Below are 56,131 nucleotides of genomic sequence, written 5' to 3' on the forward strand. Positions count from 1 at the left end.
CTTCGAGGCCGCCAGCGGTGGCCAGGCGCAGGTCGCCGGTGGTGCGCGCGTCGCGGTGCTCAACGCCCTGGGTGGTCGGCCCAAGGTCAAGTTCATCGCCCTGCTGGTGCAGGGGATTCCGCGCTCGCTCAAGGTCGGCAGCGACCTGCCGGCGGCGGATGTCGAACTGGCGCCGCTGGAGCTGGGCGCCGCACGTGTCGGCGACGAGGTGGTGCGTATCCCGGATCTGGCGGCGCTGGAGCAACAGCTCGCCGATGCCGGCCTGATCTGAAGTGACCAGACGCTCAGGCGAGCGCCCATGAAAAAGCCCCGGCACTGGCCGGGGCTTTTTCGTTACTACCGTGGAGCTGTCAGCGCTGCGGTTGTTGCTGCGCTTCGGCCTTCTCTGCAGTCAGATTGTCTTCCGAGGTGCTGCCGCCCCAGTAGTCGGCATTGGTGATGCCGAGCTTCTCCGGGTGGAATACCGGGTCCTTGCCCTCGTCCAGCTGCTGCTCGTAGTCCTTCAGGCACTTGTAGGCGACCTTGTGCATGAGCAGGATGGCGATGATGTTCAGCCAGGCCATTAGGCCCACGCCGAGGTCACCCAGATCCCAGGCGAAGGTGGCGGTGTGCACGGTGCCGTAGACGGTAGCCGCGATGATGCCGAACTTCAGCAGCAGGGTGAGAATGGGGCGCTTCACCTTGCGGTTGATGTAGGCGATGTTGGTTTCGGCGATGTAGTAGTACGCCAGGATGGTGGTGAAGGCGAAGAAGAACAGGGCGATGGCGACGAAGGCGTTGCCGAAGCCGGGCATCATGTTTTCCATCGCGGTCTGCACGTAACCCGGGCCTGCAGCGACGCCGGCGATACCGGTGAACATCGCGCTGCCATCAGGCGCCTGGACGTTGTACTGACCGGTGATCAGCAGCATGAAGGCGGTGGCGGAGCAGACGAACAGGGTATCGACGTACACCGAGAAGCCCTGCACCAGACCCTGCTTGGCCGGGTGGCTGACGGCGGCGGCGGACGACGCGTGCGGACCAGTGCCCTGGCCGGCTTCGTTGGAGTACACGCCACGCTTGACGCCCCACTGGATGGCCATGCCGACGATGGCGCCGAAGCCGGCCTCGAGGCCGAAGGCGCTCTTGACGATCAGCATCACCACTTCCGGCAGCTTCTCGATGTTCAGCAGGATGATCACCAGCGCCACCAGGATGTAGCCCAGTGCCATGAACGGCACGACCACCTGGGTGAAGTGGGCGATGCGCTTGACGCCACCGAAGATGATCAGACCGATCAGCACGGCCAGCACGGCGGCGGTGACGTTCGGGTCGATACCAAAGGCGGTGTTGACGCTGGAGGCGATGGAGTTGGCCTGTACGCCCGGCAGCAGCAGGCCGCAGGCGAACACGGTGACAATGGCGAACAGCCAGGCGTACCACTTCAGACCCAGGCCGCGCTCGATGTAGAAGGCCGGGCCGCCGCGGTATTCACCGTTGAGCTTTTCCTTGTACACCTGACCGAGGGTGGACTCGACGAACGCCGAGCTGGCGCCGAGGAAGGCCACCATCCACATCCAGAACACGGCACCCGGACCACCGAAGGTGATCGCGGTGGCCACACCGGCGATGTTGCCGGTACCGACGCGACCGGCGAGGGTCATGGTCAGAGCCTGGAAGGAGGTGATGCCATGTTCATCGGTCTTGCCGGTGAACATCAGGCGAATCATTTCTTTGAAGTGGCGAACCTGGAGGAAGCGGCCGCGCAGGGAGAAGTAGAGACCAACGCCGAGACAGAGGTAGATCAGCGCCGGGCTCCAGACCAGACCGTTTAGGGTCGAGACCAGTTCGTTCATGCAATGCTCCTGGGCATGCGGCCGCCTTTTGGGCGGTGCCGAGGCCCGTTGTTTGTTATTGGAAGAGAAACGACGCTGCGGGGCGCCGGCCTCGGCCGAGCGCGGGTTGCTGGTGAGCGGGTCGCGCGTGCGGCGCGCAGAGCATGACAAAGACTGCGGGTCTTGCAATCTCTTGAGGTCACAATTTGTTACGTCAAGGCGACATTTTACCCCTGAAGGTCGCCCCACAGCTGCTGAGCCACGCTCAGGGCCACCACGGGAGCCGTTTCCGTGCGTAAAACGCGCGGCCCCAGGCGGGCGGCGTGGAAGCCGGCGCCCTTGGCCTGGTCGACTTCGGCGTCGCTCAAACCACCTTCCGGGCCGATCAGAAAGGCCAGGCTATCCGGTTTGGCGTGGCTCTGCAGGGCAGCAGCGATCGGGTGCAGCACCAGCTTCAGGTCGGCTTCGGTCTGCTGCAGCCAGGCGGACAGTTCCAGCGGCGGATGAATGACAGGCAGCACCGAGCGACCGCATTGCTCGCAGGCGCTGATCGCCACCTGGCGCCAGTGGGCCAGGCGCTTGTCGGCGCGCTCGTCCTTCAGGCGCACCTCGCAGCGCTCGCTGACGATCGGGGTGATCTCGCTGGCGCCCAGCTCGGTGGCCTTCTGGATCGCCCAGTCCATGCGCTCGCCGCGTGACAGGCCCTGGCCCAGGTGAATGCGTAGCGGCGATTCGGCCAGGCCGTCGAGCGCTTCACGCAGCTCCACGCGCACCGTCTTCTTGCCCACTTCGATCAGCTCGCCGAGGTATTCCCGGCCGCTGCCGTCGAACAGCTGCACCGCGTCGCCCGCGGCGTGTCGCAGCACGCGGCCGATGTAGTGGGCCTGGGCTTCGGGCAGCTCATGCTGGCCGAGAGAGAGCGGGGCGTCGATGAAGAAACGGGAAAGGCGCATAGGGAGGGCTGCACGCGGCAAGTTCGAAGCGGCAAGTGTAAAGGGGTGGTGCGCGCGGCGCACCCTACTGCGATGGCGCCGCTTCTTCGTAGGGTGCGCCGTGCGCACCGGGCTTCGCTTATGGCTCGCTCAACCCGGATCGCGATGATCGGGATAGCGATTGTCCACGGCCACGCTGACGGTTTCGCGGGTGGCGATATCGATGCCTTCGCTGGCCACCTCGGCGAGAAAATCGATCTCCTCGGGGGTGATCACGTAGGGCGGCAGGAAGTACACCACGCTGCCCAGCGGGCGCAGCAGCGCACCGCGCTTCAGTGCGTGCTGATACACCGCCAGGCCGCGCCGCTCCTGCCAGGGGTAGGCGGCTTTGCTGGCCTTGTCCTGCACCATCTCGACCGCCAGGGCCATGCCGGTCTGGCGCACTTCGGCGACGTGCGGATGATCCTTGAGATGCTCGGTGGCGCTGGCCATGCGTGCCGCCAGGGCCTTGTTGCGTTCGATCACGTCGTCATCGCGGAAGATATCCAGGGTCGCCAGGGCGGCGGCGCAGGCCAGCGGGTTGCCGGTATAGGTGTGCGAGTGGAGGAAGGCGCGCAGGGTGGCGTAGTCGTCGTAGAAGGCGCCGTATACCTCGTCGGTGGTCAGCACTGCGGCCATCGGCAGGTAGCCGCCGGTCAGTGCCTTGGACAGCACCAGGAAATCGGGAGTGATGCCGGCCTGCTCGCAGGCGAACAGGGTGCCGGTTCGGCCGAAGCCCACGGCGATCTCGTCATGGATCAGGTGCACGCCATAACGGTCGCAGGCTTCGCGCAGCAGCTTGAGGTAGATCGGGTGGTACATGCGCATGCCGCCCGCGCCCTGGATCAGCGGCTCGACGATCACCGCGGCGACCTCGTGGTGATGCTCGGCCAGGGTGCGCTCCATATGAGCGAACATGACGCGCGAGTGTTCCTCCCAGCTCACGCCCTCGGGACGCAGGTAGCAGTCCGGGCTGGGTACCTTGAGGGTGTCGAGTAGCAGCGCCTTGTAGGTATCGGTGAACAGCGACACATCGCCCACCGACATCGCCGCCACGGTTTCGCCGTGATAACTGTTGGTGAGAGTGACGAAGCGCTTCTTGCCGGTCTGGCCGTTGTTGAGCCAGTAGTGGAAGCTCATCTTCAGCGCCACCTCGATGCCCGAGGAGCCGTTGTCGGCGTAGAACACCTTGGCAAGGCCGGGCGGAGTGATCTGCACCAGGCGCTCGGACAGTTCGATGACCGGCTGATGGGTGAAGCCGGCGAGCATGACGTGCTCGAGGCTCTCCAGCTGTTCGCGGATGCGCGCGTTGATGCGGGGGTTGGCGTGGCCGAAGACATTCACCCACCAGGAGCTGACCGCATCCAGATAGCGCTTGCCGTCGAAGTCCTCCAGCCATACGCCGGAGGCCTTGCGAATCGCCACCAGGGGCAGGCGCTCGTGATCCTTCATCTGGGTGCAGGGGTGCCACAACACGTCGAGATCGCGTTGCATCCAGTGGTCGTTCAAGCTCATGGTGCGTCTCCCAATCATCAGCGCAACAGCCTACCAGAAGGCGCGCCCGCCGATCCGCCGGATACGGCCGCCCGGCCCCGTATGACGAACTTCCCCGGCGCTGCGCTGGACTAAGCTGGCGGGTTGGAATCACGCCTTTTTAATATCGTATTTCTCGATATTTCATAGCGAAATTTTCCGCTTTAAATCGATAGATTTGCCGTTAGTCTTGCTCGGAAACTGGATTGGGGAAGCCTCCCATGCAATGGCGTAACACCTCTGCTCGTTATGGTCTGGTCAGCGTGCTGTTGCACTGGCTGGTGGCGCTGGTCGTGTTCGGCCTGTTCGCCCTGGGGTATTGGATGGTGGGCCTGAGTTATTACGACCCCTGGCGGCAGAGCGCGCCCGATCTGCACAAGAGCATCGGCATCCTGCTGTTCGCCGTCATGCTGCTGCGCGTGCTGTGGCGCTTGCTCAATCCGGCGCCTGCTGCGTTGGCCAGCCACGGCCAGCTCACTCGCCTGGCCTCGAAGCTGGGGCATGGCGTGCTCTATCTCGGCCTGTTCGGCGTGATGATCTCCGGCTATCTGATCTCCACCGCCGATGGCCGTGGCATCGAGGTGTTCGGCCTGTTCAGCGTGCCGGCGACCCTGACCGGCATCCCGCAGCAGGAGGACATCGCCGGCGCCATTCACGAATACCTGGCCTGGGGCCTGGTGATCTTCGCCGGCCTGCATGGCCTGGCGGCACTCAAGCACCATTTCATCGACCGCGATAGCACCCTGCTGCGGATGTTCGGGCGCTGACGCATTCATAACCGGGCCAAGGCCCACCTAGATCGACAACCTCGCAAGGAGAACACCCATGTTGAAGAACGCCCTCGCTGCACTGGTTCTGGGTTCCGCGCTGATCGGCGGCCAGGCCATGGCGGCCGACTACGCCATCGACAAGCAAGGCCAGCACGCCTTCGTCAACTTCAAGATCAGCCACCTGGGTTACAGCTGGCTGTACGGCACCTTCAAGGACTTCGACGGTACGTTCAGCTTCGATGCCGCCAACCCGGAAGCCAGCAAGGTCAACGTGACCCTCAACACTGCCAGCGTCGACACCAACCACGCCGAGCGTGACAAACACATCCGCAGTGCCGACTTCCTCAACGTGTCCAAGCACGGCACCGCTACCTTCGAGTCGACTTCGGTCAAGTCCACCGGCGAAGGCACCGCTGACGTCACCGGCAACCTGACTCTCAATGGCGTGACCAAACCGGTGGTGATCGCCGCCAAGTTCATCGGCGAAGGCAAGGACCCGTGGGGCGGCTACCGTGCCGGCTTCGAGGGCACCACCACCTTGAAGCTGAAGGACTTCGACATCACCAAGGACCTCGGCCCGGCTTCGGAAACCGTCGAGCTGATCATCTCGGTAGAAGGTATTCGTCAGTAAGGTCCGGAGAGCTTTAGCGCTATCGGTGCGCACGGCGCACCCTACGCTCAACGCCCTCGCACCAACGAAAACGCCGCCCATCGGGCGGCGTTTTCGTTTGCACGTCAGCTTACTCGTCGCGGTTGCGCGTCAGCAGCGCCGGCTTCTCGCCGCGCGGCCGCGAGCTGTTGCTCAGCTCGTCGAGTTGCTCTGCGGTGGGGAAGCGATCCAGGCGCGAGCCCTTGTGCATGATGATCGGCTGCTTCTCGCGCGGGTTGCGCACGGCCGCCTCGGCGCGCGGCAGTTCGTCACGGTCAAGCGAGGTGATGCGACCATCATGGGCAGGACGGCCGCGGCCACGGTTGCCACCGTTGCGGCCCTGGCCACCTTGACCGCCCTGACCACCGCCCTGGCGGCGCTTCTTGCCCGCGCCATTGCCCGCGCCGTTGCTGCCGCCGTTGTTGCTGCGCGGTCCCTTGCCGTTCTGCCGCGGCTGGCCCTGCGCCGCGCCATTGGCGGGTGCGGCGCCGGAGCGACGGCCACGGCCCTGCTGCTTGTTCTGGTTGGGGCTGACGTAGTCGACACGGTTGCCGAAGTTGTCGATCTCGTCGTCGAGGAATTCCTCCGGATCACGATCCGGCGGCAGCGCGGGGATCGCCGCGGCGGCCTGGCCCTGGCCATCGTTGCGCGGTCCCTGGCCGCGGCGTTTCTGGCCCTGCGGCTTGGCCTTCTGTTCCTTGCCGCTGTCCTTGCCCTTGTCCTTGCGACCGCTGCCGTGGCGCTCGCCCTTGGGCTTGTCGCCGCCTTCGGCCTTCTGTTTCTTCTGCCCGGCATTGCGCGGTTGGCGCGGTTCGCGCACTTCCGGGCGCTCCGCTTCCACGGCGCTGGCATCGAAGCCCATCAGGTCACCGTCGGGGATCTTCTGCTTGGTCATGCGTTCGATGCTTTTCAGCAGTTTCTCTTCGTCCGGGGCGACCAGCGAGATGGCCTCGCCGCTACGGCCGGCGCGGCCGGTACGGCCGATACGATGCACGTAGTCTTCCTCGACGTTGGGCAGCTCGAAGTTGACCACGTGCGGCAACTGGTCGATGTCCAGGCCGCGAGCGGCGATATCGGTGGCGACCAGGATGCGCACCTGGTTCGCCTTGAAGTCGGCCAGGGCCTTGGTGCGCGCGTTCTGGCTCTTGTTGCCGTGGATCGCAGCCGCCGGCAGGCCGTGCTTGTCGAGGTACTCGGCCAGACGGTTGGCGCCGTGCTTGGTGCGGGTGAACACCAGCACCTGTTCCCAGGCGCCCTGGGTGATCAGGTGGGCCAGCAGGGCGCGCTTGTGGCTGGCAGCCAGGCGGAACACGCGCTGCTCGATACGCTCGACCGTGGTGTTCGGCGGGGTGACCTCGATGCGCTCCGGGTTGTGCAGCAGCTTGCCGGCCAGGTCAGTGATGTCCTTGGAGAAGGTCGCCGAGAACAGCAGGTTCTGGCGCTGCGCCGGCAGGCGGGCGAGGACCTTCTTCACGTCATGGATGAATCCCATGTCGAGCATGCGGTCGGCTTCGTCCAGCACCAGGATTTCCACGTGGGACAGATCTACGCTGCCCTGGCCGGCCAGGTCGAGCAGACGGCCCGGGCAGGCGACGAGCACGTCGACGCCCTTGGCCAGTGCCTGGACCTGCGGATTCATGCCGACACCGCCGAAGATGCAGGCGCTGACGAATTTCAGGTCACGCGCATAGATCTTGAAGCTGTCGTGCACCTGGGCGGCCAGTTCGCGGGTGGGGGTCAGTACCAGCACGCGCGGTTGTTTCGGGCCATGGCGCTGTTCGCGGTCCGGGTGGCCGGCGGGGAACAGACGCTCGAGAATCGGCAGGGCGAAGCCTGCGGTCTTACCCGTGCCCGTCTGGGCCGCCACCATGAGATCGCGACCTTGCAACACGGCGGGAATGGCCCGCTGTTGCACCGGAGTGGGCTGGGTGTAGCCGGCGGATTCGATCGCACGGACTAGAGCCTCGGAGAGACCGAGGGAAGCAAAGGACATGGGCAATCCTGTACGTAGTGAGGGCGTGGCCCTATGGGGTGATATTGCCTGGCTTGAATCATGCGTGGGGCGCGTGATCCCGTCCGGTACTGCTGGCTTCTGGGAGCTAGCATCCGGGCGCAAGCCTGGCGGGAAGGCCCGAGTATAACAGAGCCGAGAGGTTGCGCAGCTATCAGCCTGTCGGCTGGTTCACGGCCCGGGCTGCTCGGGGTTGGCATAGCGTTGCTGCAGGCGCGCATAGGCGGGCTCGCGCTTGAAGCGGCGCAGCTCGCCAGCGAAGTCGGCCGCCAGTCGCTGCAGCGCCGGGTCGCGACGCAACGCCAGGTACAGGCGGTCATGGCCGACGGCCTTGCGGTTGTAGTCGACCTGATCGAGCAGGCCCAGCTGCGCGCTCAGGTAGAGGCCCGCGCGGCGATCGTTGACCACCAGATCGACACGGTGGCGCACCAGCTTGCCCAGGTTGGCTTCGTGAGTCGGCGCCTCCTCGCGACTGAATAGCGTCGAGGTGCGCAAGGCTTCGTCGTTGTACCAGTAGCCGGGCGAGATGCCGATCACCAGATCGCGCAGGTCTTCCAGGCGCTCATAAGGGTAGGGACGGTTGCGCGCGTGGAACAGCACGAGCTCGACTTCGCTCAGCGGCTCATCGACGAAGAGCATGCTCGCCTCGCGCTCGGGCAGATGGAAGATATCCAGAATGCCGTCGGCATGGCCGTGTTCCAGCGCCAGCAGGCAGCGTTTCCAGGGCAGGAACTGCAGCTCCAGCTGCATGCCCAGGCGGCTCAGCACCTCGCGGGTTATCTCGTAATCGAGGCCGGCCGCCTGGCCGTTTTCCTCATGCACATAAGGCGGCCAGGCCTCCGTGACCAGGCGCAGCGTTTCGCCGCGAGCGGCGAACGCGATGCAACCTAGCAGCAGGATGGCGATAATCTGGCGCTGGATTAATGGCATTGCGCCAGGTTAGCCATTTTGCTCGTGCCCCGAAAGCCCGGCATCGCTCAGCCCACCACCCGATAGCAGGGCTCGTAGGCGCTGCCGCCGGGCAGCTTCATGCGGTGCTGCTCGACGAAGGCCTGCAACAGGCGATCCAGCGGACGCATGATGCTGGCCTCGCCACGGATTTCGTACGGGCCGTGTTCCTCGATCAGGCGGATGCCGTTCTCCTTGACGTTGCCGGCGACGATGCCGGAGAAGGCGCGGCGCAGGTTGGCGGCCAGGTGGTGCAGCGGCTGCTCGCGGGTCAGGTTGAGGCTGGCCATGGCTTCATGGGTCGGCTCGAACGGGTGCTGGAAGCTCTCGTCGATCTTCAGCAGCCAGTTGAAGTGGAAGGCGTCGTTGCGCTCGCGGCGGAACTGACGCACGGCCTTGATGCCGGCGGCCATTTCGCGGGCTACTTCGGCCGGGTCGTTGAGGATCATGCGGTAGCGCTGCTGCGCCGCCTCGCCCAGGGTGGCGCCGATGAAATCGTGCACCTGTTGCAGGTAAGGGCCGGCGCTCTTTGGCCCGGTGAGAATGACCGGGAAGGGCAGATCGCGGTTGTCCGGGTGGGTGAGGATGCCCAGCAGGTAGAGGAACTCCTCGGCCGTGCCGGCACCGCCCGGGAAGATGATGATGCCGTGGCCGACGCGAACGAAAGCCTCAAGGCGCTTCTCGATGTCCGGCAGGATCACCAGTTCGTTGACGATCGGGTTGGGCGCCTCGGCGGCGATGATGCCCGGCTCGGTCAGGCCCAGGTAGCGGCCGGTGAGGTTGCGCTGCTTGGCATGGCTGATGGTGGCGCCCTTCATCGGGCCTTTCATCACGCCCGGGCCGCAGCCGGTGCAGATGTCCAGGCCGCGCAGGCCCAGCTCATGGCCGACCTTCTTGGTGTACTTGTACTCCTCGGTGCTGATCGAGTGGCCGCCCCAGCACACCACCATCTTTGGTTCGACGCCGCTGCGCAGGGTCTTGGCATTGCGCAGCAGGTGAAAGACGTAATCGGTGATGCCTTCGGAGCTGTCCAGGTCGATGCGCTTGTGCTCCAGTTCGCTCTGGGTGAAGACGATGTCGCGCAGGGCGCTGAACAGCATCTCGCGGGTGCTGGCGATCATCTCGCCGTCGACGAAGGCATCGGCTGGTGCGTTCAGCAGCTCCAGGCGGATGCCGCGATCCTGCTGGTGGATCTTCACTTCGAAGTCCGGGTAGGCCTCGAGGATGGTCTTGGCGTTGTCGCTGTGCGAGCCGGTGTTGAGGATCGCCAGGGCGCACTGGCGGAACAGGCGGTAGACGCTGCCCGAGCCGGTTTCGCGCAGTTGCTGCACTTCGCGCTGGGAGAGGGTTTCCAGGCTGCCCTTGGGGCTGACGGAGGCGTTGATCGTGGAGCGTTTGAGCATGAAAAGTGGTCCTGGTGGCAAGCTCGCGCCAAAGAACGGCGCTGAGGAAGTTCGAATTCGTTGTCGCAGCGGATGTTGCGGTGTTCGGTTGATGAGGGTCAGCGTCTGGCCGCTGGTGTGTCGGTTGCGGGTTCGCTCGGGTTCAGCAGAAATACCACATAGCCGCGGAACCAGGGACTGCTTTGCAGGTAATCCGGCGCCTGCCATTCGCCGTTTTGTATCAGGCCGATGCGAAACGGCAACTGCAGTCGCGCAATGCTCGGCAGGTAGCGCTGGTAGCCGGCGATGCTGTGGCGGCCCTGGTAGGTCTGCATCACCACCTCATCGACCACCCCGGCCAGGCGGTTCAGCGCCGCCGGGTCGGCATTGCCGGCCCAGTCCAGCAGGCCGGTGATGCTCAGGCGGTATTGCCGCGGCAGGCGCTGGCGCAGGTCTTCGAGGAAGGCCGCGTAACGATCCAGGCGCAGCGTTTGCGCATCGAAATCGATCTGCACCCCGCTGACCCGGTTGCCGGAACGCTGCCAGCGCTGCAATTGGCTCAGCAGCAGGGCGAATACCTCGTCGTTCCAGTCCAGGGTATGCGCGCGATACACCACCCAGAGCTCGACCTCCTTCGACAGCCTGGGCGTGGCCGGGTTCTGTGCCTGCATGCGTGCCGATGGATTGCCGGCGCGGCGCGGACCATCGATCTGCCCCTGCAGCACGTACAGCGTACGGGCCTGGGCCAGCACCGGCTGTGGCGTCACGCCGGCCCACAGCCAGAATGCCTGATGCTCGCTGGCATCGACGCGCGCTGCCTGCGCCGGCAGGCCGGCTGCCAGCAGGAGCAGGCCTACCAGTAATACTTGAGTCGCTGCGCCCACTGGGTGTCCGCGTAGCTGCGCTTGAGGGTCTGGAACCACTGCTTGCGTTGGTCCTTGCTGATGTCCTGGCCATCGCAGCTGTTGTAGCCGCTGGGCGCATAGCAGTTGATCGCGCGGAACAGGGCGTAGGCCTTGTCCTCACGGCTGACCTGCGGCGCAGTCAGCAGCAGCTGGTAGGCGGCCAGGCGGGAAAAGGACGCGCCCTGGAACTGGCTCGGCGCGCTGCCCAGTTCGCCAGTCGCCGGCGGACGGTTCAGCCAGTGATCGTCGAGGCCGTGGATGCGGATGAAGTCGCCCAGGCACAGCATGCCCTGGGCGTCCTCGGCATTGGCCGCGAGGCGCTCGGCGATCCTGACCAGGCTCGGGCAGACATAGCCGGCATCGCTGCCGCCGCTCCAGGCGAACAGGCCAGGATCGAGGTGCTGCGCTGGCTGTGTCGCCTTGTACGGGAACTGCGCGAAATCGCGGAGAAAATCGGCGTAGCGACCGTAATCCAGATCGCGATAGAGCAGGGTGTACAGCGCGGTTGCACGCTCATCTGCCGGTGCCTGCTCGTTGCCGGCCTGCTGGCGCAGCAGCTCGGGGCCGGCGCCATAGGTCAGCAGGCGCTCACGGATCGGCGCGGTGGTGATAGGCGAATCGGCGGCGAACACCTTGCCCAGTTCGCCACTGCGCTCATGGTTCAAGGCCAGGGCCAGTTGCAGCTGGGCGCGTTGCAGCGGGTCTTGGCTGCTTGCCAATAGCGTCTGCCAGTGCTGCAAGGCTGCGGCCTGCTCACCCTTGGCTTCCAGCGCCAGGCCGCGCAGGGTTTCCTGGCTGAAGGCGAGGGCACTCATAGGCCCGGAACCGGTATCCGGCAGGGCGGCGAGAGCCTTCTGGGCATCGCCGCCGCGGTAGAAATGCCAGGCAGCGACCAGGTAGGCATGCAGGCCGGGCTGGCTGGCGAAGCGCGGTTGCTGCGCCTGCAACTGCTCGAGGGACAGGCGCGGCTCGCGGTTGCTGCCGGGATCGCGCAGCTGGATCAGGTCGACCATGGCCAGCAGCAGCGGGTCTTCGATGGCATCCGGGGCGAGGCTGGGCAGCAGCTTGGCGTCCAGCTCCTCGATCAGTGCGGGCATGTCGACCTGCTGCGCGCCACGCTCGAATTGCCGGGCAAAGGCCTCGGCAAAACGCCGGGTGTCACCGGCAAGCCAGTACACGCGACGTTGCAGACCGCGCGCCGAGTCGCTGTAGAGGCCCTGCGGATAGTTGGTCAGATACTGCTCGAAGGCCTTCGTGCTGGAATCGAGGCTGGTGTTATCCACCTGCTCCGGACTGAAGAATCCGTACTCGTCGAAGGCGTTCAGTTGCGCCTGATTCAGGGCGACGCGACCGAGCAGGTATTGGGCGGTTTCACGTAGCCAGGGCTGCTCGCTGTCCGCGAGTTCGGCGAAACGTTCACGGGCCTGCTCGAAGTCGCCGCGATAGAAGGCGTCGGCGCCGCGCAGGTAATTGCCGAAGGCCTGGGCAGCGGGCGACTGCAGCTGCGTCGCTTGCGGCAGTATTTCCTCCGTTTGCGGATCACCCTCGCCGCACAGGCTCAGCAGGCTGCGCCGCGAGCGGGCCAGCGCCTGCGCTTCGCTCGCGGCCAGATCCGGCGTGGCGCTGAGGGCATCGACGAAGCCGCGCATGGCCTGCAGATCGTTGCTGCGGCAGCGATTACCCTCGCCTTCGGCGAAGCGGTGTATGGCGAAAGCATCCACTTCGCTGTCGATGCCCAGGCGCTGCAAAGCCTGGGTCAGGTACGCCACGTTCGGGTCGACGCCTTGCTCGTCGGCCTCGGTCGCCTCGCCAAGGGCGCGGTTCGCATCGAGCATGCCGAGGCTGAAGGGCACCAGGCCGTAGCCGTACTCATAACCGTCGAGCGCCTGCGGTGTGCGGGTCAGCTTCAGGTAGCCGGCATCGTCGAGCAGCAGCTGCAGGTTGACCCGGCTGTCGTTGCCGGGGCTGAGAAAGGCCAGGTTGTTGCACCCCGAGAGCTGGTCCGAGATCAGCTTCCAGCTCGGTGTGCAGGTCATGTCGGAGCTGGCCAGAGCAGCTGGCGCATGCAGGCCGCAGAGCAGGGCGAGGGGAAGGAGGCGCTTGAGTGTCATTGGCTCATCCTTGAGCGTGGGAGCCGCTGCGCGGCTCCCTGCCCGTCAGCGTTTGAGGTCGAGGTTGTTCCAGATGGCCAGGCTGGGACCGGCCAGGTTCATGCTGTAGAAGTGCAGGCCCGGCGCGCCACCTTGCAGCAAACGTTCGCACATCTCGGTGATCACCTGCTCGCCGAAGGCGCGAATGCTGTCGGCGTCGTCGCCATAGGCTTCCAGCTGCTTGCGCACCCAGCGCGGGATCTCGGCACCGCAGGCATCGGAGAAGCGCGCCAGCTTGCTGTAGTTGGTGATCGGCATGATGCCCGGCACCACCGGTATGTCCACGCCCAGCTTGCGCACGCGCTCGACGAAGTAGAAGTAGCTGTCGGCGTTGAAGAAGTACTGGGTGATGGCGCTGTCGGCACCGGCCTTGGCCTTGCGCACGAAGTTGGCGATGTCGCTCTCGAAGTTGCGCGCCTGCGGGTGCATCTCCGGGTAGGCGGCCACTTCGATATGGAAGTGATCACCGGTTTCAGTGCGAATGAACTCGACCAGCTCGTTGGCGTAGCGCAGCTCGCCGCTGGCCATGCCCATACCCGACGGCAGGTCGCCGCGCAGGGCGACGATGCGCTTGATGCCGGCATTCTTGTACAGGTTGAGCAGTTCGAGCAGCTCGGCCTTGCTGTCGCCGACGCAGGACAGGTGCGGCGCGGTCGGCACCTTCACCTCGCCATCGAGCTGCAGCACGGTGTTGAGCGTGCGGTCGCGGGTCGAACCGCCGGCGCCATAGGTGCAGGAGAAGAAATCGGGTTTGTAGGCCGCCAGTTGGCGCGCCACGTCCATCAGTTTTTCATGCCCGGCTTCGGTCTTGGTGGGGAAGAACTCGAAGCTGTAGCGGCGTTCTTGGCTCATAGGTTTCTAGCCTTGGAGACGTAGGGTGGATGGCGTTTTTCCATCCACCTGCGGGAAGTCGGCGGTGGATAAGTCAGAGGCTTATCCACCCTACGCATCAGTAGCGGTAAGCGTCCGGCTTGAACGGGCCTTCCACGGACACGCCGATGTACTCGGCCTGCTGCTTGGTCAGCCGAGTGACCACGCCGCCAAAGCCCTTGACCATTTCCAGCGCCACTTCTTCGTCCAGCTTCTTCGGCAGCACTTCGACGGTCAGACGCTCGGCTTTCTTCTCGGCGGAGAGGTCGGCGAACTTCTGCTCGAACAGGAAGATCTGCGCCAGCACCTGGTTGGCGAAGGAGCCGTCCATGATGCGGCTCGGGTGGCCGGTGGCGTTACCCAGGTTCACCAGACGGCCTTCGGCCAGCAGGATCAGGTAGTCGTCGTTGGCCGGATCGAAGCTGCCGGCACCGGTGCGGTGGATCTTGTGCACCTGCGGCTTGACCTCTTCCCATGCCCAGTTCTTGCGCATGAAGGCGGTGTCGATCTCGTTGTCGAAGTGGCCGATGTTGCACACCACGGCGCGCTTCTTCAGGGCCTTGAGCATGTTGGCATCGCAGACGTTGACGTTACCGGTGGTGGTGACGATCAGGTCGATCTTGCCCAGCAGCGCCTTGTCGATGCTGGCCTCGGTGCCATCGTTGATGCCGTCGATGTACGGCGATACCAGCTCGAAGCCGTCCATGCAGGCCTGCATGGCGCAGATCGGGTCGATTTCGCTGACCTTGACGATCATGCCTTCCTGACGCAGCGACTGCGCCGAGCCCTTGCCCACGTCACCGTAGCCGATGACCAGCGCCTGCTTGCCCGACAGCAGGTGGTCGGTGCCGCGCTTGATGGCGTCGTTGAGGCTGTGGCGGCAGCCGTACTTGTTGTCGTTCTTGCTCTTGGTCACGGCGTCGTTGACGTTGATCGCCGGGACTTTCAGGGTGCCGGCCTTGAGCATGTCGAGCAGGCGGTGCACACCGGTGGTGGTCTCTTCGGTGATGCCGTGAATGCGCTCGAGCATCTGCGGGTATTTCTTGTGCAGGATCTCGGTGAGGTCACCGCCGTCGTCCAGCACCATGTTGGCGTCCCACGGCTTGCCGTCCTTGAGGATGGTCTGCTCGATGCACCACTCATACTCTTGCTCGGTCTCGCCCTTCCAGGCGAATACCGGGATGCCGGCGGCAGCGATGGCGGCAGCGGCCTGATCCTGAGTGGAGAAGATGTTGCAGCTTGACCAGCGCACTTCGGCGCCCAGGGCGGTCAGCGTCTCGATCAGCACGCCGGTCTGGATGGTCATGTGGATGCAGCCGAGGATCTTCGCGCCCTTCAGCGGTTGGCTGGCGGCGTACTTGCGGCGCAGACCCATCAGGGCCGGCATCTCGGATTCGGCGATGGTCAGTTCCTTGCGGCCCCAGTCGGCCAGGGAAATATCGGCGACCTTGTAGTCGTTGAAGCCGGCAGGCGTCAGTACAGCGCTCATAATGAGTTCTCCATTCGTTGTCTGCGAATGGGCGCCGTTGATGCGTTTGGATAACGCCCCGGGCGAGCCTGACAACCTGGACGGTTGCTGCAGCGCCCCTCGACCGGGTGGCGGGAGCGACCGGAGCGGTGCCGGTCGCGTGAAACTCGCAGATTATAGCGAGCCAAACGCCCGCGCCCAAGGTTTTCCGTCGGCCTGCGCGCCACGTTTGTGGCTGCTGTCGCCGGAGCATTGGCCGGATCGCCGCCCAGTTATCCTCGCGCGGGTCATGGACCTTGCGCTGGCGAGCGAACAAGCTGCGCTCTTTCCCCGACACATTGCGGAGCCTCCATGACCCTCGCCTACTGGTGCGTATTGATCGCCATCCTTCTGCCTTACCTGAGTACGGCCACTGCCAAGTTTCTCGGCCCGGGCTACGGGCCGCGTGCCAATCAGGATCCACGCGCCTTCCTGAGTACCCTGGAAGGCTGGCGCAAGCGGGCCAACAACGCCCAGCTCAACGGTTTCGAGGTGACCCCGGCGTTCGCCGCCGCGGTGATCATCGCCCACCAGGCCGGTGGCGCCGAGCAGACCCTGCTCGACCAGTTGGCCGTGGCGTTCATCTTCAGTCGCCTGCTGTACTTCGTCTGCTACCTGGCCGACTGGGGGCCGGTGCGGTCGCTGGTGTGGTTCGCCGGCATGGGGCTGATCGTGGCGCTGTTCGTGGTGTCCGCCAGCTGAACGCCGGCTGACTGCCGGGCAGGCATGACAGCTGTTGTGACAAGAGGTCGCTTGGCCCGGCTGGTGTGAGCCGCGATACTGGCGACCCCCTGTCACCCGGAAGTCGTGTCGATGGCCCTGAAGAAATGCCTGCTGTTCACCTGCGTCTGCCTGACTTTGGCCGCCTGTGGTGGCGTCGATCCCGATTCGCCGCTGGGCAAGCGCCAGGCGTTGTTCAAGGAGATGCTGAAGGTCAGCGAGGACCTCGGCGGCATGCTGCGCAATCGAATTCCCTACGACGAAGCCGGGTTCATCGCCGGTGCTGCGGAACTCGATCGCCTGTCGCGCGAACCGTGGCAGCACTTCCCGGCGGTGGCCGATGACGCGCGCAGCAAGGCCAATCCCGAGCTCTGGCAGCGCCAGGAGCAGTTTCAGAAAATGGCGCGCGATCTGGAGCAGGCCACTGCAGCGCTGGTGCAGGTGACCACGGCGCCGCCGCTACGCCGCTCCGCACTGGAGCCTGCGATGCAGGCCGTCGAGGACAGCTGCGAAGCCTGCCACAAGGCGTTTCGCGCCTACTGATCGGCGCGCGCTTCGGCTTCGGCCTGTTCCAGTTCGGCACGCGCCTCGGCCAGCCTGGCCTGCTGCTTGGCGATCTGCTCCTGGTCGCCGGTGCCCATGGCCTGGCGCAGGTCCTTCTCGCGTTCCTGCACCTGCTCGCGCGCTTCCTTGACGCTGGCCAGGCGTTCCTCGTGCAGCGAGGCGTCTTCGCAATGGGCATCGACATTGCCCAGCGCGCGCCGCAGCCCATCCAGCTCGTCGGTATTGTCGCCCTGCTGCGCGGCCGCGATCTTGTCCTGAAGTACCTGACGCCTGACGGCGCAGCCATCCTCACCGTCGGCGGCCAGCAGGGGCGTGATGTTCAGGTTGGCGGCCAGCAGCAGGCCGAGCACAGCGGTTTGGCGAATCATGGTCTGTCCTCTTCGGGTCTCCTTCGAAGTGACCCTGGTGGTTGCGCGAGGTTCGACCCGATTGCGCCATCGACTGATCCGCATCGGCTGCGTGAGCGCATTGCGCCGGCTGGAAGGCGCCGATACCGGCCTGCTGCAGCCGCTCGCCCAGGCGCCGCACTTCCGGGTGGCTGAAGAATGCCTGCAGCCGTTCGGCGTTCTTCGGGCCCACGCCGGGCTGGCGCATCCACTGGTTTCGATCGCGGGCCTGCAGGCTGGCCCAGTCATCTGTGGCGCCGATTTTCAGGCCGGGCGGCGCGCCAAGGGCCTGCAACCACTGTTGCAGCGAGCGTTGCCGGGCCTGGGCAAAGGCCTGTTGCAACTGCCCGGCGCGCTTCGGACCGATACCGGGCAGCTGTTGCAGGTGCTCGCTGTCGAGCGCCAGCCAGCCAAGCAGGTCCTCGAGCTGCTCGCCCGCCAGCAGCGTGCTCCAGGTGCCCGGACCGACGCCGGGCAGGTTCAGTCCCTGTTTGCCGGCGAGCCAGTTCAGGCGTGCGAGAAACTGTTGCCGGCAGTCTGCGCTCGGCTGCCAGCAGCTGAGTGTGTGGTATCGCTCGGGGTCGGGCACATGCACCGCCGCGCGTTCCGGGCTGCGCCAGATCACCTGATCGAGGCGCGGAATGGTCAGGCCGGCCAGGCGTATCGATACCTGATCGCCGGGGCGCACATCCAGCGTCTGCCAGGCGTGCAGCGAGCCGAGGGCGACGCGGCCGATACGGCGCTCGTCGAGGTCGACCGGCTGCAGGCGCAGCACCGGCGTGATGCGTCCCGTGCGGCCGATGTTGAACTCCACCGCCTGAACCACGGCCAGGGCCTGGCTGGCCGGGTATTTCCAGGCAATCGCCCAGTGCGGCGCCTCGGCCTGCCAGCGTGCGCCATGCGGCCGTGTGCCCTGGCGCAGCACCACGCCATCGCTGGCGAACGGCTGCGGTTCGTCGAACCAGCGCTGGCGCCAGTGGCGGGCCTGCTGCGGGTTTTCCAGCGCCTGGGTGTAGTGCAGGCTGTCGGTGAAGCCGAGCCTGTGCAGGGCCTGCAGGCGTTCAGGCATGCCCGCCGGGCCGTCCGGCCAATCCCAGACGAACAGGCCGACGGCGGCGGCCTCCAGGTCATCCAGGCGCTGGCGCGCCATCAGGCCGGCTACCTTGCCCCGCGCGCCCGCACCCGCATCGCGGCTTTGCACATGCTCATCCAGGCGCCAGTAGAGTTCGCCCTGGAGGATGGCGTCGAGTGGTTCAGGCAGTTGCGTCGGCACGGCCGGCAGCTGCCTGGCATGGGCCGTCCAGTCCTGGCCATGGCGCCCGTCACCGCGGCTGATGGCCTGCTGCAGAACGCCGTCGCGGTAGACCAGGGTGACCGCGACACCATCGACCTTGGGTTGAATCCACAGGTCGTCACGGCTGGCGATCCACTCGGCGACCGCTGCATCGCCGAGCTTGCGCAGGCCGGTTTGCGCTATCGGGTGGGCGAGTCTGCCCGTGCTGCCGGCCAGTGGCTGCGGCAGGCTGTGAAGTGCGCTGGGAAAACACTGGTGCCAGGACTGCAGGCGCTGGCGCGCCTGATCGTAGAGCTCATCGGCCACCAGCGAGAGGCCGTGGTTGTGGTAGGCATCGTCCCATTGCGCGATCTGCCGGGACAGCGCGCCCAGTTCCGTGGCTGCGCGTGTCTGCGTCCAGTTCGGGCAGGGCTCGGCGAGGGCGGCCAGCGGCAGCAGTAGCAGCAACAGAATGGATTTCATCGCGGAGCTTCCATGCTCGAGGTTCAGGGTCAGCCTAGCAGGCGTGGGCCGAGTGTTCGAGTTGCGAGCGTGAATGACTGCACAGCGCTGCGCGGTTTTCCTTGTTGCCCGTCCGGGCCGGTGATAGATTGCCGCCCCTTTTTTCCACCCCCAACAAATGGATTTGCCCGGCGGGGGCGCATGGACAGCCGGGCCTCAACCCCAAGAGGTCTTCACTAATGCGTATTGCTTCTGTTGCCTGTTTTGCCACTCTGGCCTTCGCTTGCCTGTCGTCCCACGCTACCGAGGTTGCCTCGCTCCAGGCCAAGTGCCAGGAGCAGATGGCTGCCAATCAGGACGGCCTGGCTCAGCTCAAGCAGCTGGCAGCGCTGTCTGGCAACGACAAGGCCAAGGACAACCTGGCAGCGCTCGATGGCGGCTGTGAGCGTCTGAACGCCGAGGCCGGCGCCTCCCAGGCTGCTGCGCCCGATCAGCTGAACGGCGCGGTGGAAAGCGTCAACGCCACCAAGGACGCGCTCAAGGGCCTGAGCTCGATGTTCGGCAAATAAGCCACCGGGCACGAAAAAGCCCCGCCAGATCGCTCTGGCGGGGCTTTTTCATTTTCAGGGTTACAGGCCGGCAGCGGCGCGCAGGTCGGCAGCCTTGTCGGTGCGCTCCCAGGTGAAGGTGGTGAAGCTGTCGTCGCCGACGGTCTTGGACTGCGGCGCGCGACCGAAGTGGCCGTAGGCAGCGGTGTCCTGGTACATCGGGTGCAGCAGGTCGAGCATCTTGGTGATGGCGTAGGGACGCAGGTCGAACACGTCGCGTACCAGTTTGATGATCTTGTCTTCGGCGATCTTGTGGGTGCCGAAGGTGTTGATCGAGATGGAAGTCGGCTGGGCCACGCCAATGGCATAGGACACCTGGATCTCGCAGCGCTCGGCCAGGCCGGCAGCGACGATGTTCTTGGCCACGTAGCGGCCGGCGTAGGCGGCGCTGCGGTCGACCTTGGACGGGTCCTTGCCGGAGAAGGCGCCGCCGCCGTGACGGGCCATGCCGCCGTAGCTGTCGACGATGATCTTGCGCCCGGTCAGGCCGCAGTCGCCCACCGGGCCGCCGATGATGAACTGGCCGGTCGGGTTGATGTGGAACTGGGTGTCCTTGTGCAGCAGCTCGGCCGGCAGCACGTGCTTGACGATCAGCTCCATCACGCCGTCGCGCAGGTCGTCGTATTTCACTTCCGGGTTGTGCTGGGTGGACAGCACGACCGCGTCGATGGCCGCCACCTTGCCATTCTCGTAGCGGCAGGTGACCTGGCTCTTGGCGTCCGGGCGCAGCCACGGCAGCAGGCCGGACTTGCGCGCCTCGGCCTGACGCTCGACCAGGCGGTGCGAGAAGCAGATCGGCGCCGGCATCAGCACGTCGGTTTCGTTGCTGGCGTAACCGAACATCAGGCCCTGGTCGCCTGCGCCCTGGTCTTCCGGCTTGGCGCGGTCGACGCCCTGGTTGATGTCCGGGGACTGCTTGCCGATGATGTTCAGCACGCCGCAGGTGGCGCCGTCGAAGCCGACGTCGCTGCTGGTGTAGCCGATATCGCAGATCACGTCGCGGACGATCTGCTCCAGGTCGACCCAGGCGCTGGTGGTGACTTCACCGGCCACGATGGCCACGCCGGTCTTGACCAGGGTTTCCACGGCCACGCGGGCGTGCTTGTCCTGGGCGATGATGGCGTCGAGCACCGCATCGGAGATCTGGTCGGCGATCTTGTCCGGATGCCCCTCGGACACGGACTCGGACGTAAACAGGGAATATTCGCTCATCTATCGGTTCCTTTCTTGCCGGAGGCTGAAGGCGCTGTGCGCATCGGGTTTGGCAAAGTGCCGTAATTGAATCTGAAAGCCGTTTTTCAGGCCTATGTACAGGCTTTCGCCGGGCGTCAGGCCGGCGGCCGTCGCCCAGCGCGCCAGGTCTTCCTGTTCGAAGCCGAGCCACAGGTCGCCGCAGGCTTCGCGCGCCCAGCTCTGGTCATGGCTGCACAGTTCGCTGAGCAACAGACTGCCACCAGGGGCGACCAGCCCGGCCAGCTTGCGAAAGGCCTCGGCCGGCGTGGCGAAGTGGTGCAGCACCATGTTCAGCACCACACAATCTGCGGGCTGCTGTTCGTCCTGCAGGGCATCGGCCAGTTTCAGCTCGACGTTGTGCAGACCCTCGGCAGCGCAACGCTGGCTGGCCAGTTCGAGCATAGCCGGGCTGTTGTCCAGTGCCGTGACCTGGGCGAAACGCTGCGCCAGCTCGGGCAGGAAGGCACCGTCGCCCGGGCCGATTTCCAGCGCCGTGGCGCCTGGCGCGAAATGCAGCGCATCGAGCAGGGCCAGCAGGCTGTCGCGGTACTGCGGCAGGCCGGCGATCAGGTCCTGCTGGGCCTGGAAACTGCTGGCCATGCGTGCGAAGAAGTCGCGGCTGACGGTGGCGCGCTGCTGATGCACGGTGGCGATGCGCGCCTGCACGTCGCCGGGTAGCGGCAGTTCGTCGATGTCTTCCAGCAGCGCGGCATGCAGGCGGCCATTGGGCAGGGCGCGGCGGTAGAAGATCGCATTGCCCTCGCGGCGCGTCGCCACCAGCCCGGCCTGGGCCAGCACCTTGAGGTGATGGCTCATGCCCGACTGGCCGATGGCGAAGATCTGCGCCAGCTCCAGCACGCCGAACGAGTCGTTGCTCAGTGCGCGCAGCACGTTCAGGCGCAACGGATCGCCGCCGGCCTTGCACAGGGCGGCGAGCGTGTCGCAGGGGTCGAAATCCAACTCGGGTGCGCGCAGGGTCATGGTGGCGCAGTCTAGTCGGTCATTTTTCATACAGCAACACCAATATCAAAAAGTTTTGATATTGGATTCGGAGTCAGCCTGGCATCTGGCTCAGCTGCAGAAAGGCTGCGGGCGCCGGGCTCAGGCTGGCGCCGAGGCGCCACAGCACGTGAAGCTCGCGTTCTATGTGCAGGTCCTGCACCGGCAGGCGGCGTAGTTCGCCGCTGGCCAGTTCACGCTCCACCACCCGTTGCGACAGCCAGGCGATGCCCTGGCCGTCGGCGAGCAGGCGCTTGAGCGCCTCGGTGCTGCCGATGGCCATGCCGGCCCTGGGCTCCAGGCCATGCGCCTGGTAGGCCTGCTCGATGCTGACGCGCGCGCCGGAGCCCGGCTCGCGCATGTACAGCGGATAGTCCTGCAATCTTTCGGCCTTGAGCGCGGTGCTGCCGGCCAGCGGGTGATGGGGCGATGCCACGGGCAGCAGGGCGTCGCGCGCCAGCAGGTGATGGGCGTAGTCGCTCTTTGCGAACGGCCCTTCGACGAAACCCAGGCTGATGCGGCCCTCGTCCAGCTGGCGGGTCACGACATCGGTATTGCTCACTTCCAGGCTGACGAAGATTTGCGGATGCACGGCGCGAAAGCGGGTCAGCAGGGGCGGCAGCAGGTAGGCGCCGAGCGTGGCACTGGCGCCCAGGTGCAGCTCGCCCTGCTCGAGCTGGGCGAAATCACGCAGATCGCGTTCAGCCGCGCGCTCCAGGCTGAAGATGCGCTGGGCATAGTCGAACAGGCGCAGGCCGCCTTCGGTCAGCTGCACGCCGCGCGGCAGGCGGTCGAACAGACGCAGGTCGAGGCTGGCTTCGAGGTCGCGAATCTCGCGCGTCACCGCTGGCTGGCTGATATGCAGGCGTTCGGCGCCAGCGCTGATGCTGCCGGCTTCGGCGACCGCGAGAAAGACCTTGAGGTGATGCAGATTCATGGCTTAGGCATAAATGAAAGGCATTTAGAAGATGCTGAATATGTATTTTTCATATGGCAAGTCGCTTCTTAACCTTGCGTCGTCATTCCTGTCACGGGACCACCCGACTCATGCCGCGCCCTTTCAGCCGTTTACCCGAGCCCCTGGCCTTCATTCGTCATTTCACCCCCAGCTGGTTCGCCATGACCATGGGCACCGGCGTGCTGGCGCTGGTGATCGCCCACCTGCCCTGGCGCATGCCGGGACTGTGGCTGCTTGCCGAAGGGCTCTGGTTCGTCGCGGTGGGGCTGTTCGCGCTGTTCAGCCTGCTGTTTCTGCTGCGCCTGGCGCTGTTTCGCGACACCGTCTGGCCGATGCTGCTGCATCCGGTACAGTCGATGTTCCTCGGCGCCATACCCATGGGCCTGGCCGTGCTGATCAAGGGGCTGCTGTTGTTCGGCGTGCCGCGCTGGGGTGAGGTCGTCTACGCCCTGGCTAACCTGCTGTGGTGGCTGGACGCGGCGCTGGCGCTGCTGGGCGCCTTGCTGGTGCCCTACCTGATGTTCACCCGCCAGCATCACGCGCTGGAGAAACTCACCGCCGTCTGGCTGCTACCTATAGTCGCACCCGAGGTCGCGGCCAGTACGGCGGGATCGCTGGCGCCGCATCTGGCAGCCGAGGCGGCGCAGCAATTATTGGTGGCCGGTTTCGTGCTGTGGGGGCTATCGCTGTCGCTGGCGTTCTCGCTGATCACCCTGGTGCTGCTGCGCCTGGCTTTGCACAAGCTGCCGGATACCGACTTCGCCGCCACCAGCTGGTTGCCGCTGGGGCCGCTGGCAACCGGCTGTCTGGGGCTGCTCAGCATGGGGCAGGCCGCGCCCCTGGCCTTCGCCGGCACGCCGCTGGTCAGCGCCGCCGAGCTGGCGCGGGACCTCGGCCTGATCGGCGGTCTGGCGCTGTGGGGCGCCGGGCTCTGGTGGCTGGTGATCGCCACCCTGTTCACCCGTCACTACATCCGCGACAACATGGCGTTCAACCTTGGCTGGTGGGGCTTCACCTTTCCCCTGGGGGTGTTTGCCCTGGCCACCTTCGAGCTGCAGGCGCTGACCGGCCTGAGCTTCTTCGCCTTCGTCGGCCTGCTGCTGGCGGTGCAACTGGCGGCGGTATGGTCGCTGGTGTTCAGTCGCACCCTCGCCGGTATCTGGCATGGCGAGCTATTTCAGGCGCCCTGTCTGGGCGGGCCGGGCAGCCCTGCGGTGAGCGTTCTGAGCGAGCAAGCGGGCTGATTTGGTCGCTACGACCATCTGTCATTGCCCCGCAGGGGGCGGCTGGGCGAAAATAGGCGTCTTTTTTCGCCCCCTTCATTAGAAGCAGCCCCCGTAGGAGATTCAGCGATGCCCAGCCGTCGTGAGCGAGCCAATGCCATTCGTGCCCTCAGCATGGATGCCGTGCAGAAAGCCAACAGCGGCCACCCCGGTGCCCCCATGGGCATGGCGGACATCGCCGAAGTGCTGTGGCGCGACTACCTCAAGCACAACCCGCAGAACCCGAGCTTCGCCGATCGGGACCGCTTCGTGCTGTCCAACGGCCATGGTTCGATGCTGATCTATTCGCTGCTGCACCTGACCGGCTATGACCTGTCGATCGACGATCTGAAGAACTTCCGCCAGCTGCACAGCAAGACCCCGGGGCACCCGGAGTACGGCTATACCCCGGGCGTGGAAACCACCACCGGCCCGCTCGGCCAGGGCATCGCCAACGCCGTCGGTTTCGCCATCGCCGAGAAGGTGCTGGGTGCGCAGTTCAACCGTGAAGGCCACACCATCGTCGACCACAACACCTACGTGTTCCTCGGTGACGGCTGCATGATGGAAGGCATTTCCCACGAAGTCTGCTCGCTGGCCGGCACCCTCGGCCTGGGCAAGCTGATCGCCTTCTACGACGACAACGGCATTTCCATCGATGGCGAGGTCGAGGGCTGGTTCACCGACGACACGCCCAAGCGCTTCGAGTCCTATGGCTGGCAGGTGATCCGCAACGTCGACGGCCATGACGCCGACGAGATCAAGATGGCCATCGACACCGCGCGCAAGAGCCTCGATCAGCCCACCCTGATCTGCTGCAAGACCACCATCGGCTTCGGCTCGCCGAACAAGCAGGGCAAGGAAGAGTGCCACGGCGCGCCGCTGGGCAACGACGAGATCGCCCTGACCCGCGCCGCGCTGAGCTGGAGCCACGGCCCGTTCGAAATCCCCGCCGAAATCTACGCCGAGTGGGACGCCAAGGAAGCCGGCGCTGCCGCCGAAGCTGCCTGGAACGAAAAATTCGCCGCTTACGCCGCAGCGTTCCCCGAACTGGCTGCCGAGTTCAAGCGCCGCATCAAAGGTGAGCTGCCGGCCGATTTCGCCGAGAAGGCCGCCGCCTACATCAAGGACGTCGCCGAGAAGGGCGAGACCATCGCCAGCCGCAAGGCCAGCCAGAACGCGCTGAACGCCTTCGGCCCGCTGCTGCCGGAATTCCTCGGCGGTTCGGCCGACCTGGCCGGCTCCAACCTGACCCTGTGGAAGGGCTGCAAGGGCGTGTCTGCCGAAGACGCCTCCGGCAACTACATGTTCTACGGTGTGCGCGAGTTCGGCATGAGCGCGATCATGAACGGCATCGCCCTGCACGGCGGCTTCGTGCCGTACGGCGCGACCTTCCTGATCTTCATGGAATACGCGCGCAACGCCGTGCGCATGTCCGCGCTGATGAAACAGCGCGTGCTCTACGTGTTTACCCACGACTCCATCGGCCTGGGCGAAGACGGCCCGACCCACCAGCCGATCGAGCAGCTGGCCAGCCTGCGTGGCACGCCGAACCTCGACACCTGGCGCCCGGCCGATGCCGTGGAATCCGCCGTGGCCTGGAAATACGCCATCGAGCGCGCCGACGGCCCGAGCGCCCTGGTGTTCAGCCGCCAGAACCTGCCGCACCAGCAGCGCGATGCCCAGCAGCTCAGTGATATTGAGCGGGGTGGCTACGTGCTCAAGGATAGCGCCGGCGAGCCGGAGCTGATCCTCATCGCCACCGGTTCGGAAGTCGCCCTGGCCATGCAGGCAGCCGCCAAGCTGGAAGAGCAGGGCCGCCAGGTGCGCGTGGTGTCCATGCCGTCGACCAGCGTGTTCGACCAGCAGGACGCTGCCTACAAGCAGGCCGTGCTGCCGCTGCAGATCGGTGCGCGCATCGCCATCGAAGCCTCGCATGCCGACTACTGGTACAAGTACGTGGGCCTGGAAGGTCGCATCATCGGCATGACCAGCTTCGGTGAGTCGGCCCCGGCGCCGGCGCTGTTCGAGCACTTCGGTTTCACCGTCGACAACATCCTCGCCACCGCCGAAGAACTGCTGGAGGGCTAACGCCAGCCACGAGCTGCACGCCCAAGCCGCAAGCAAGAGGGTCATCTGCCTGCGGCTTTTACGTGCAGCTTGAAGCTTGCGGCTTGCAGCTATGCCACTACGCCCCTATCGCGTCGCCCTCAACGGTTACGGCCGCATCGGCCGCTGCGTGCTGCGCGCGTTGCACGAGCGTGGCAGCTCGTCGAGCCTGGAAATCGTCGCGCTCAACGACCTGGCCGACCAGGCCAGCATCGAGTACCTGACCCGCTTCGACTCCACCCACGGGCGCTTCCCCGGCGAGGTGAAGGTCGATGGCGACTGCCTGCACATCAATGGCGATTGCGTGAAGGTGCTGCGTCAGAGCGAGCCGGAGGCCGTCGACTGGGCGGCGCTGGACATCGATCTGTTGCTCGAATGCTCCGGCCAGTACACCACGCGTGCCGATGCTGAACGCTTCCTCGCTGCCGGTGCGCCGCGCGTGCTGCTGTCGCAGCCGATGGCCAGCGAGGCGGATATCGACGCCACCGTGGTTTACGGGGTCAATCAGGATTGCCTGGTGGGCAGCGAGCGCCTGGTGTCGAATGCGTCATGTACCACCAACTGCGGCGTACCGCTGTTGAAACTTCTCGACGAGCTGGTGGGTCTGGAATACGTCTCCATAACCACCATCCACTCGGCGATGAACGACCAGCCCGTGATCGATGCCTATCACCACGAAGACCTGCGCCGTACGCGCTCGGCCTTCCAGTCGGTGATTCCGGTGTCCACCGGCCTGGCCCGCGGTATCGAGCGCCTGCTGCCGGAGTTGACCGGGCGCATTCAGGCCAAGGCCATTCGCGTGCCGACGGTCAACGTCTCCTGCCTGGACATCACCCTGCAGACCGCGCGCGACACCAGTGCCGCCGAGATCAATCAGGTGCTGCGCCAGGCCGCCGAGCACGGCCCGCTGAAGAACCTGCTGGCCTACACCGAACTGCCGCACGCCAGCTGCGATTTCAACCACGACCCGCACTCGGCCATCGTCGACGGCAGCCAGACCCGCGTGTCCGGCCCGCGCCTGGTCAACCTGCTGGCCTGGTTCGACAACGAGTGGGGCTTCGCCAACCGCATGCTCGACGTCGCTGAACATTTCCTATCAATAGCCAATCCTGCTCCGAAGGACTGAATCATGACCGTTCTGAAGATGACCGATCTCGACCTCGCCGGTAAACGCGTGCTGATTCGCGAAGACCTCAACGTTCCGGTGAAGGACGGCGTGGTCAAGAGCGATGCGCGCATCCTCGCATCCTTGCCGACCATCAAGCTGGCCCTGGAGAAGGGCGCGGCCGTGCTGGTCTGCTCGCACCTGGGCCGCCCGGAAGAGGGCATCTACAGCGAGGAAGACAGCCTGGCGCCGGTCGCCGCCTACCTGAGCAAGGCGCTCGGCCATGACGTGCCGCTGGTCAAGGACTACCTCGGCGGTGTCGAGGTCAAGGCCGGTGAGCTGGTGCTGCTGGAGAACGTGCGTTTCAACAAGGGCGAGAAGAAGAACACCGACGAACTGGCCCAGCAGTACGCGGCCCTGTGCGACGTGTTCGTGATGGACGCCTTCGGTACCGCCCACCGTGCCCAGGGCTCGACCCATGGCGTGGCCAAGTTCGCCAAGGTCGCCTGCGCCGGCCCGCTGCTGGCTGCCGAGCTGGAAGCCCTGGGCAAGGCCCTGGACAAACCGGCCCGGCCGATGCTGGCCATCGTCGCCGGCTCCAAGGTGTCGACCAAGCTCGATGTGCTCAATTCGCTGGCTGACATCTGCGACTCGCTGATCGTCGGTGGCGGCATCGCCAACACCTTCCTCGCCGCTGCCGGCCTGCCGGTGGGCAAGTCGCTGTACGAAGCCGACCTGGTCGAGACTGCCAAGGCCATCGCGGCCAAGGTCAGCGTGCCGCTGCCGGTCGATGTGGTGGTGGCCAAGGCCTTCGCCGAGGATGCCGAAGCCACCGTCAAGGCGGTCAAGGACGTGGCCGAGGACGACATGATTCTCGACATCGGCCCGCAGACGGCCAAGCAGTTCGCCGAGATGCTCAAGGCCTCGCAGACCATCCTGTGGAACGGTCCGGTCGGCGTGTTCGAGTTCGATCAGTTCGGCAATGGCACCAAGGCCCTGGCCCTGGCCATCGCCGAAAGCCCGGCGTTCTCCATTGCCGGCGGCGGCGACACCCTGGCGGCCATCGACAAGTACGGCGTGGCCGAGCAGATTTCCTATATTTCCACCGGTGGCGGCGCTTTCCTCGAGTTCGTCGAAGGCAAGGTGCTGCCGGCCGTGGAAGTGCTGGAGCAGCGCGCCAAGTAAGGGCGCGCCAGGGGCTCGGATTACCTCGCCCGTCGCGGATTAAACCCTGACGCGAAGCGATGGTCTGTAGAACACCGGATCATCGAACAAGGAGTCGCGTCATGGACAAGTTGGCCGCGTTGGGCATCATTGGTGTGTTACTGGCCGGTTGTGCCGGCGGTGGTCGGGAAACGGCCTGCGAGGTATTCAGCCCTGCGCAGATCGAAACCCCGACCACTCAGGATGATCAGCGTGTCGAGCAGAACAGCGGCCAACCCGCTGGCTCGCCACCGGAGCAGCGTTGCTGACGAAGGAGAAGCAATGATCGGGACCAGACTGGCGGGGCTCGCTGCCATCGCCCTGCTGTTGGCAGCGTGCAGCAGCCAGCCGGCCGCGCCGGATCAGTGGAATCGCTGGGTGTGCGACAGCCAGGCGGAAGTCCAGTGGCGTTTCGCCAACGGCAGCTTCGACCAGGTGGACGTGCGCCTGGGTAGCGACGATATCGTCTATCGTCTGACCCAGGAACCGGCCGCATCCGGCGCGCTGTACAGCGACGGGCGCCTGTCGTTTCACACCAAGGGCGAGGAAGGTCTGGTCTACTGGACCGCCACCGATGACCTGATCGGTCGCGGCTGCAAGGCGCCCTGAGGGCGGCCCCAGGCGGCAGACCCCAGGCTACAGGTCGGCTTTTACCTGTAGCCTGAAGCCTGTAGCCTGTGGCCCTTAATTTTTAACAAACCCATATCGGGAGCTTCAAAAAATGGCACTTATCAGCATGCGCCAGATGCTCGACCACGCCGCCGAATTCGGCTACGGCGTGCCGGCCTTCAACGTCAACAACCTCGAGCAGATGCGCGCCATCATGGAAGCCGCCGACAAGACCGATTCGCCGGTCATCGTCCAGGCCTCCGCTGGTGCCCGCAAATACGCCGGTGCGCCCTTCCTGCGCCACCTGATCCTGGCTGCCATCGAAGAATTCCCGCATATCCCGGTGTGCATGCACCAGGACCACGGCACCAGCCCGGACGTGTGCCAGCGCTCCATCCAGCTGGGCTTTTCCTCGGTGATGATGGACGGCTCGCTGAAGGAAGACGGCAAGACCCCGGCCGATTACGACTACAACGTTCGCGTCACTCAGCAGACCGTAGCTTTCGCCCATGCCTGCGGCGTGTCGGTGGAAGGTGAGCTGGGCTGCCTGGGCAGCCTGGAAACCGGCATGGCCGGTGAAGAGGATGGCGTCGGCGCCGAGGGCGTGCTGGACCACAGCCAGCTGCTGACCGACCCGGAAGAAGCGGCGGCCTTCGTCAAGGCCACCCAGGTCGATGCCCTGGCGATTGCCATCGGCACCAGCCATGGCGCCTACAAGTTCACCAAGCCGCCAACCGGCGACGTGCTCTCCATCGAGCGCATCAAGGAAATCCACAAGCGCATCCCCAACACCCACCTGGTGATGCACGGCTCCAGTTCGGTACCGCAGGACTGGCTGGCGATCATCAATGAGTACGGTGGCGACATCAAGGAAACCTACGGCGTGCCGGTCGAAGAGATCGTCGAAGGCATCAAGCACGGCGTGCGCAAGGTGAATATCGACACCGACCTGCGCCTGGCTTCCACCGGTGCCATCCGTCGCTTCCTCGAGCAGAACAAGGCCGAGTTCGATCCGCGCAAATACTTCGCCAAGACCATCGAAGCCATGCGTGACATCTGCATCGCCCGTTACGAAGCCTTCGGCACTGCCGGCAACGCCTCGAAGATCAAGCCGATCTCCCTGGAAGGCATGTACAAGCGCTACGCCAGTGGCGAGCTGGCCGCCAAGGTCAACTAAGCCAGGCGCGCTGCACGAACAACGCCGCGGCTCCGTGAGGAGCCGCGGCGTTTTTTATGGCCTGCGCTCTTGCCGTCTTACTTCGCCGAGCCGACCAGCGCGCGGTGCTCGATGCTGAGCTGATCGAAGCGCGCGGCGCCGGCTTCGGTTTCGTAGCCGGTGTTGTCCTGGGTGTAGACCCCGGCCTTGAAGTATAGGGGCCTCACCGCCCAGGTTGGATCCATCCGTGCACTCCAGTTGATGCTGTTGAGGCTGATGGCCAGGGTGCCGTCGGGTTTCAGGTTGATCACGTAGCGAAACGGCTGGTTCAGACGGATGCCGCTGGCGATGTTCACCACCTGGATCTCCGACGTCGGCGTCAGACGGACCTTGGCGACGATGTTGCCGTCGGCGGTCTTGGTCTTGTACTGGTACTCCAGCTTGAGCAGCGGCTCGGAGCTCTTCAGCGCGTGGATCTGGCCGATGACGATCTTGCCGGTGGACGGCACCTGGCTGACGCTCAGCGATGCGCGCAGGAAGTTATCGGCCTCCGGGTAGGTCCAGTTGCGCAGACGACCGTCGGCGAAGGTCTCGCGCAGTTCGGTGCGGGGGTACTTCGCGCTCTCGGTGGTGGTGCCGTTGACCGGTGCCCAGAAGAAGATGGCACCTTCCTTGGACTGGAAATAGTGATCCTGATAACCGCCGGCCAGAACGCGGGTTTCGATGGTGGTCGCGGGGACGCCCACTGGAACGCTGAGATTCCACATGGCGAGTTCGATCATGGTTAAAGCTCCTGTAAGACGGAAACTTCAGTCGGGGGCACATCTCATCCAGGAGTCAGTAACGGCTTACTTGGCGTTCCAGCCGGTGACGCGCGAGCTAGAAGGGTGGCAGGGCTGCCTGTCACGAGCAGCGAATGCGCTCGTGGCGCGCTTTATAGCGGCAGTTGCGGAGAAAGCGTGATAGCCGTCCGTCGTATTATTGGCGTCAATATATGGTCGATTATCTTGGCGTGTTCGTTCCGTTCGCGAATTCCAGCAGCGAATGCGCCGCACGGTATGGCTCGGGTGCAGGTAAAACCCTGTAAAACACCCGGGCCATAACGCTTGGTGGGCTGCGCCATAATTCGTGCACTGTCGTTCCGGGAACCGTCTTCCATGTCCAGCAAGCCGCGCCTGTTGCTCGCTTTCGTCCTTGCCGTGTTGCTGGCCTCGCTGCTTGCCTCGATCTTCCAGACCCAGACCAACCTCGCCGCGCTGCAGGCGTTGGGCGTGCCGGTGCCGCTGGATGTGCGCCTCGGCACCACCGGCATCGATCTGCTCGGTTTCGCCCCGACCTTCATCCTGCTCAGTGCACTGGGCTTTCTCGTCGCCCTGCCATTGGCCGTCTGGTTCGTCCGGCGCATGCCGAAGCTGCGCTGGCCGATCTTCGTGCTGGCGGGGGCGATGGCCATCTGGTCGGCACTGGCCCTGGCCAACGCCGTGGCACCGATGCCGACGCTGATCGCCGCCGATCGCAGCCCGTTCGGTACGCTCGGGCTGATGGCTTGCGGCAGCGTCGGTGCGCTGCTGTTCGGCCTGCTCGGCCGTCAGGTGCGCTACCGCACGCAGCCGACTTCCTCCGACTCCCTGTGACAAGGCGTTGCCCATGTTGAGAAGCCCCCGCGCGCTGTTGCTCGGCGCCCTGTTGGTCAGTACGCCGCTGCTGGCACTGGATTACCGCATCGAAACCTTCAGCGAAGGCCTGGAGAACCCCTGGGCAATGGCCTTCCTGCCGGACGGGCGGATGCTGGTCACCGAGCGTGTCGGGCGCCTGCGCATCATCGAAACCGATGGCAGTGTCGATCCCGAGCCGGTGGCCGGCCTGCCGGAGATCTTCATCGCCGCTCAGGCCGGGCTGATGGAGGTGGCGCTGGATCCGGACTATCGCGACAACCGCTGGCTGTACCTGAGCTATGCACACGGCTCGCCGGAGGCCAACAACACGCGTCTGGCCCGCGCCCGCCTGGTGGATGACGAATTGCGCGACTTCGAGGTGCTGTTCACCGCCCAGCCGCTCAAGGCCGGCGCGTCGCATTACGGCGGGCGCATCGCTTTCCTGGCCGACAAGACCCTGGTGCTGACCCTGGGCGACGGCTTCGACTGGCGCGAGCAGGCGCAGAACCCGGCCAACCACCTGGGCAAGATCGTGCGCCTGAACCGCGACGGCAGCGTGCCGCCGGACAACCCGTTGGTGGCGCAGGACGGCGCCGCGGCGGAGATCTACAGCCTCGGTCATCGCAACGTGCAGGGCATCTTCTTCGATGCGGAGAGCGATCGTCTGTACAGCCATGAGCATGGCCCCCGCGGCGGCGACGAACTCAACCTGATCGAGCCCGGTAACAACTACGGCTGGCCGCTGGCGACCTTCGGCATCGATTACACCGGCGCGCGGGTCAGCCCCTATACCGAGCTGCCCGGCCTGACCCAGCCCCTGCTGCACTGGACGCCCTCGGTCGCGCCGTCGAGCCTGACGCTGTATCGCGGCGAGCTGTTCCCCGACTGGCAGGGCGATCTGTTCGTCGCCACCCTGGCCGAGCGCAGCGTACGCCGCATTCGCGTGCGCGACGGCATGCTGGCCGGCGAGGAGATTCTCTTCGAGGAGCTGGAGGAACGCATTCGCGACGTACGCAGTGGTCCGGATGGCGCCCTCTACCTGCTCACCGACAATCCGCAGGGCCGCCTGCTGCGCGTGGTGCCCAGCGAGTAGGGCGCGATCCGTTACACTGGCGGTCCTGATCAACAAGGGACCTGAGCGGTGAAATATCTACAGGGGTATCCGGTGGCCGTGCAGCAGCAGGTGCGCCAGCTGATCGCCGATGATCGGCTGGGCCACTACCTGGCGCAGCGCTACCCGGGGCGCCACGAGGTGCAGAGCGACAAGGCGCTGTACGGCTACGTGATGGCGCTCAAGCAGGAACACCTGAAGAACGCGCCGGCCATCGACAAGGTGCTCTACGACAATCGCCTCGATCTCACTCATCGCGCCCTCGGCCTGCACACGGCGATCTCGCGGGTGCAGGGCGGCAAGCTCAAGGCGAAGAAGGAGATTCGCGTCGCCTCGCTGTTTCGCGACGCGGCGCCGGCCTTTTTGCAGATGATCGTGGTGCACGAACTGGCGCACCTGAAAGAGGCCGAGCACAACAAGGCCTTCTACAAGCTCTGCGATCACATGCTGCCGGGTTACGCGCAGATCGAGTTCGATCTGCGCATGTACCTGACCTGGCGCGAGATGACGGGTTCGGCCTGATAGCGCGCTAGATTGCCGCTATGACTCTATCCGTAGGGTGCACTATGCGCACCACGGACATCGTCCTTTCCCGCGAGGTGCGCATGACGCACCCTGCAGGCTCAGCCGTGCAGGCGTACGTTGAGCTGGTCGACCACCGGTGCCCAGTCGGCGTCTTCGAGAATTTCCTCGCGCAGCAGCGCGGCCTGCGCCGGCGTCCAGAACGGTGCGTCGGACAGTTTGCAGGCGTCCGGCAGTGGCGAATGGGTACTGATGAAGGCGTTGATGCTGGCGGCATCGTCGGGCAAGCCGAGCTGCTTGAACAGGGCCGGCAAGCTGTGCACGGGCGTTTCCATGTCGGGTTCTCCAAACCTGGGGTTCATGGTTAATTACCCAACCCTAGCTCAAATAGTTCCCTTCATTCGGCCGCCAGCACTTCGAATAGCTGCGGCCGCTGGCCCATCGGCAGCCGGATTTCGTCGCCGGGGCGTTTGCCCAGCAACAGGCGCCCCAACGGCGCGGCATTGCCCAGCACCTGGATGCTCTGCCCGGCGTGCTGCAGCTTCATGCTGGCGCCCTGCGGGCCGAGAAACAGCCACTGTTCGTGGCCATCCTCGCCGGCCAGCAGAATCAGCGCGCCCAGTTCGATACCCTGCGCTTCGACGAACGGCCGCGGGCGCAGCTGGCGCCAGGTGATCAGGGTCTGACGCAGTTCTTCGACCCGTCGCGCCTGGCCGCTGGCCAGGTAGGCGGCCTCCAGGCCGAGGGTGTCGTACTTGTTCTCGGCGACGTTCTCTTCATGGGTGGCCGCTTCGTGCGCGGTAAGGGCGGCGCGGCTGGCCTGTTCGAGGTCGGCCTGCAGATGGTTGAGTACGTCTTGCAGCAGCAGATTCTTGTCCATGGTGCGCTATCGGCGGCGGTGATGAGATGGGCGCAGGCCCCTATTCAGGGATGCGCGGCGTCCAGCTGCACGCGGTTGCGCCCGGCGGCCTTGGCCCGGTACATGGCGGCGTCGGCGAGACGAATCAGGGTGGTGGCGTCGTCGCTACCGCGACTCAGGGCTATGCCGATGCTGGCACCGACGCGCACGGCACGATCCTCCAGATACATCGGCGTGTCCAGCCCTTCGAGCAGGCGCTTGGCCAGGTCCTGGGCATCCTCGGCCGACTGCACATTCTCGCAGACCACCACGAATTCGTCGCCGCCCAGGCGTGCCGGCAGATCGATGTCGCGGACGTACTGGCGCAGGCGCTCGGCGATTTCGGCCAGTACCAGATCACCAAAGCCATGGCCATGCCGATCGTTGACCGGCTTGAATCCATCCAGATCGATCAGCATCACGGCGAGCAGTTCGTTGCGGCGCAGGCTGCGCGCCAGGGCCTGCTCCAGGTGCTGTTGCAGTGCGGTGCGATTGGCCAGGCCGGTCAGCGGGTCCTGCAGCGCCAGTTCGCGCAGGCGCTGGTTGGCCTGCTCCAGCGCCAGGGTGCGTTCGGTGACGCGTTTGGCCAGGATCTGTTCGTTGAGCTGCAGCGCTGCCTCGCGCTGGCGCTTGAGTTCGTTGAAGCGCGCGGCCAGGGCGAAGGACAGCAGGATCATCTCCAGCCCGGAGCCGATCTGCATGGCATACAGGGTGAGGAAGTTCGACGGAATCAGGGCGAAGTTGCGCAGCGCCAGCAGCACCGCGCCGGTCAGCAGCATCAGCCAGGCCAGAGCGAACAGGCGTGCGCCGGGGACCCGGTAGCCGACGCAGACGAAGCTGGTCAGCAGTAGCGTCAGGGTAACGATCAGACCGGTCAGCGACATGGTCTGCAAGGCCGTCTGCACCGGCAGGAGCAGGGTGGCGAGAACGGCCAGCAGCGTGGCGCCGCACAGTACCTGCAACACCCGATCCCAGCGCGGCAGCCACTGCCGGGTATCGAGGAAGCTGCGGGCGAAGATCACCGACAGCAGCGCCGCCGAGGTCAGGCTGACCGGCAACATGCGATTGCTCCAGGGCGCGGCGTCGGACCACAGATACTGCGCGCCAAGGCCGTTGAGCGACAGCACGCTGAGGGCGAAGGCGCACATGAACAGCACGTAATTGAGGAAGGGCCGTTCGCGCAGGGCGAGAAACAGCAGCAGGTTGTACAGGCCCAGCGCCACCAGCACGCCGAAGTAGATGGCGTGCACCAGATAGCCGTTCTGGCTGTGCTGCTCGAAATCGCGCAGCGACATCAGCGCTCCGCTGAGGGTCATGCTGCCGCGCGAGTCGACGCGCAGGTACAGCGTGCGTTGCTCGCCGGGCTGCAGGCTGATCTCGAAGACCGGGTTGCGATGACCGACGGCGCGTTCGGCATAGGGCACGGTGTCGCCGCTGCGCGACTGGCGTACGTCGTCGGCGCCGATGTCGTACAGGCGTACTTCATCCAGTGAGGCGTAGTTCAGCTCCAGGCGCCAGACACGCGTTTGCTGAGCGTCCGATTGCAGTTCCAGGCGCAACCAGATCACCCCCGGCACATAGCCGAAGCTCAGATCACGGCGGCTCCGCGAGGATTGAAAAGGCGCGTCGGCGGCGCGCACATCGTCCAGGCTCAGCGTGCCCTGCGGGTCGGCAAGAAAATCCACCAGGCCGTAAAGATCCTGCGGCGCGCTGGCGTCATCCAGGCGGGTGGCGGCGAGGCACAGCTGGCTGGCCAGAAGCAGGCAGCACACCAGCAGCAAGCGCGGTAAGGAGGCGGCACGGGCAGGGTGGGCGTAGCGCTTGGCTGGCATGGGCAGGGCCTGGGAAATAGGCATTGCCAGATAGTGGCAGAAAGCCCGGCGGGCCTGCTAGTGGCGATCCTTCTGCAGGTGCACGGCCAGGGTGCGCAGCGGTGCGAGCTGGCGACAGATCAGTGCCAGCTGCGTCTGTACCAGACGCTGGCGTTCGTCGACATCATCGGCGATCTGCTCCAGGCTCTGCGCCAGAGCCTGTTCCTCGTCGCTGTGAATGGCCAGGGGTTGCTCGCCGCGCAGGCCGGTGGCGATTTCATCGAGACTGCGCGCCAGCGTTTCGGCCTGTTCCAGCAGTTGCGCCTGCGCTTCCTGTGGCAACTGCTCGCCGCGGTGCGCGCCGAGTGCCGAGAGATAGCCGAGCAGGGTGTGCGACAGCACCAGGAAACGGAAGCCGAGGTCGGCATCCTTACGGAAGTGCCCGGGCTCCATGAGCATGTTGCCGAGGGTGGTGGACAGCGCCGCATCGGCGTTGTGCGCGTTGCGCCGGGCCAGGCGGTAACCGAGGTCGTCACGCTTGCCGCGGGCGTACTGGGCGATGATCTGCCGCAGGTAGGCGCTGTTGCAGCTCAGCGTGCCGGCGAGCATGCGGCCCAGGCGCCGGCCCTGCCAGTCCGGCAGGATCAGGAACACCGCCAGCCCGGCGATCATGCCGCCCAGCAGGGTATCGACCAGGCGTGGCAGGAACAGGCCGTAGCCATCGCCGATCTGGTTGAAGCAGAACAGCACCAGCAGGGTGATCGCCGCCGTGGCCAGGGTGTAGCGCGTGCTGCGCGTGGCGAAGAAGGCGACCCCGGCGACCACGGCGAACAGCGCCTGGATGCGCGGATCGGGGAACAGATCGAACAGCGCCCAGCCGATTCCCAGGCCGAGCAGGGTGCCGGCGATACGCTGCACCAGCTTCAGGCGTGTGGCGCCGTAGTTCGGCTGGCAGACGAACAGGGTAGTCAGCAGGATCCAGTAGCCCTGGGCCGGGTGAATCAGGTGCAGCAGGCCGTAGCCGGCGGCCAGGGCGATGGACAGGCGCAGGGCGTGGCGAAACAGCAGCGAGGTGGGCGTCAGTTGCTGGCCGATGCGCTCGGCCACTTCACGCAGCGAATGCGGTTCGCGATCGAGCAGGCTGCTGTCCTGTTCGTCGGCCAGGGCATCGGGGTTGCTGGCGTTGCCCAGCAGCAGGTCGAGGCTGGCGAGGTTGCCGGCCAGTGCGCCGAGCGAGCGCAGCAGGCGGCGCCAGGCCGGGTTGCTCTGCAGATGCAGGTGGTCGAGCGAGGCATGCAGGTCCTCCAGCGCCTGGCTGCACAGCTCGCGGTATTCGAAGGGCTGGCGCAATTCGATGGCGCTGCCCAGGCGTTCGCAGGCTTCGCCGTGCAGGCGCAGCAGGCGCTGGCAGCGAAACAGCACGTCGCTGTGGAAGAAGGCCTCGGCCAGCTCGTTGTAGGGGTAGTGCGAGGAGCTGGCGCGTTCGTGAATGTCCTGGGCGAGGAAGTACAGCTTCAGGTAGCGATTGACCTTGGGTCCGGGACGGCCATTGCCGACCCGGTGCAGGATGATCTCCTTGGCCGCATTGAGCGCCGACACCACGCGCCCGTTCTGCTGCGCCAGTTCCAGGCGGCGCTGCTCGACGTCCAGCTGGCGCACCGGCTCGAACAGTGCCGCCTTGAGCTTGAGGTACTTGCCAAGTTCGCGAAACAGCCGTGCCAGGCTTTGCTGCACCGGCTGATGAGCGAACAGGCCATGCCAGATCACCGACAGCAGGCCGTACCATGCGGCGCCGGCCACCAGCAGCAGGGGCTCCAGCCACAGGCCGGCGACGCCGCCGCGCTGCTCGACGCCGATCATGCTGTACACGGCGAGGATCAGCGTGCCGGAGCCGAGCGTGGCGAAACGCTCGCCCAGGGCGCCGAGCAGGGTCAGGCAAAAGGTCGACAGCGCCAGGGCGATGACGAACAGCCAGGGGTAGGGAAACAGAAACTCCACCGCGTAGGCCGCCGCGCTGAAGCAGGCCAGGGTCACCAGCACCGCACCGAGACGGCCTTGCCAACTGTCGTCTGTCTCGGTCAGGGCGCTGGCGATGATGCCGAGAAACAGGGGGATCAGTCCGTGCATCCAGCCCTGCCACCAACACAGCGCGAGGGCTCCGGTCAGGGCGATGAGCACCCGCAGGCTGGCGCTGAATTTGTCCAGCGCCCAGAGGCGGCGCAGCGATTGGCGAAGGCGGGGACGGGGCATAAACGACCTGGTTGAAGTAGAGATGAGCAGCCTACCGGAACTGAATGACCGCTGGGTATCCATCTGCACCCAATAGCCATGCCTGGCGCCTCGCTTCACCCGCTCGTACATGCCCTGTAGCACATCCGGTTGCCCGGTCGAGGGAGTCGCAGAAGGCCTGGACTATGCTCAGTAAGGTCCCGCTGCCACATCTTCGGTACCACCGCGGGCCTGGGAGTCAAACGTGTCACCTGGCTGGTTGCGTCTGTGTCTGTGCGCTCTGATCCTCTGCGGATCGGTGGGGGTGAGTGCGGCGCCGGGCGCAGTGGTGCGCTTGCAGGTGGATGGCGTGATCGGCCCGGCCAGTGCCGATTATCTGGTGCGCGGCCTGGCCAGGGCGGTGGACGAAGGCGCCCAGCTGGTGGTGATCGAGATCGACACCCCCGGCGGCCTGGACAGCGCCATGCGCGCCATCATCAAGGCAATTCTCGCCAGCCCCGTTCCGGTCGCGACGCACGTCGCACCCGGAGGTGCGCGGGCGGCCAGCGCCGGCACCTACATCCTCTACGCCAGCCATGTGGCCGCGATGGCTTCGGGAACCAATCTCGGCGCCGCCACGCCAGTGGCCATCGGCATGCCGGGCTCGCCAGGCAAGCCCGAGGGCGACGGCAAGGGCGAGACGAACAAACCGACACAAGGCGAAAAGGGCTCGGATGACGCCATGACCGCCAAGCAGGTCAACGACGCCGCGGCCTACATCCGCGGCCTGGCCAATATGCGCGGACGCAACGCCGAATGGGCCGAACAGGCGGTGCGCGAAGCCGTCAGTCTGTCAGCCGAGGAGGCGCTGGAACGCCAGGTGATCGACTACCTGGCCGCTGATACCACCGACTTGTTGCGCCAGCTGGATGGCAAGACCCTGCAGGCGGCAGGCGTCGAGCAGACCCTGGCTACGGCTGGCGCGCCGCTGATCAGCCATGCTCCGGACTGGCGCACCCGCCTGCTGGCGGTGATCACCAATCCCAGCGTGGCGCTGATCCTGATGATGATCGGCATCTACGGGCTGTTCTTCGAATTCGCCAACCCCGGCAGTGGCGTTGGCGGCGTGCTCGGCGGCATCAGCCTGGTGCTCGCGCTCTACGCCCTGCAATTGCTGCCGGTGAACTACGCCGGCGTGGCGCTGATCCTGCTCGGTATCGCCTTCATCACCGCCGAGGCCTTCCTGCCCAGCTTCGGCGTGCTCGGCATCGGCGGGGTGGTGGCGTTCGTGTTCGGCGGGCTGATCCTGATCGATACCGATGTGCCGGGCTTCGGTATTCCGCTGGCGCTGATCGTCACCCTGGCGCTGATCAGCGCTGCGCTGGTCCTGGCCATCGTCGGCATGGCGCTCAGGGCCAGGCGGCGCCAGCAGGTGGCCGGTGCCAGCGCACTGGTGGGCAGCCTCGCGGCGGTCGCCGCGGTGCGCGACGACGATCCGCGCGCCGGTTGGGTAGCGCTGCAGGGCGAACGCTGGCAGGTGCGGGGCACCGCGCCATTGCGGCTTGGGCAGCGGGTACGAGTCACGGCGCGCGACGGCGTGCATCTGCAGGTCAGCGCGGTGGATGAACCACCGCCCCAAGGAGGTCACTGATGGGTTTCGAATTGAGCTTCATTTCACTGGCGATCATCGTTCTCGCGCTGCTCGTCTCATCCTTTCGCATCCTGCGGGAATACGAGCGTGGCGTGGTGTTCCAGCTCGGCCGCTTCTGGCGGGTCAAGGGCCCGGGGCTGATCCTGATCATCCCCGGCCTGCAACAGATGGTGCGGGTGGACCTGCGCACCATCGTCCTCGACGTGCCGCCGCAGGACGTGATCTCCCGCGACAACGTCTCGGTCAAGGTCAACGCGGTGATCTACTTCCGCGTGCTCGATCCGCAGAATGCGATCATCCAGGTCGAGGATTACATGGTCGCCACCAGCCAGCTGGCGCAGACCACGCTGCGCGCGGTGCTCGGCAAGCACGACCTGGACCAGATGCTCGCCGAGCGCGAGCAGCTCAACTCCGACATCCAGCAGGTGCTGGATGCGCAGACCGACGCCTGGGGCATCAAGGTGGCCAACGTCGAGATCAAGCACGTCGACATCAATGAATCCATGGTGCGCGCCATCGCCCGCCAGGCCGAAGCCGAACGCGAGCGGCGGGCCAAGGTGATTCACGCCGAAGGCGAGCTGCAGGCCTCGGAGAAGCTGATGCAGGCTGCCGAGATCCTCGGCCGGCAGAGCGGCGCCATGCAGCTGCGCTACATGCAGACGTTGAGCAATATCGCCAGCGACAAGAACTCGACCATCGTCTTCCCGCTGCCGGTGGAACTGCTGCGCGGCATCGTCGACCTCAAGGAGCCCAAGGCTTGAGTTTGGAACCGATCGGTTCTAAATTGCGTCCATGACGACACGTGGACGCCCCAAGGGCTTCTGCCCGGACCGGGCCCTGGAAAACGCCATGCAGCTGTTCTGGCATCGCGGTTATGAGACCGCATCGCTGCAGGACCTGCAGGCGGCCACCGGGCTGTCCAGGAGCAGCCTGTATCAGACCTACCCGAGCAAGCAGGCCTGGTTCGTCGCGGCGTTCAGCCGCTACGTAGCGCAGCGTCGTGCCTTGCTGCTGGAACAGCTCGATGCCAGCGCCTCACCGCTGGCCTTCATCCGCGAGCGCCTGCTCAGCGTGCTCGAAGACGATGGCCCAGGTGGCGTGCCGCGTGGCTGCATGCTGGTCAACGTCGCCAATGAATTCTCCTTGTCGCAGCCCGCGCTGGTGCCGGTTCTGCAGCAGGCCACTGCAGGCATCTGCCAGGTTTTCGAAGAGGCGCTGGCGCGCGCCGTGGCCTGCGGGGAACTGCGCAACGGGCAGGACCTCGCGGCCCGCGCCGGCTACCTGCAGTGCGTGATGAGCGGGCTGCGCACGCAGGTGAAATCCGCAGTGCCGGCGGACTCGATCCGTGCCACCGTGGCCGTGGTGATGACGAGCCTGGACTGTCAGTGAGCCAGCCAGGGCAGGGCCATCGTTGGTTTAATTCTGGACGGATTGGTTTTGAATGGAGGTGATATGCGCGAATTGTTCGAACTGTGCGGCGCCGATCGCGAGCTGCTGTTCTCGCCCTACTGCTGGCGCGTACGCCTGGCCATGGCGCACAAGGGGCTGGACTGGCAGAGCCGGCCGATACGTTTCACCGACAAGGAACTGATCGCCTTCTCCGGGCAGAAGCTGGTGCCGGTGCTGAGCGACGGCGGCGAAACGGTGCACGATAGCCTGGCAATCTTCACCTACCTGGATCGGCGTTATCCACAGCGCCCTTTGCTCGGCGAGGGCCTGGCGGCCGAGCGCGCCCGTCTGGTCGAGCGCCTGAGCTTTCACATGGTGCGCATACCGCTGTTGAAGATACTGATCCCGCGCGTCTGGCAGGTGATCGACCCGGCCGACCGCGAGTATTTCCGCAGCAGCCGCGAGCAGGCGTTGGGCATGAGCCTGGAGGCCTTCGCCGATCCGCAGGGCGGCGAGCGGCTGTTTCGTGAAGGTGTAGCGCCGTTGGAAATGTGGCTGCGCGATCAGCCCTTCCTCGAAGGTCAGGCCCCAGGCGGCTGCGACTACCTGCTGGCCGGCATGCTGCTCTGGGCCTGGTGCCTGGGGGCGCAGCCCTGGACCGACGATTCGGCCTTGGGCGCCTGGTTCGCGCGCATCCTGCAGGCGTACGAAGCCACCCACGGCCCGGTCAAACGGGCCATGATCGAGATGGAGCAGAGCCGATGATCGACCTGTACTACTGGACCACGCCGAACGGCCACAAGGTCAGCATCTTCCTCGAAGAGGCCGGGCTCGAGTACCGCATCGTCCCGGTGCATATCGGCAAGGGCGAACAGTTCGCTCCCGAGTTTCTCAAGATCGCGCCGAACAACCGTATTCCCGCCATCGTCGATCATGCGCCAGCCGATGGCGGCGAGCCCATCGCCCTGTTCGAATCCGGGGCGATTCTCGAATACCTGGCCGACAAGACCGGGCAATTCCTGCCGCGCGAGACACGCGCGCGTTTCAGCGTGCTGCAGTGGCTGTACTGGCAGATGGGCGGCGTCGGGCCGATGGCGGGGCAGAATCATCATTTCGTGCGTTACGCGCCGGAGCCCATCCCCTATGCCATCGACCGCTACGTGAAGGAAACCGCCCGCCTCTACGGCGTGCTGGATCGCCAACTGGCCGGGCGTGAATACGTGGCGGGCGAGTACTCCATCGCCGACATGGCCATCTATCCCTGGGCCAAGTTGTGGAAGATGCAGCAGCAGAAGCTGGAGGACTTTCCCAACATGGCCGCCTGGCTCGGGCGCCTCGACGCCCGCCCGGCCGTGCAGCGTGCCTACGCGCTGGTGGAACAGGTGAATACCGATCCACAGGCGCTGCTCACTGCCGAAGCGCGGCGACTGCTGTTCGGGCAGTGACGGGCGGACAGCTTTTCTGACGTTTTTTCCGGTGCGGCGCGTGACGCTTTTCTAGACTTGAGGGTGTTGACCCTGAACGCTGGGAGAGAGTCATGCGCATCGGCGTACCCAAGGAAATCAAGAACCACGAGTACCGTGTCGGCCTCACCCCGCAGTCCGTGGCCGAACTGACCGCGCTGGGGCATGAGGTGTGGATCGAAACCCGGGCCGGCGCCGCCATCGGTTTTGCCGACGAGGACTACCGCCAGGCCGGGGCGCAGATTGCCCAGGGTGCCGGCGAGGTATTCCAGCAGGCGCAGTTGATCGTCAAGGTCAAGGAGCCGCTGGCGGTGGAACGGGCCAAATTGCGCGAGCAGCACACGCTGTTCACCTACCTGCACCTGGCGCCGGATCGGCCGCAGACCGACGAGCTGATGGCCAGCGGCGCCACCTGTATCGCCTACGAGACGGTGACCGATGCGCAGGGCCGCCTGCCGCTGCTGGCGCCGATGTCGGAAGTGGCCGGGCGCATGTCGATCCAGGCTGGTGCCGGCTGCCTGGAGAAGGCGCGTGGCGGTCGCGGTGTGCTGCTTGGCGGCGTGCCCGGGGTGGCGCCGGGCAAGGTGGTGATTCTCGGCGGCGGCGTGGTGGGCAGCCATGCCCTGGCCATGGCCGTTGGCCTCGGCGCCGATGTCACTGTGCTGGACAAGAATGTCGATGCCCTGCGCCGGCTCGATGCGCAGTACGGCAACCGCATCACCACGCTCTATTCCACGCGCGCTGCGGTGCGGGAACAGGTACTGGCGGCCGATCTGGTCATCGGCGGCGTGCTGATCCCCGGGGCGGCTGCGCCCAAACTCATCACTGCCGACATGGTGCGGCAGATGCAGGCCGGCGCGGTGCTGGTGGATGTCGCCATCGACCAGGGCGGCTGCGCCGAAACCTCGCATGCCACCACACATGCCGAACCCACTTATGTGGTCGATGACGTGGTGCACTACTGCGTGGCCAACATGCCCGGCGCGGTGGCGCGTACCTCGACCCTGGCGCTGAACAACGCCACCCTGCCATTCGTCGTGGCGCTGGCGCAGAAGGGCACGCGCCGGGCCCTGGAAGAGGACGTGCACCTGCTCGCGGGGCTCAACGTGGCCAGGGGCGTGATCACCTGCGGCAGCGTCGCCGAGGCTCATGGCCTGCCATTCCAGTCGGCGGCCGCGGTGCTGGAGCATTTGTAGCGGCCGGGTGGCGGTTTGTCGCTGCGCACCGATAAGGGCGATGCTGGTGGGCAGGATGCGTCCCCAGCATTGGTGCGCACGGCGCACCCTACGTGCGCGCCGATCCGTAGGGTGCGCTGCGCGCACCACCTGCGCGAACAGTGGTCAATGGGACGGCTGCAGCCGCTCGGACAGCGGATGATTGCGAGACAGCGCCGCGGGCATGGTGCCCGCGGCCGCTGCGAAGACGAACCCGCGCCGCGGAGGAAAGCACCATGTCCAGCCGTCGCCATCTTTTGCTCGCCGCTGGCGCTGCCTTGCTGGCCAGCCCTTCGCTGGTGCTGGCCGAGCGCCTGCTGACGCCGCGGCAAACGCTCGGCCCCTTCTACCCCGACCAGCTGCCGCTCGATCGCGACAACGATCTGGTGCAGGTCGAAGGTCGGGCCGAGGAAGCGCGAGGCATTCATGTGCAGTTGCACGGCTCGATCCTCGACGCCGGCGGTCGGCCGCTGGCCGGGGCGCTGGTGGAAATCTGGCAGGTCGATGCCAACGGCATCTACCTGCACAGCCGTGGCGGCGATCGCCAGCGGCTCGACCCCGGGTTTCAGGGCTACGGCCGCTTCGTCACGGCGGCGGACGGTCGCTATGGCTTTCGCACCATCCGCCCGGTGTCCTATCCCGGGCGCACGCCGCATATCCATCTGGCGGTGACTCTGCCGGGCATGCCGCGCTTCGCCACCCAGTGCTATGTCCGCGGCGAGCCGGGCAACCAGCGCGACGGCCTGCTCAACGCCATTCGCGACCCACGCCTGCGCGAACTGCTGGTCGTGCCTTTCGTGCCGGTCAGCGGGCAGATCAACCAGCAGATTGCCCGCTTCGATGTGGTCCTCGGCGTCACCCCGACCTCATGAGAACGGATTGCAGCGCCAGCCCAGAGCAGCAGCGGTGCGCACGGCGCACCCTACGGCCACAGGCCGTGTTGGCGGATGCCTCAGACGTATTGCGCGGCGGCGTAACCCGAGGCCCAGGCCCACTGGAAGTTGAAGCCGCCGAGGTGGCCGGTGACGTCCAGCACCTCGCCGATGAAGTACAGCCCCGGCACCTTGAGCGATTCGAGGGTCTTCGACGACACCTCGTCGGTATTCACCCCACCCAGGGTCACTTCCGCGGTGCGATAGCCTTCGGTGCCGGCCGGCACCAGTTGCCAGTCCGACAGGCGCTCGGCGATCGCCTTGAGCTCGCCCGGGGTGTACTGCTTCAGCGGCTTGTTGACGAACCAGCTGTCGACCAGCAGGGTGGCCATCTTCTTGGTGAACAGCTCGGCCAGCAGGGTTTTCAGCTCGCTGTTGCCGCGCTCGCGCTGTTGGCTGGCCAGCCACTCGGGCAGGTCGATATGCGGCAGCAGGTCGATATGCAGGGTGTCGCCCGGCTGCCAGTAGGAGGAAATCTGCAGGATCGCCGGGCCGGACAGGCCGCGGTGGGTGAACAGGATGTTCTCGACGAAACTCTGGCCGTTGCAGCTCACCCGGCAGTCCTCCACCGAAGTGCCGGACAGCTCGGTGCACAGGGCCTTGAGCTGCGGCTCGGTGATGGTGAAGGGCACCAGGCCGGCGCGGGTCGGCAGCAGCTCGTGGCCGAACTGCCTGGCCACCTGGTAGCCGAAGCCGGTGGCGCCGAGGGTCGGAATCGACAGCCCGCCGGTGGCGATCACCAGCGACTGGCAGGCGACCTCGCCCAGGTCGCTGTGCAGCAGGAAGCCGCCGTCGCGCTTCTCGATGCGCTGCACCGCCGTGTTCAGGCGGATCTCGGCGCCCGCTTCGGCGCACTCGGCCAGCAGCAGTTCGAGGATGTCGCTGGACTTGTTGTCGCAGAACAGCTGGCCGAGTTTCTTCTCGTGGTAGGGCACGCCATGCTTGGCCACCAGGCCGATGAAATCCCACTGGGTGAAGCGCGCCAGGGCGGACTTGCAGAAATGCGGGTTGCCGGAGAGGAAATTGCCCGGCTCGCAGTACAGGTTGGTGAAGTTGCAGCGCCCGCCACCGGACATGAGGATCTTCTTGCCGGCCTTGTTGGCGTGGTCCAGCACCAGCACCCGGCGGCCGCGGGCGGCGGCCGTGGCCGCACACATGAGGCCGGCGGCGCCAGCGCCGATGATCAGTACGTCGGTTTGCAACACGAGATGTCCCCAGGTGGATCGCGGACGCAGAAGCAGGCTGCGCGAAAACCCCGCCAGTTTACCCGAAGCCGCTCTGTGCCGCCGGTTCGGCCAGCGCGCCGCATGCGCGAGGCGAGTGCGCGGATGACTGTTTCAATATCGAGACAGTGACGAGGGGCGCCGCGCCTGCTATCACTACAGCGACCCCCTCCGTGGATCGCCACCCATGCCCGCCCTACGCGTCTGGCTATTGCTTCTGTTGCTGTCACCGGCATTGGCTGCGGCCGAGGCGCTGCGCCTGGTGGCCGATCCCTGGCCGCCCTTCAATGACCAGACGCTGCCTGGCAAGGGCCTGGCCAGTGATCTGGTGGAGCAGGCGCTCAAGCGCGCCGGCTACACCACCAGCTATGCGGAGGTGCCCTGGGAACGTGCCGTGAGGGGCCTCAAGCGCGGCGATTACGACGTGCTGATCAACGCCTGGTACAGCCTCGAGCGCACCGAGTACGGCTATTACTCCCAGCCCTATCTGGTCAATCGCATCCGCTTTCTGCAGCGCAAGGGCAGCAGGATTCGCTTCGAAACCCTGGCCGATCTCTACCCCTACACCATCGCGGTGATCAGGGGGTATGCCTATTCCAAGGAGTTCGACAGCGACCCGTACCTGCTCAAGGTCGGCGTCGGCAGCTTCGAGATCGCCGCACGCATGTTGCACGCCGGGCGGGTGCAGCTCACGCTGGAGGACGAGCTGGTGGCGCGCCATGTCCTCGCTGGCACGCTGAGCCCCCTGCGTGACGAGCTGGAGTTCCTGCCACAACCGCTGAGCGAGAATGGCCTGCACATTCTGGTGCGCCGCAGCCATCCCCGTTATCGCGAAATCGCCAGGCGTTTCGACGCTGCGATTCAGGCCATGAGCGACGACGGCAGCTATGCCGCGACGCTGCAGCGGCATACCCCCTGATCAGATCAGGACGGTACGCGCGCGGCCCTGCTGCTTGGCCCGGTACAGGCGAATATCGGCTTCGTGCAGCAGGCTTTCCAGGTCTTCCGGCTCACCCTGATAGAGGCCGGCGCTGAACGACAGTGGCGGAGCGCCGACGGCGTAATGCAGCCCGGCGCATTGCTGGCGCAGTTTGTCCAGTGCCTGCGCCACGTGATCGGCACCGTGCAGGGTGAGCAGGGCGAATTCCTCACCGCCCAGACGGCCCAGCAGCATGTCGGGGAAGGCATTGCCCATCGCCCGGGCGAAGACCACCAGGGCGCTGTCGCCGCTGGCATGGCCGAAGCCATCGTTGATCTGCTTGAAGTGGTCGAGGTCGAGCATCGCCACGCTGACCTGGCGCTTGTCCCGTTGCGCCTGCTGCAGCATCTGCAGGCCCTGCTCGTAGAAGGCGCGGCGGTTGTTCAGGCCGGTCAGGGCATCGAACTGCGCGGCCTTTTTCAGCGCCCGCAGCAGGTCGCGGCGCTCCAGGGTGGACATTACCCGGCAGTTCAGCTCTTCCGGGCAGAACGGCTTGCGCAGGAAGTCGTCGGCGCCATGCTTGATGAACTGGGCACTGAGCGAGCCCTTGGGGTCGGCGGAAACGCCGACGATGATCAGGTCGTTGAGGCGCAGCTTCTGGCGCAGCAGCTTGACCAGCTCGAAGCCGCTGACGCCGGGCATGGCGTGGTCCAATACCAGCAGGTCGAGGTCGGGGTGTTCGTTCAGCTGGCGCAGGGTTTCCTTGCCGTCGCTGGCCTCGATGATCTGGTAATGGTGCGGTTCGAGGATATGGCGGATGTAGTGGCGCTGCGCCGCGGAGTCGTCGGCGATGAGAATCTTGATCTGGCTGTTGTGATCGAGGCGGTGCAGCAGGCGAAAGGCGTACTCGTAGGAGTGCTGGCTTTCCTTGAGCACGTAGTCGACCACCCCCTTCATCAGCAGCTCGTCACGGCGCTGCTCGTTGTAGCTGCCACTGAGCACGATGCAGGGCAGGTGATAGCGCATCACCAGGTCGACGCTCTCGCCGTCCGGCGCATCCGGCAGGTGCAGGTCGACGATGGCGGCGAAGAACAGCGAGGCGGAGGTTTCCAGCATCACCTCGGCCTCGGCCAGCGAGGCGCAGAAGATCGGCTCCAGATCGGTTTCCTGGCGGAACAGATGCTCGAGGATCTTCAGTACCAGGGGACTGTCTTCGATGACCAGAATATTGCGCATGGATCACTCCGGCCGGGCCGTTTGATGCTTTATATCAGCCTTACAGGAGACGCACACGCAGCGTGCGTCCCTTGATCTTGCCTTCGCTCAGGCGCTTGAGGGCCTGGCGTGCCACGTCACGCTGCACGGCGACCAGCGCCTGGTAATCGAACAGGGCGATCTTGCCGACCTGGTCGCCGGGGATGCCGGCATCGCCGGTCAGCGCCCCGAGGATGTCGCCGGGGCGCAGTTTCTCCTTGCGCCCGGCGCCGATGCACAGGGTGTGCATCGGCGGCAGCAGCGGCTCGCCGCCAGCCTTGGCCGCGGGCAGCGGATACCAGGCCAGCGCCTTGCCCTGCAGGGCCTCGATGGCCTGGGCACGGCCGGCTTCGGCAGGCGCCACCAGGCTCAGTGCCAGGCCCTTGTCGCCGGCGCGGCCGCTGCGGCCGATGCGGTGGATATGCACCTCGGCATCGCGTGACAGCTCGACGTTGATCACCATCTCCAGGCCGGCGATATCCAGACCGCGGGCGGCCACGTCGGTGGCCACCAGCACGCTCAGGCTGCGGTTGGCGAACAGGGCGAGAATCTGGTCGCGTTCGCGTTGCTCCAGGTCGCCATGCAGGGCCGCGGCGGAAATCTTCTCGGCTTCCAGCTGCGCGGCCAGTTCGTCGCATTGCTGACGGGTGGCGCAGAAGGCCACCACCGGCTGCTTGCGAAAATGCCGCAGCAGGGTGCTGACCGCCTGCATGCGCTGACCGGGAGCGATTTCGTAGAAGCGTTGCTCGATCTGATCGTCGTCGTGCAGCGCCTCGACTTCGACCCGCTCCGGGGTACGCAGGAAGCGCGCGGCGAGTTGCTCGATGCCGGCCGGATAGGTGGCGGAGAACAGCAGGGTCTGGCGTCGCGCCGGGGTCTGTTCGATGATCTCGGCGATGCTGTCGACGAAGCCCATGTCGAGCATGCGGTCGGCCTCGTCGAGCACCAGGGTGTTGAGACCGTCCACCTTCAGCGTGCCCTTGCGCAGGTGTTCCTGCACCCGGCCCGGGGTGCCGACGATGACGTGGGCGCCATGCTCCAGCGAGCCGATCTGCGGGCCGAAGGGCACGCCGCCACACAGGGTCAGCACCTTGATGTTGTCGGCGGCGCGGGCCAGGCGGCGGATTTCCTTGGCCACCTGATCGGCCAGCTCGCGGGTCGGGCACAGCACCAGTGCCTGGCAGCCGAAGTAGCGCGGGTTGAGCGGGTGCAGCAGGCCGATGCCGAAGGCCGCGGTCTTGCCGCTGCCGGTCTTGGCCTGGGCGATCAGGTCGCGACCCTTGAGGATCAGCGGCAGGCTGGCAGCCTGGATCGGCGTCATCTCGGCGTAGCCGATGGCGGCAAGGTTGGCCTGCATGGCGGCAGAAAGGGGCAGGCTGGCGAAGGCGTTGGCGGTCACGGCGAGAGCTCGGGCAGGGATAAACAGGCCGGCAGTGTAGCAGGCCCGCTCATTCTTCCGCTGAAACCTCGATATTGCGCCCGCCGCGGCCGTCTTTCGCATCCAGTTGCAGGAATATCGCCGCCGCCAGCATCGACAGCAGGCCGACGCACAGGTAGGTGGCCTGGAAGGCCTGCAGCACCTGCCCGCTGTCGCCCAGCTCACGGCTGAAGCCGCTGAGCAGCGCCGCGGCCGAGGCGACGCCCAGGCCCATCGCCAGCTGCACCACCACCGACAGCAGGCTGTTGCCGCTGCTGGCATCGCGGTTGTTCAGGTCGATCAGGGTCAGGGTGTTCATCGCGGTGAACTGCAGCGAGTTGCAGGCGCCGATCAGGCTCAGCTGCACGATCAGCTGCAGCGTCGAGGTCTGCCCGTCGATCAGCGCCAGGCTGGCGATCAGCGCGCCGAGCAGCAGGGTGTTGCCGGTGAGGATGTTGCGGTAGCCGAGGCGTTCGATCAGCGGCCTGGCCAGCGGCTTGACCGCCATGGCCGCTAGCGCCAGGGGGATCAGGCTCATGCCGGCCTGCGCCGGCGAGTAGCCCAGTGCCAGTTGCAGCAGCAGGGGGGTGAGAAAGGGCAGGGCGCCGCTGCCGAGGCGGGCGAACAGGTTGCCGATGATGCCCACGGCAAAGCTGCGGGTGTGGAACAGCCTGGGGGCGAACAGCGGCTGCTCGATGCGTCCGGCACGCAGCCAGTAGGCGGCCAGGCAGGCCATGCCGCCGAGCGACAACAGCACCACGCGCATGGTCGGCAGGTGCAGTTCGCCGAGCCCCTCCAGGGCCACGGTGATCAGCAGCATGGCGGCGCCGAACAGCAGGAAACCCGGCGTATCGAAACGGCTGCGCTGTGGCCCGCGCAAGTCCGGCATGTGCCGCAGCGCCGCCCAGCAGCCGAGCAGGCCCACCGGCAGGTTGATCAGGAAGATCCAGTGCCAGCTGGCGACCACCACCAGCCAGCCGCCGAGACTGGGGCCGATCAGCGGGCCGAGCAGGCCGGGCAGGGTGATGAAGCTCATGATCCGCACCAGCTCCGAGCGCGGATAGGCGCGCAGTACCACCAGCCGCCCGACCGGCATCATCAGCGCGCCGCCAAGGCCCTGGATGACCCGCGCGCCAATCAGCATGTTCAGCGATTCCGCCAGCGCGCAGAGCAGCGAGCCGAGGCTGAACAGGGCGATGGCACCGAAGAAGATACGCCGCGTGCCGAAACGGTCGGCGATCCAGCCCGAGGCGGGGATCAGCAGGGCCACGGTGAGCATGTAGGCGATCACCACCGACTGCATGCGCAGCGGGTCCTCGGCCAGATCGGCGGCCATGGCCGGGAGCGCGGTGTTGAGGATGGTGCCGTCCAGCGTCTGCATGAAGAAGGCGATGGCGACAATCCAGGGCAGCAGGCGGGCCGTGCGTGGGTCGAGCGGGTTGGGGGCGGTCATGCTGTCCTCATGGTCTGTGCGCTTCACTCTAGGTGGCCGGTCGGGCGGCGGCAACGGCATGCGCCGGTGGAAGCGCGCGCCAGAGCGAGTGCTACGCTGGGTTTACTGGCACATCGCCCCGCAAGGGCTAAGGACAGCTTCATGCGCTGGTTGTCTCTGTGGCTTACGCTGGCCTGTCAGGCTCTGCTGGCAGCCGACTGGTTTCCCTATCCGGTACACGTCGATGGTCGTCTGCTGGATTACCGGCCTTTGCCGGTGGCCAGCCAGCCCTGGCGTGTCTGTGCGCTGCTCCCGCATGGCAAGGACCGCTATTGGTGGGGCGTGGCCTGGGGGCTGGACCAGGAGGCCGACCGCCTGGGGGTGCGGCTGGGTATCTACGAGGCCGGTGGCTACGAGCATGCCGACGTGCAGGTGGCGCAGTTCGAGCATTGCGTGGCCGAGGGCGCCGACGCCTTTGTCGTCGCCAGCATCAACACCTATGACCTGTGCAGCCTGGCAGAAGTGCAAAGCAATGCCGGCCGGCCCGTGGTCGATCTGGTCAACCGCCTGGATTGCCGTGGCCTGAGCACACGTTCGCGGGTCGACTTTGCCGATATGGCGCGTGCCTCGCTCGGCTATCTGGTGCGCCTCAGCGGCGGTCGACAGATTCAGGTCGGCTGGCTGCCGGGGCCTGCCGACGCCGGCTGGGTGCAGGATGCCGAGCGCGGCCTGCACCAGGCCCTGGCCGGAACCAGGGTGACCCTGGTGCATGGCGGTTATGCCCCGGTGGATCGCAGCCGGCAGGCGCAACTGGTGCGAGAGCTGTTCAAGCGGCACCCGCATCTCGACTACCTGATCGCCAATGCCGAAGCGGCAGCCTTTGCCGCGCAACTGGCGCGTAACATCGGCTCCGAGGCGCGTGTGCTGTCGCTGTACGCCACCGAACGGGTGCTGGAGCAGATTCGTGAGGGGCAGGTGCTGGCAGCGCCTACCGATTCGCCAGTGATACAGGCGCGCATCGCCCTGGACCTCGCCGTTCGTGGCCTGCAGGGCGAGACGCTGCCGCAGCTGGTGAGCCCGCGCATCGAGATGCTCGATGCCGGCTCGCTGGAACGCTTCGACCTCGGCCGGCTGATGCCGCCCGAGGGCCACTGGATGATCCGCCAGGAGCTACCCGACTAACCTTTCCTCCAGGCTGCGTAGCGGTGCGCCACGCACCGGTCGCTCGCCGGCGACGAAGTAGGGGGCGTTGCTGCGCGGCAGCGGCTGGCGCCCGCGAATCCGGTCGGCGATCTTCTCGGCCATCATGATGGTGGTGGCGTTGAGGTTGCCGGTGATGATCTCCGGCATGATCGAGGCGTCCACCACACGAAGGCCCTGCAGGCCATGCACGCGACCCTGGCCGTCGACCACCGCCATGTCGTCCTCGCCCATCTTGCACGAGCAGGATGGGTGGAAGGCGGTTTCCGCGTGCTCGCGGATGAAGGCATCCAGTTCGGCGTCGCTCTGGCAGTCGATACCAGGGCTGATCTCGCGGCCGCGGTACGGGTCGAGCGCCGGCTGCGCCATGATCTCGCGGGTGATGCGGATGGCATCGCGAAACTCCTGCCAGTCCTGCTCATGACTCATGTAGTTGAACAGGATGCTCGGGTGCTGGCGCGGGTCCTTCGACTTGAGCTGGATGCGCCCGCGGCTGGGCGAGCGCATGGAGCCGACATGGGCCTGGAAGCCGTGCTCGTTCACCGCGTTGCTGCCGTTGTAGTTGATCGCCACCGGCAGGAAGTGGAACTGGATGTTGGGCCAGGCGAACTCCGGGCGGGTGCGGATGAAGCCGCCGGCCTCGAACTGGTTGCTGGCGCCGATGCCGTTGCCGGTGAACAGCCACTGCGCGCCGATGCCCGGCTGGTTGAGCAGCTTGAGCGCCGGGTACAGCGACACCGGTTGGGTGCAGGCGTACTGCAGGTACATCTCCAGGTGATCCTGCAGGTTCTGGCCGACGCCGGGCAGCTCGTGTACCAGGGCGATGTCCAGCTCGCGCAGCAGCGCGGCGGGGCCGACCCCGGAGCGCTGCAGGATCTGCGGCGAGGCGATGGCGCCGGCGCACAGCAGCACTTCGCGGCGAGCACGGGCTTCGGTGGCATCGTTGGCGTTGCCGATCAGGTAGCTGACGCCGCTGGCGCGCTTGCCGTCGAACAGGATGCGGTCGGTGGTGGCGTGGGTGACGATGCTCAGGTTGGGGCGCGCCCGTGCCTGGTCCAGATAGCCACGCGCGGTGCTGGCGCGGCGGCCCTGCGGGGTGACGGTGCGGTCCATCGGGCCGAAGCCTTCCTGCTGGTAGCCGTTGAGGTCATCGGTGCGCGGATAGCCGGCCTGCACGCCGGCCTCGACCATGGCGTGGAACAACGGGTTGTTGCCGGCCTTGGGCGTGGTCACGCTGACCGGGCCGTCGCCGCCGTGGTAATCGTTGGGGCCGATGTCGCGGCTTTCCGCCTTGCGGAAGTAGGGCAGGCAGTCGTGGTAGGTCCAGTCTTCCAGGCCCTTGGCCTTGGCCCAGTTGTCGAAGTCCAGGGCGTTGCCGCGGATGTAGCACATGCCGTTGATCAGCGAGGAGCCGCCCAGGCCCTTGCCGCGTCCGCACTCCATACGGCGGTTGTTCATGTGCGGCTCGGGGTCGGTCTCGTAGGCCCAGTTGTAGCGCCGGCCCTGCAGCGGAAAGGCCAGGGCGGCGGGCATCTGGGTACGGAAATCCAGGCGATAGTCGGGGCCGCCGGCTTCGAGCAGCAGCACGCTGACGTCTGCGTCTTCGGTCAGGCGGGTGGCCAGCACGTTACCGGCCGAACCGGCGCCGATGATGATGTAGTCGAATTCTTGCGACATGTCTCCTCCTGCTGCCCGGTTGCGATCCGGGAAAACGCGGTGCCGGTTCCCGGATTGCATCCGGGCTACGGTGCGACGATCTTTTTGTAGGAGCGGTTTCAGCCGCGATGCTTTCGCGGATAAATCCGCTCCTACATGGCGTGGCGTTGGCGCTCAGAACACCGAGGCGTAATCGCCCATTTCCAGCTGCACCGACTTGATGCGGGTGTAGTGGCCGAGGGTGACCAGGCCGTTCTCGCGGCCGACGCCGGATTGCTTGTAGCCGCCCACCGGCATCTCGGCCGGCGACTCGCCCCAGGTGTTGATCCAGCAGATGCCGGCTTCCAGCTTGTGGATCACCCGGTGCGCGCGGTTCAGGTCGCGGGTCACCACGCCGGCGGCGAGGCCGTAGTCGGTGTCGTTGGCGCGGCGGATCACTTCCTCTTCGCTGTCGTAGATGAGGATGCTCATCACCGGGCCGAAGATTTCCTCGCGCACGATGGTCATGTCGTCCCGGCAGTCGGTGAACACGGTCGGCGCCACGTAGGCACCCTTGGCGTAGTCGCCGTCGGTCACGCGCGCGCCGCCGATCAGCAGGCGCGCACCCTCGCTGCGACCCTTGTCGATGTAGCCGAGCACGCTTTCCATGTGCGCGTAGCTGACCAGCGGGCCGAAGTTGGTGGCGTCATCCAGCGGATCGCCGAGGCGGATGCGTTTGACTCGCTCCAGCACCTTGGCTTCGAAGCGCGCCTGCAGCATGCGCGGCACGAACACGCGGGTGCCGTTGGTGCACACCTGGCCGGAGCTGTAGAAGTTGGCCATCACCGCGATGTCGGCGGCGCGATCCAGGTCGGCGTCTTCGAACACGATCAGCGGCGACTTGCCGCCCAGCTCCATGGTCACTTCCTTGAGGCTGGAGCTGGAGGCGCTGGCCATGACCTTCTTGCCGGTGACGGTGCCGCCGGTGAAGGACACCTTCTCGATGCCCGGATGCTCGGTCAGCCACTGGCCGACTTCGCGACCGCTGCCGGTGAGCACGTTGAACACCCCGGCGGGCAGACCGGCCTCGGTGTAGATTTCGGCCAGCTTCAGCGCGGTCAGCGAGGTCACTTCGCTGGGCTTGAAGATCATCGCGTTGCCGGCGGCCAGGGCCGGGGCGGATTTCCACAGGGCGATCTGGATCGGGTAGTTCCACGCGCCGATGCCGGCGACCACGCCCAGCGGTTCGCGGCGGGTGTAGACGAAAGAGGTTTCGCGCAGCGGGATCTGCTCGCCCTCGATGGCCGGGATCAGGCCGGCGTAGTACTCCAGCACGTCGGCGCCGGTGACGATGTCGACGTAGCGGGTTTCGGACAATGGCTTGCCGGTGTCGAGGGTTTCCAGCTCGGCCAGCTCGTCGTTGCGCTCGCGCAGGATGTCCACGGCGCGACGCAGGATGCGCGAACGCTGCATGGCGGTCATCGCCGCCCACACCTTCTGCCCCTCGGCAGCGCTGGCCACTGCGCGGTCGACATCGGCCTGGCTGGCGCGCTGCACCTTGGCCAGCACTTCACCGGTGGCCGGGTTGACGCTGTCGAAAGTCTGGCCGCTGCTGGCGGCGACGTACTGGCCACCGATGTAGAGCTGCTGTTCGGCGAAACGGGGCATGGGCTGTCCTCTGGCACGAATGATTGGCTAGAAAACAGCCTATTTTATTTAGATTGAACGATCAATCAATAAAAACGACCCGGCGTGACCAAAAGCGACATGGCGGGCGCCAATCATTAGTAGGATGTCGAGGTGTCGATCAGGCTGGGTGCAGCTTCTGTGCGGGAGCGTGCTGGGGATTCGGGAAAGGCTGGTGCGCACGGCGCACCCTACGAGGCTCGCCCGCGCCCACAGGCCGGGTGGGCGTAGGGTGGGCGTAGGGTGGGCTTCAGCCCACCAAGCTCACTACCAAACTCACCACCAAACCCAAAATGGACCACCACCCCCAATGCCCCTTCGCAACAGCCTAGCGAGCCTTGCCCAGCTGCAGGT

51 protein-coding genes, 1 pseudogene and 1 riboswitch (2 of these 53 only partly in view) are annotated in these 56,131 nt (G+C 65.9%); of the genes and pseudogenes, 25 read left to right on the forward strand and 27 right to left on the reverse strand.

Features of this window, described 5'->3' with window-relative positions; all coding sequences use genetic code 11:
- Positions 1–271, forward strand: partial view of a chemotaxis protein CheW gene (locus BLS61_RS09230; RefSeq protein ID WP_090430087.1) — the 3' portion only. The gene continues 200 nt to the left of window position 1, outside the view; 271 of the gene's 471 nt are visible here — the last part of the coding sequence; the start codon falls outside the window, past its left edge; it ends in the stop codon at positions 269–271.
- Between the two features lie 79 nt (positions 272–350).
- Here the strand turns inward: BLS61_RS09230 and BLS61_RS09235 are convergent, their stop codons facing one another.
- From BLS61_RS09235 to BLS61_RS09245, 3 genes are all read right to left on the reverse strand, one after another.
- A complete protein-coding gene (locus tag BLS61_RS09235) occupies positions 351–1,835 on the reverse strand; it encodes an alanine/glycine:cation symporter family protein (RefSeq protein WP_090430089.1) in 1,485 nt (494 codons plus the stop codon).
- Positions 1,836–2,041: 206 nt separating this feature from the next.
- Complete coding sequence (locus tag BLS61_RS09240; protein ID WP_090430093.1) at positions 2,042–2,767, reverse strand: 16S rRNA (uracil(1498)-N(3))-methyltransferase; 726 nt, start codon at positions 2,765–2,767, stop codon at positions 2,042–2,044.
- Positions 2,768–2,896: 129 nt separating this feature from the next.
- Positions 2,897–4,300 (reverse strand): adenosylmethionine--8-amino-7-oxononanoate transaminase, encoded by a 1,404-nt coding sequence (locus tag BLS61_RS09245; protein ID WP_090430095.1) that lies wholly within the window; start codon positions 4,298–4,300, stop codon positions 2,897–2,899.
- A gap of 239 nt (positions 4,301–4,539) precedes the next feature.
- On the opposite strand from BLS61_RS09245, the gene BLS61_RS09250 reads away from it, so the two are divergent.
- Positions 4,540–5,085: a cytochrome b gene (locus tag BLS61_RS09250; RefSeq protein ID WP_090430097.1), complete on the forward strand. Its 546-nt coding sequence runs from the start codon at positions 4,540–4,542 to the stop codon at positions 5,083–5,085.
- A 58-nt stretch (positions 5,086–5,143) separates the two neighbouring features.
- Positions 5,144–5,719, forward strand: coding sequence for a YceI family protein (locus tag BLS61_RS09255; RefSeq protein WP_090430099.1), 576 nt, complete (start codon positions 5,144–5,146; stop codon positions 5,717–5,719).
- A gap of 109 nt (positions 5,720–5,828) precedes the next feature.
- On the opposite strand, the gene rhlE2 is transcribed toward BLS61_RS09255, so the two are convergent.
- The 7 genes from rhlE2 to ahcY all read right to left on the reverse strand — a co-directional run bounded on the left by rhlE2 (position 5,829) and on the right by ahcY (position 15,492).
- Positions 5,829–7,730, reverse strand: a complete 1,902-nt coding sequence (rhlE2, locus tag BLS61_RS09260; RefSeq protein ID WP_208598788.1) for an RNA helicase RhlE2 — start codon at positions 7,728–7,730, stop codon at positions 5,829–5,831.
- A gap of 189 nt (positions 7,731–7,919) precedes the next feature.
- Complete coding sequence (locus BLS61_RS09265) at positions 7,920–8,678, reverse strand: substrate-binding periplasmic protein (RefSeq protein ID WP_090430101.1); 759 nt, start codon at positions 8,676–8,678, stop codon at positions 7,920–7,922.
- Positions 8,679–8,725: 47 nt separating this feature from the next.
- Complete coding sequence (gene ppnN, locus BLS61_RS09270; RefSeq protein ID WP_090430103.1) at positions 8,726–10,099, reverse strand: nucleotide 5'-monophosphate nucleosidase PpnN; 1,374 nt, start codon at positions 10,097–10,099, stop codon at positions 8,726–8,728.
- A gap of 98 nt (positions 10,100–10,197) precedes the next feature.
- Positions 10,198–10,962: a DUF3142 domain-containing protein gene (locus tag BLS61_RS09275; protein WP_090430105.1), complete on the reverse strand. Its 765-nt coding sequence runs from the start codon at positions 10,960–10,962 to the stop codon at positions 10,198–10,200.
- Entirely contained in the window at positions 10,932–13,094 is a 2,163-nt protein-coding gene (locus tag BLS61_RS09280; protein ID WP_090430107.1) for a PA5441 family protein, read from the reverse strand. The genes BLS61_RS09275 and BLS61_RS09280 overlap by 31 nt, the downstream gene beginning before the upstream one ends.
- A 45-nt stretch (positions 13,095–13,139) precedes the next feature.
- Entirely contained in the window at positions 13,140–13,985 is an 846-nt protein-coding gene (gene metF, locus BLS61_RS09285; protein ID WP_090430109.1) for a methylenetetrahydrofolate reductase [NAD(P)H], read from the reverse strand.
- Positions 13,986–14,082: 97 nt separating this feature from the next.
- Entirely contained in the window at positions 14,083–15,492 is a 1,410-nt protein-coding gene (gene ahcY / locus BLS61_RS09290) for an adenosylhomocysteinase (protein ID WP_090430111.1), read from the reverse strand.
- 22 nt (positions 15,493–15,514) lie between these two features.
- Positions 15,515–15,599: riboswitch (S-adenosyl-L-homocysteine riboswitch) on the reverse strand.
- Between the two features lie 223 nt (positions 15,600–15,822).
- Between ahcY and BLS61_RS09295 the strand changes: the two genes are divergently transcribed.
- On the forward strand, positions 15,823–16,212 hold the full coding sequence (locus tag BLS61_RS09295; protein ID WP_090430113.1) for an MAPEG family protein: 390 nt from the start codon (positions 15,823–15,825) through the stop codon (positions 16,210–16,212).
- A 111-nt stretch (positions 16,213–16,323) separates the two neighbouring features.
- A complete protein-coding gene (locus BLS61_RS09300; protein WP_090430115.1) occupies positions 16,324–16,773 on the forward strand; it encodes a c-type cytochrome in 450 nt (149 codons plus the stop codon).
- Here BLS61_RS09300 and BLS61_RS09305 read toward each other — a convergent pair.
- Entirely contained in the window at positions 16,767–17,162 is a 396-nt protein-coding gene (locus tag BLS61_RS09305) for a DUF1090 domain-containing protein (RefSeq protein ID WP_090430118.1), read from the reverse strand. The genes BLS61_RS09300 and BLS61_RS09305 overlap by 7 nt on opposite strands.
- Positions 17,163–17,274: 112 nt before the next feature.
- Positions 17,275–18,936 (reverse strand): annotated as a pseudogene (gene ligB / locus BLS61_RS09310) (NAD-dependent DNA ligase LigB); the annotation flags it as partial.
- Positions 18,937–19,256: 320 nt separating this feature from the next.
- Here ligB and BLS61_RS09315 point away from each other — a divergent pair.
- A complete protein-coding gene (locus tag BLS61_RS09315) occupies positions 19,257–19,484 on the forward strand; it encodes a hypothetical protein (RefSeq protein WP_244157927.1) in 228 nt (75 codons plus the stop codon).
- Between the two features lie 60 nt (positions 19,485–19,544).
- On the opposite strand, the gene metK is transcribed toward BLS61_RS09315, so the two are convergent.
- From metK to BLS61_RS09330, 3 genes are all read right to left on the reverse strand, one after another.
- On the reverse strand, positions 19,545–20,735 hold the full coding sequence (gene metK / locus BLS61_RS09320; protein WP_090430124.1) for a methionine adenosyltransferase: 1,191 nt from the start codon (positions 20,733–20,735) through the stop codon (positions 19,545–19,547).
- Positions 20,736–21,737, reverse strand: a complete 1,002-nt coding sequence (locus BLS61_RS09325) for an ArsR/SmtB family transcription factor (RefSeq protein ID WP_090430126.1) — start codon at positions 21,735–21,737, stop codon at positions 20,736–20,738.
- 73 nt (positions 21,738–21,810) lie between these two features.
- Positions 21,811–22,692 carry a LysR family transcriptional regulator gene (locus tag BLS61_RS09330; protein ID WP_090430128.1) on the reverse strand — a complete coding sequence of 294 codons (882 nt, stop codon included), beginning with the start codon at positions 22,690–22,692 and terminating at the stop codon, positions 21,811–21,813.
- Between the two features lie 110 nt (positions 22,693–22,802).
- On the opposite strand from BLS61_RS09330, the gene BLS61_RS09335 reads away from it, so the two are divergent.
- The 7 genes from BLS61_RS09335 (at position 22,803) to fba (ending at position 30,178) form a co-directional block, all read left to right on the forward strand.
- Positions 22,803–23,957 (forward strand): TDT family transporter, encoded by a 1,155-nt coding sequence (locus BLS61_RS09335; RefSeq protein WP_090430129.1) that lies wholly within the window; start codon positions 22,803–22,805, stop codon positions 23,955–23,957.
- Positions 23,958–24,065: 108 nt separating this feature from the next.
- Positions 24,066–26,066 (forward strand): transketolase, encoded by a 2,001-nt coding sequence (tkt, locus tag BLS61_RS09340; RefSeq protein ID WP_090430131.1) that lies wholly within the window; start codon positions 24,066–24,068, stop codon positions 26,064–26,066.
- 91 nt (positions 26,067–26,157) lie between these two features.
- On the forward strand, positions 26,158–27,210 hold the full coding sequence (gene epd, locus BLS61_RS09345; RefSeq protein WP_090430132.1) for an erythrose-4-phosphate dehydrogenase: 1,053 nt from the start codon (positions 26,158–26,160) through the stop codon (positions 27,208–27,210).
- A gap of 3 nt (positions 27,211–27,213) precedes the next feature.
- Positions 27,214–28,374, forward strand: coding sequence for a phosphoglycerate kinase (locus tag BLS61_RS09350; RefSeq protein WP_090430134.1), 1,161 nt, complete (start codon positions 27,214–27,216; stop codon positions 28,372–28,374).
- 101 nt (positions 28,375–28,475) lie between these two features.
- Entirely contained in the window at positions 28,476–28,661 is a 186-nt protein-coding gene (locus tag BLS61_RS09355) for a hypothetical protein (protein WP_090430136.1), read from the forward strand.
- Positions 28,662–28,674: 13 nt separating this feature from the next.
- Positions 28,675–29,001, forward strand: coding sequence for an MliC family protein (locus tag BLS61_RS09360; protein WP_090430137.1), 327 nt, complete (start codon positions 28,675–28,677; stop codon positions 28,999–29,001).
- Between the two features lie 112 nt (positions 29,002–29,113).
- Complete coding sequence (gene fba / locus BLS61_RS09365) at positions 29,114–30,178, forward strand: class II fructose-bisphosphate aldolase (RefSeq protein ID WP_004373068.1); 1,065 nt, start codon at positions 29,114–29,116, stop codon at positions 30,176–30,178.
- 77 nt (positions 30,179–30,255) lie between these two features.
- Here the strand turns inward: fba and BLS61_RS09370 are convergent, their stop codons facing one another.
- Complete coding sequence (locus tag BLS61_RS09370; RefSeq protein ID WP_090430140.1) at positions 30,256–30,939, reverse strand: polysaccharide lyase family 7 protein; 684 nt, start codon at positions 30,937–30,939, stop codon at positions 30,256–30,258.
- A 375-nt stretch (positions 30,940–31,314) separates the two neighbouring features.
- Between BLS61_RS09370 and BLS61_RS09375 the strand changes: the two genes are divergently transcribed.
- From BLS61_RS09375 to BLS61_RS09385, 3 genes are read left to right on the forward strand one after another with little or no spacing between them, the layout of a single operon-like run.
- Positions 31,315–31,791 carry a hypothetical protein gene (locus BLS61_RS09375; RefSeq protein WP_090430142.1) on the forward strand — a complete coding sequence of 159 codons (477 nt, stop codon included), beginning with the start codon at positions 31,315–31,317 and terminating at the stop codon, positions 31,789–31,791.
- A 13-nt stretch (positions 31,792–31,804) separates the two neighbouring features.
- A complete protein-coding gene (locus BLS61_RS09380; protein WP_090430144.1) occupies positions 31,805–32,905 on the forward strand; it encodes a PQQ-dependent sugar dehydrogenase in 1,101 nt (366 codons plus the stop codon).
- 48 nt (positions 32,906–32,953) lie between these two features.
- Positions 32,954–33,445: a YgjP-like metallopeptidase domain-containing protein gene (locus BLS61_RS09385; protein ID WP_090430146.1), complete on the forward strand. Its 492-nt coding sequence runs from the start codon at positions 32,954–32,956 to the stop codon at positions 33,443–33,445.
- A 101-nt stretch (positions 33,446–33,546) separates the two neighbouring features.
- On the opposite strand, the gene BLS61_RS09390 is transcribed toward BLS61_RS09385, so the two are convergent.
- From BLS61_RS09390 to yccS, 4 genes are all read right to left on the reverse strand, one after another.
- On the reverse strand, positions 33,547–33,780 hold the full coding sequence (locus BLS61_RS09390) for a DUF2789 domain-containing protein (protein ID WP_090430148.1): 234 nt from the start codon (positions 33,778–33,780) through the stop codon (positions 33,547–33,549).
- Positions 33,781–33,842: 62 nt separating this feature from the next.
- Positions 33,843–34,325: a GreA/GreB family elongation factor gene (locus BLS61_RS09395; protein WP_090430150.1), complete on the reverse strand. Its 483-nt coding sequence runs from the start codon at positions 34,323–34,325 to the stop codon at positions 33,843–33,845.
- A gap of 44 nt (positions 34,326–34,369) precedes the next feature.
- The gene (locus BLS61_RS09400) at positions 34,370–36,199 is read right to left on the reverse strand and encodes a diguanylate cyclase (protein ID WP_244157928.1); all 1,830 of its coding nucleotides are present in this window, start codon (positions 36,197–36,199) and stop codon (positions 34,370–34,372) included.
- Between the two features lie 33 nt (positions 36,200–36,232).
- The gene (yccS, locus tag BLS61_RS09405; RefSeq protein WP_090430152.1) at positions 36,233–38,404 is read right to left on the reverse strand and encodes a YccS family putative transporter; all 2,172 of its coding nucleotides are present in this window, start codon (positions 38,402–38,404) and stop codon (positions 36,233–36,235) included.
- Positions 38,405–38,627: 223 nt separating this feature from the next.
- Between yccS and BLS61_RS09410 the strand changes: the two genes are divergently transcribed.
- The 7 genes from BLS61_RS09410 (at position 38,628) to BLS61_RS09440 (ending at position 44,951) form a co-directional block, all read left to right on the forward strand.
- Positions 38,628–40,013, forward strand: coding sequence for an NfeD family protein (locus BLS61_RS09410; protein ID WP_090430154.1), 1,386 nt, complete (start codon positions 38,628–38,630; stop codon positions 40,011–40,013).
- Positions 40,013–40,774, forward strand: a complete 762-nt coding sequence (locus tag BLS61_RS09415) for a slipin family protein (protein WP_024306571.1) — start codon at positions 40,013–40,015, stop codon at positions 40,772–40,774. The genes BLS61_RS09410 and BLS61_RS09415 overlap by 1 nt, the downstream gene beginning before the upstream one ends.
- Positions 40,775–40,805: 31 nt before the next feature.
- Positions 40,806–41,402 (forward strand): TetR/AcrR family transcriptional regulator, encoded by a 597-nt coding sequence (locus BLS61_RS09420; RefSeq protein WP_244157929.1) that lies wholly within the window; start codon positions 40,806–40,808, stop codon positions 41,400–41,402.
- A gap of 63 nt (positions 41,403–41,465) precedes the next feature.
- The gene (locus BLS61_RS09425; protein WP_090430158.1) at positions 41,466–42,167 is read left to right on the forward strand and encodes a glutathione S-transferase family protein; all 702 of its coding nucleotides are present in this window, start codon (positions 41,466–41,468) and stop codon (positions 42,165–42,167) included.
- The gene (locus tag BLS61_RS09430; RefSeq protein WP_090430160.1) at positions 42,164–42,847 is read left to right on the forward strand and encodes a glutathione S-transferase N-terminal domain-containing protein; all 684 of its coding nucleotides are present in this window, start codon (positions 42,164–42,166) and stop codon (positions 42,845–42,847) included. The genes BLS61_RS09425 and BLS61_RS09430 overlap by 4 nt, the downstream gene beginning before the upstream one ends.
- A gap of 92 nt (positions 42,848–42,939) precedes the next feature.
- Complete coding sequence (ald, locus tag BLS61_RS09435) at positions 42,940–44,061, forward strand: alanine dehydrogenase (protein ID WP_090430162.1); 1,122 nt, start codon at positions 42,940–42,942, stop codon at positions 44,059–44,061.
- A gap of 254 nt (positions 44,062–44,315) precedes the next feature.
- Positions 44,316–44,951, forward strand: a complete 636-nt coding sequence (locus BLS61_RS09440) for a dioxygenase family protein (protein ID WP_090430163.1) — start codon at positions 44,316–44,318, stop codon at positions 44,949–44,951.
- 80 nt (positions 44,952–45,031) lie between these two features.
- Here BLS61_RS09440 and BLS61_RS09445 read toward each other — a convergent pair whose 3' ends face one another.
- Positions 45,032–46,216 carry a BaiN/RdsA family NAD(P)/FAD-dependent oxidoreductase gene (locus BLS61_RS09445; RefSeq protein ID WP_090430165.1) on the reverse strand — a complete coding sequence of 395 codons (1,185 nt, stop codon included), beginning with the start codon at positions 46,214–46,216 and terminating at the stop codon, positions 45,032–45,034.
- A 205-nt stretch (positions 46,217–46,421) separates the two neighbouring features.
- Between BLS61_RS09445 and BLS61_RS09450 the strand changes: the two genes are divergently transcribed.
- Entirely contained in the window at positions 46,422–47,153 is a 732-nt protein-coding gene (locus BLS61_RS09450) for a substrate-binding periplasmic protein (RefSeq protein WP_090430167.1), read from the forward strand.
- Here the strand turns inward: BLS61_RS09450 and BLS61_RS09455 are convergent, their stop codons facing one another.
- From BLS61_RS09455 to mdtD, 3 genes are read right to left on the reverse strand one after another with little or no spacing between them, the layout of a single operon-like run.
- A complete protein-coding gene (locus BLS61_RS09455; RefSeq protein WP_090430169.1) occupies positions 47,154–48,389 on the reverse strand; it encodes a diguanylate cyclase domain-containing protein in 1,236 nt (411 codons plus the stop codon).
- A gap of 40 nt (positions 48,390–48,429) precedes the next feature.
- Positions 48,430–49,806, reverse strand: a complete 1,377-nt coding sequence (dbpA, locus tag BLS61_RS09460) for an ATP-dependent RNA helicase DbpA (protein ID WP_090430171.1) — start codon at positions 49,804–49,806, stop codon at positions 48,430–48,432.
- A 49-nt stretch (positions 49,807–49,855) separates the two neighbouring features.
- A complete protein-coding gene (gene mdtD, locus BLS61_RS09465) occupies positions 49,856–51,277 on the reverse strand; it encodes a multidrug transporter subunit MdtD (protein WP_090430173.1) in 1,422 nt (473 codons plus the stop codon).
- Between the two features lie 141 nt (positions 51,278–51,418).
- On the opposite strand from mdtD, the gene torT reads away from it, so the two are divergent.
- Positions 51,419–52,438 carry a TMAO reductase system periplasmic protein TorT gene (gene torT / locus BLS61_RS09470; RefSeq protein ID WP_090430175.1) on the forward strand — a complete coding sequence of 340 codons (1,020 nt, stop codon included), beginning with the start codon at positions 51,419–51,421 and terminating at the stop codon, positions 52,436–52,438.
- Here torT and betA read toward each other — a convergent pair.
- From betA to betI, 3 genes are all read right to left on the reverse strand, one after another.
- Positions 52,427–54,133, reverse strand: a complete 1,707-nt coding sequence (gene betA, locus BLS61_RS09475; protein ID WP_090430176.1) for a choline dehydrogenase — start codon at positions 54,131–54,133, stop codon at positions 52,427–52,429. The two genes, torT and betA, sit on opposite strands and share 12 nt — an antisense overlap.
- 153 nt (positions 54,134–54,286) lie before the next feature.
- On the reverse strand, positions 54,287–55,759 hold the full coding sequence (gene betB / locus BLS61_RS09480) for a betaine-aldehyde dehydrogenase (protein ID WP_090430178.1): 1,473 nt from the start codon (positions 55,757–55,759) through the stop codon (positions 54,287–54,289).
- 346 nt (positions 55,760–56,105) lie between these two features.
- Positions 56,106–56,131, reverse strand: partial view of a transcriptional regulator BetI gene (gene betI / locus BLS61_RS09485; RefSeq protein WP_090430180.1) — the end only. Its footprint extends 565 nt past the window's final position; 26 of the gene's 591 nt are visible here — the last part of the coding sequence; its start codon lies beyond the right edge, outside the window — the gene reads right to left on this strand; it ends in the stop codon at positions 56,106–56,108.

This window comes from Ectopseudomonas guguanensis (assembly GCF_900104265.1).
Lineage (GTDB): Bacteria > Pseudomonadota > Gammaproteobacteria > Pseudomonadales > Pseudomonadaceae > Aquipseudomonas > Aquipseudomonas guguanensis.

Bases quoted from the DNA above. Each gene is read 5' to 3' on its own strand.
- BLS61_RS09235 (WP_090430089.1), bottom strand. From the start codon at position 1,835: ATGAACGAACTGGTCTCGACCCTAAACGGTCTGGTCTGGAGCCCGGCG.
- BLS61_RS09240 (WP_090430093.1), bottom strand. From the start codon at position 2,767: ATGCGCCTTTCCCGTTTCTTCATCGACGCCCCGCTCTCTCTCGGCCAG.
- BLS61_RS09245 (WP_090430095.1), bottom strand. From the start codon at position 4,300: ATGAGCTTGAACGACCACTGGATGCAACGCGATCTCGACGTGTTGTGG.
- BLS61_RS09250 (WP_090430097.1), top strand. From the start codon at position 4,540: ATGCAATGGCGTAACACCTCTGCTCGTTATGGTCTGGTCAGCGTGCTG.
- BLS61_RS09255 (WP_090430099.1), top strand. From the start codon at position 5,144: ATGTTGAAGAACGCCCTCGCTGCACTGGTTCTGGGTTCCGCGCTGATC.
- rhlE2 (WP_208598788.1), bottom strand. From the start codon at position 7,730: ATGTCCTTTGCTTCCCTCGGTCTCTCCGAGGCTCTAGTCCGTGCGATC.
- BLS61_RS09265 (WP_090430101.1), bottom strand. From the start codon at position 8,678: ATGCCATTAATCCAGCGCCAGATTATCGCCATCCTGCTGCTAGGTTGC.
- ppnN (WP_090430103.1), bottom strand. From the start codon at position 10,099: ATGCTCAAACGCTCCACGATCAACGCCTCCGTCAGCCCCAAGGGCAGC.
- BLS61_RS09280 (WP_090430107.1), bottom strand. From the start codon at position 13,094: ATGACACTCAAGCGCCTCCTTCCCCTCGCCCTGCTCTGCGGCCTGCAT.
- metF (WP_090430109.1), bottom strand. From the start codon at position 13,985: ATGAGCCAAGAACGCCGCTACAGCTTCGAGTTCTTCCCCACCAAGACC.
- ahcY (WP_090430111.1), bottom strand. From the start codon at position 15,492: ATGAGCGCTGTACTGACGCCTGCCGGCTTCAACGACTACAAGGTCGCC.
- BLS61_RS09295 (WP_090430113.1), top strand. From the start codon at position 15,823: ATGACCCTCGCCTACTGGTGCGTATTGATCGCCATCCTTCTGCCTTAC.
- BLS61_RS09300 (WP_090430115.1), top strand. From the start codon at position 16,324: ATGGCCCTGAAGAAATGCCTGCTGTTCACCTGCGTCTGCCTGACTTTG.
- BLS61_RS09305 (WP_090430118.1), bottom strand. From the start codon at position 17,162: ATGATTCGCCAAACCGCTGTGCTCGGCCTGCTGCTGGCCGCCAACCTG.
- BLS61_RS09315 (WP_244157927.1), top strand. From the start codon at position 19,257: ATGGCTGCCAATCAGGACGGCCTGGCTCAGCTCAAGCAGCTGGCAGCG.
- metK (WP_090430124.1), bottom strand. From the start codon at position 20,735: ATGAGCGAATATTCCCTGTTTACGTCCGAGTCCGTGTCCGAGGGGCAT.
- BLS61_RS09325 (WP_090430126.1), bottom strand. From the start codon at position 21,737: ATGACCCTGCGCGCACCCGAGTTGGATTTCGACCCCTGCGACACGCTC.
- BLS61_RS09330 (WP_090430128.1), bottom strand. From the start codon at position 22,692: ATGAATCTGCATCACCTCAAGGTCTTTCTCGCGGTCGCCGAAGCCGGC.
- BLS61_RS09335 (WP_090430129.1), top strand. From the start codon at position 22,803: ATGCCGCGCCCTTTCAGCCGTTTACCCGAGCCCCTGGCCTTCATTCGT.
- tkt (WP_090430131.1), top strand. From the start codon at position 24,066: ATGCCCAGCCGTCGTGAGCGAGCCAATGCCATTCGTGCCCTCAGCATG.
- epd (WP_090430132.1), top strand. From the start codon at position 26,158: ATGCCACTACGCCCCTATCGCGTCGCCCTCAACGGTTACGGCCGCATC.
- BLS61_RS09350 (WP_090430134.1), top strand. From the start codon at position 27,214: ATGACCGTTCTGAAGATGACCGATCTCGACCTCGCCGGTAAACGCGTG.
- BLS61_RS09355 (WP_090430136.1), top strand. From the start codon at position 28,476: ATGGACAAGTTGGCCGCGTTGGGCATCATTGGTGTGTTACTGGCCGGT.
- BLS61_RS09360 (WP_090430137.1), top strand. From the start codon at position 28,675: ATGATCGGGACCAGACTGGCGGGGCTCGCTGCCATCGCCCTGCTGTTG.
- fba (WP_004373068.1), top strand. From the start codon at position 29,114: ATGGCACTTATCAGCATGCGCCAGATGCTCGACCACGCCGCCGAATTC.
- BLS61_RS09370 (WP_090430140.1), bottom strand. From the start codon at position 30,939: ATGATCGAACTCGCCATGTGGAATCTCAGCGTTCCAGTGGGCGTCCCC.
- BLS61_RS09375 (WP_090430142.1), top strand. From the start codon at position 31,315: ATGTCCAGCAAGCCGCGCCTGTTGCTCGCTTTCGTCCTTGCCGTGTTG.
- BLS61_RS09380 (WP_090430144.1), top strand. From the start codon at position 31,805: ATGTTGAGAAGCCCCCGCGCGCTGTTGCTCGGCGCCCTGTTGGTCAGT.
- BLS61_RS09390 (WP_090430148.1), bottom strand. From the start codon at position 33,780: ATGGAAACGCCCGTGCACAGCTTGCCGGCCCTGTTCAAGCAGCTCGGC.
- BLS61_RS09395 (WP_090430150.1), bottom strand. From the start codon at position 34,325: ATGGACAAGAATCTGCTGCTGCAAGACGTACTCAACCATCTGCAGGCC.
- BLS61_RS09400 (WP_244157928.1), bottom strand. From the start codon at position 36,199: ATGCCTATTTCCCAGGCCCTGCCCATGCCAGCCAAGCGCTACGCCCAC.
- yccS (WP_090430152.1), bottom strand. From the start codon at position 38,404: ATGCCCCGTCCCCGCCTTCGCCAATCGCTGCGCCGCCTCTGGGCGCTG.
- BLS61_RS09415 (WP_024306571.1), top strand. From the start codon at position 40,013: ATGGGTTTCGAATTGAGCTTCATTTCACTGGCGATCATCGTTCTCGCG.
- BLS61_RS09420 (WP_244157929.1), top strand. From the start codon at position 40,806: ATGACGACACGTGGACGCCCCAAGGGCTTCTGCCCGGACCGGGCCCTG.
- BLS61_RS09425 (WP_090430158.1), top strand. From the start codon at position 41,466: ATGCGCGAATTGTTCGAACTGTGCGGCGCCGATCGCGAGCTGCTGTTC.
- BLS61_RS09430 (WP_090430160.1), top strand. From the start codon at position 42,164: ATGATCGACCTGTACTACTGGACCACGCCGAACGGCCACAAGGTCAGC.
- ald (WP_090430162.1), top strand. From the start codon at position 42,940: ATGCGCATCGGCGTACCCAAGGAAATCAAGAACCACGAGTACCGTGTC.
- BLS61_RS09440 (WP_090430163.1), top strand. From the start codon at position 44,316: ATGTCCAGCCGTCGCCATCTTTTGCTCGCCGCTGGCGCTGCCTTGCTG.
- BLS61_RS09450 (WP_090430167.1), top strand. From the start codon at position 46,422: ATGCCCGCCCTACGCGTCTGGCTATTGCTTCTGTTGCTGTCACCGGCA.
- BLS61_RS09455 (WP_090430169.1), bottom strand. From the start codon at position 48,389: ATGCGCAATATTCTGGTCATCGAAGACAGTCCCCTGGTACTGAAGATC.
- mdtD (WP_090430173.1), bottom strand. From the start codon at position 51,277: ATGACCGCCCCCAACCCGCTCGACCCACGCACGGCCCGCCTGCTGCCC.
- torT (WP_090430175.1), top strand. From the start codon at position 51,419: ATGCGCTGGTTGTCTCTGTGGCTTACGCTGGCCTGTCAGGCTCTGCTG.
- betA (WP_090430176.1), bottom strand. From the start codon at position 54,133: ATGTCGCAAGAATTCGACTACATCATCATCGGCGCCGGTTCGGCCGGT.
- betB (WP_090430178.1), bottom strand. From the start codon at position 55,759: ATGCCCCGTTTCGCCGAACAGCAGCTCTACATCGGTGGCCAGTACGTC.